The organism is Pontibacter sp. FD36, from assembly GCF_015686655.1.
Lineage (GTDB): Bacteria > Bacteroidota > Bacteroidia > Cytophagales > Hymenobacteraceae > Pontibacter.
The window spans coordinates 57,672-115,342 of record NZ_JADPMP010000014.1 but is presented as its reverse complement, the minus strand read 5'-3'; the positions used below and the strand labels follow the sequence as shown (position 1 = coordinate 115,342).

General features: G+C 48.4%; 54 protein-coding genes (2 of these 54 cut by a window edge). 33 read left to right on the top strand and 21 right to left on the bottom strand.

Annotated elements, in window-relative coordinates:
• From I0P70_RS19285 to I0P70_RS19265, 5 genes are all read left to right on the top strand, one after another.
• A protein-coding gene (locus I0P70_RS19285; protein ID WP_230392301.1) for a SusC/RagA family TonB-linked outer membrane protein crosses the window boundary here: on the top strand, positions 1-2,188 show its 3' portion. Its footprint begins 1,055 nt before the window's first position; 2,188 of the gene's 3,243 nt are visible here — the last part of the coding sequence; its start codon lies off the left edge, out of view; its stop codon occupies positions 2,186-2,188.
• 11 nt (positions 2,189-2,199) lie between these two features.
• Positions 2,200-3,684, top strand: coding sequence for a SusD/RagB family nutrient-binding outer membrane lipoprotein (locus I0P70_RS19280; protein ID WP_196120771.1), 1,485 nt, complete (start codon positions 2,200-2,202; stop codon positions 3,682-3,684).
• 176 nt (positions 3,685-3,860) lie between these two features.
• On the top strand, positions 3,861-6,218 hold the full coding sequence (locus I0P70_RS19275; RefSeq protein ID WP_196120770.1) for a TonB-dependent receptor domain-containing protein: 2,358 nt from the start codon (positions 3,861-3,863) through the stop codon (positions 6,216-6,218).
• A 69-nt stretch (positions 6,219-6,287) separates the two neighbouring features.
• Positions 6,288-7,280, top strand: coding sequence for a DUF4249 domain-containing protein (locus I0P70_RS19270; RefSeq protein ID WP_230392300.1), 993 nt, complete (start codon positions 6,288-6,290; stop codon positions 7,278-7,280).
• Positions 7,281-7,312: 32 nt separating this feature from the next.
• The gene (locus I0P70_RS19265; protein WP_196120768.1) at positions 7,313-8,338 is read left to right on the top strand and encodes a DUF4249 domain-containing protein; all 1,026 of its coding nucleotides are present in this window, start codon (positions 7,313-7,315) and stop codon (positions 8,336-8,338) included.
• Between the two features lie 6 nt (positions 8,339-8,344).
• On the opposite strand, the gene I0P70_RS19260 is transcribed toward I0P70_RS19265, so the two are convergent.
• The 5 genes from I0P70_RS19260 to I0P70_RS19240 form a co-directional block, all read right to left on the bottom strand.
• A complete protein-coding gene (locus I0P70_RS19260; protein WP_196120767.1) occupies positions 8,345-9,061 on the bottom strand; it encodes an SAM-dependent methyltransferase in 717 nt (238 codons plus the stop codon).
• Positions 9,062-9,280: 219 nt separating this feature from the next.
• Entirely contained in the window at positions 9,281-10,051 is a 771-nt protein-coding gene (locus I0P70_RS19255; RefSeq protein WP_196120766.1) for an alpha/beta fold hydrolase, read from the bottom strand.
• A 57-nt stretch (positions 10,052-10,108) separates the two neighbouring features.
• Positions 10,109-11,164, bottom strand: a complete 1,056-nt coding sequence (gene selD / locus I0P70_RS19250; RefSeq protein WP_196120765.1) for a selenide, water dikinase SelD — start codon at positions 11,162-11,164, stop codon at positions 10,109-10,111.
• Positions 11,165-11,168: 4 nt separating this feature from the next.
• Complete coding sequence (mnmH, locus tag I0P70_RS19245; protein WP_196120764.1) at positions 11,169-12,197, bottom strand: tRNA 2-selenouridine(34) synthase MnmH; 1,029 nt, start codon at positions 12,195-12,197, stop codon at positions 11,169-11,171.
• Between the two features lie 2 nt (positions 12,198-12,199).
• Entirely contained in the window at positions 12,200-12,913 is a 714-nt protein-coding gene (locus I0P70_RS19240; RefSeq protein WP_196120763.1) for a pyridoxine 5'-phosphate synthase, read from the bottom strand.
• Between the two features lie 166 nt (positions 12,914-13,079).
• On the opposite strand from I0P70_RS19240, the gene I0P70_RS19235 reads away from it, so the two are divergent.
• From I0P70_RS19235 to I0P70_RS19170, 14 genes are all read left to right on the top strand, one after another.
• Positions 13,080-13,541 carry a GatB/YqeY domain-containing protein gene (locus tag I0P70_RS19235; protein ID WP_007657258.1) on the top strand — a complete coding sequence of 154 codons (462 nt, stop codon included), beginning with the start codon at positions 13,080-13,082 and terminating at the stop codon, positions 13,539-13,541.
• 105 nt (positions 13,542-13,646) lie between these two features.
• The gene (locus I0P70_RS19230) at positions 13,647-14,165 is read left to right on the top strand and encodes a CvpA family protein (protein WP_196120762.1); all 519 of its coding nucleotides are present in this window, start codon (positions 13,647-13,649) and stop codon (positions 14,163-14,165) included.
• A gap of 5 nt (positions 14,166-14,170) precedes the next feature.
• Positions 14,171-14,743, top strand: a complete 573-nt coding sequence (locus I0P70_RS19225) for an aminodeoxychorismate/anthranilate synthase component II (RefSeq protein ID WP_196120761.1) — start codon at positions 14,171-14,173, stop codon at positions 14,741-14,743.
• 43 nt (positions 14,744-14,786) lie between these two features.
• Entirely contained in the window at positions 14,787-15,563 is a 777-nt protein-coding gene (locus tag I0P70_RS19220; protein WP_076423269.1) for an alpha/beta fold hydrolase, read from the top strand.
• A complete protein-coding gene (locus I0P70_RS19215; protein WP_196120760.1) occupies positions 15,560-16,225 on the top strand; it encodes a CBS domain-containing protein in 666 nt (221 codons plus the stop codon). Before I0P70_RS19220 ends, I0P70_RS19215 begins: the two co-directional genes overlap by 4 nt.
• Before the next feature lie 14 nt (positions 16,226-16,239).
• The gene (locus I0P70_RS19210; protein ID WP_370583265.1) at positions 16,240-17,628 is read left to right on the top strand and encodes a hypothetical protein; all 1,389 of its coding nucleotides are present in this window, start codon (positions 16,240-16,242) and stop codon (positions 17,626-17,628) included.
• Positions 17,629-17,642: 14 nt separating this feature from the next.
• Entirely contained in the window at positions 17,643-18,530 is an 888-nt protein-coding gene (locus tag I0P70_RS19205) for an NAD kinase (RefSeq protein ID WP_196120759.1), read from the top strand.
• 124 nt (positions 18,531-18,654) lie between these two features.
• Positions 18,655-19,656, top strand: coding sequence for a DUF6089 family protein (locus tag I0P70_RS19200; protein ID WP_196120758.1), 1,002 nt, complete (start codon positions 18,655-18,657; stop codon positions 19,654-19,656).
• 155 nt (positions 19,657-19,811) lie between these two features.
• Entirely contained in the window at positions 19,812-20,510 is a 699-nt protein-coding gene (locus tag I0P70_RS19195) for a DUF6089 family protein (protein WP_370583264.1), read from the top strand.
• Positions 20,511-20,570: 60 nt separating this feature from the next.
• Positions 20,571-21,314: an isoprenyl transferase gene (locus I0P70_RS19190; protein ID WP_196120756.1), complete on the top strand. Its 744-nt coding sequence runs from the start codon at positions 20,571-20,573 to the stop codon at positions 21,312-21,314.
• Positions 21,315-21,322: 8 nt separating this feature from the next.
• The gene (gene bamA / locus I0P70_RS19185; RefSeq protein ID WP_196120755.1) at positions 21,323-23,800 is read left to right on the top strand and encodes an outer membrane protein assembly factor BamA; all 2,478 of its coding nucleotides are present in this window, start codon (positions 21,323-21,325) and stop codon (positions 23,798-23,800) included.
• Between the two features lie 9 nt (positions 23,801-23,809).
• Positions 23,810-24,472, top strand: a complete 663-nt coding sequence (locus I0P70_RS19180) for an OmpH family outer membrane protein (protein WP_196120754.1) — start codon at positions 23,810-23,812, stop codon at positions 24,470-24,472.
• Between the two features lie 31 nt (positions 24,473-24,503).
• On the top strand, positions 24,504-25,109 hold the full coding sequence (locus tag I0P70_RS19175) for an OmpH family outer membrane protein (protein WP_196120753.1): 606 nt from the start codon (positions 24,504-24,506) through the stop codon (positions 25,107-25,109).
• Between the two features lie 31 nt (positions 25,110-25,140).
• Positions 25,141-26,226: an RluA family pseudouridine synthase gene (locus I0P70_RS19170; protein ID WP_007657233.1), complete on the top strand. Its 1,086-nt coding sequence runs from the start codon at positions 25,141-25,143 to the stop codon at positions 26,224-26,226.
• 92 nt (positions 26,227-26,318) lie between these two features.
• On the opposite strand, the gene I0P70_RS19165 is transcribed toward I0P70_RS19170, so the two are convergent.
• From I0P70_RS19165 to mazG, 9 genes are all read right to left on the bottom strand, one after another.
• Positions 26,319-27,923 carry a tetratricopeptide repeat protein gene (locus I0P70_RS19165; protein WP_196120752.1) on the bottom strand — a complete coding sequence of 535 codons (1,605 nt, stop codon included), beginning with the start codon at positions 27,921-27,923 and terminating at the stop codon, positions 26,319-26,321.
• A gap of 41 nt (positions 27,924-27,964) precedes the next feature.
• Positions 27,965-28,927: a PstS family phosphate ABC transporter substrate-binding protein gene (locus I0P70_RS19160; protein WP_196120751.1), complete on the bottom strand. Its 963-nt coding sequence runs from the start codon at positions 28,925-28,927 to the stop codon at positions 27,965-27,967.
• 1 nt (position 28,928) lies between these two features.
• On the bottom strand, positions 28,929-29,183 hold the full coding sequence (locus I0P70_RS19155; RefSeq protein WP_196120750.1) for a hypothetical protein: 255 nt from the start codon (positions 29,181-29,183) through the stop codon (positions 28,929-28,931).
• A gap of 112 nt (positions 29,184-29,295) precedes the next feature.
• Positions 29,296-30,138, bottom strand: coding sequence for an energy transducer TonB (locus tag I0P70_RS19150; RefSeq protein WP_196120749.1), 843 nt, complete (start codon positions 30,136-30,138; stop codon positions 29,296-29,298).
• 200 nt (positions 30,139-30,338) lie between these two features.
• Complete coding sequence (locus I0P70_RS19145; protein WP_007656152.1) at positions 30,339-31,040, bottom strand: energy transducer TonB; 702 nt, start codon at positions 31,038-31,040, stop codon at positions 30,339-30,341.
• Positions 31,041-31,166: 126 nt separating this feature from the next.
• Positions 31,167-31,694, bottom strand: coding sequence for a biopolymer transporter ExbD (locus I0P70_RS19140; RefSeq protein ID WP_196120748.1), 528 nt, complete (start codon positions 31,692-31,694; stop codon positions 31,167-31,169).
• Positions 31,695-31,710: 16 nt separating this feature from the next.
• Complete coding sequence (locus tag I0P70_RS19135; protein ID WP_196120747.1) at positions 31,711-32,316, bottom strand: biopolymer transporter ExbD; 606 nt, start codon at positions 32,314-32,316, stop codon at positions 31,711-31,713.
• An 18-nt stretch (positions 32,317-32,334) separates the two neighbouring features.
• Complete coding sequence (locus tag I0P70_RS19130; RefSeq protein WP_076423275.1) at positions 32,335-33,210, bottom strand: MotA/TolQ/ExbB proton channel family protein; 876 nt, start codon at positions 33,208-33,210, stop codon at positions 32,335-32,337.
• A 562-nt stretch (positions 33,211-33,772) separates the two neighbouring features.
• Entirely contained in the window at positions 33,773-34,582 is an 810-nt protein-coding gene (mazG, locus tag I0P70_RS19125) for a nucleoside triphosphate pyrophosphohydrolase (protein WP_196120746.1), read from the bottom strand.
• 204 nt (positions 34,583-34,786) lie between these two features.
• On the opposite strand from mazG, the gene glmM reads away from it, so the two are divergent.
• From glmM to I0P70_RS19110, 3 genes are all read left to right on the top strand, one after another.
• Entirely contained in the window at positions 34,787-36,178 is a 1,392-nt protein-coding gene (gene glmM / locus I0P70_RS19120) for a phosphoglucosamine mutase (protein ID WP_196120745.1), read from the top strand.
• Positions 36,179-36,313: 135 nt separating this feature from the next.
• Positions 36,314-37,456, top strand: a complete 1,143-nt coding sequence (locus tag I0P70_RS19115; protein ID WP_196120744.1) for a cysteine desulfurase family protein — start codon at positions 36,314-36,316, stop codon at positions 37,454-37,456.
• Between the two features lie 96 nt (positions 37,457-37,552).
• Entirely contained in the window at positions 37,553-38,134 is a 582-nt protein-coding gene (locus I0P70_RS19110) for a TIGR00730 family Rossman fold protein (protein ID WP_196120743.1), read from the top strand.
• 242 nt (positions 38,135-38,376) lie between these two features.
• Here I0P70_RS19110 and hemH read toward each other — a convergent pair whose 3' ends face one another.
• Positions 38,377-39,405, bottom strand: coding sequence for a ferrochelatase (gene hemH / locus I0P70_RS19105; RefSeq protein ID WP_196120742.1), 1,029 nt, complete (start codon positions 39,403-39,405; stop codon positions 38,377-38,379).
• Between the two features lie 219 nt (positions 39,406-39,624).
• Between hemH and era the strand changes: the two genes are divergently transcribed.
• The 4 genes from era to I0P70_RS19085 all read left to right on the top strand — a co-directional run bounded on the left by era (position 39,625) and on the right by I0P70_RS19085 (position 42,472).
• Entirely contained in the window at positions 39,625-40,512 is an 888-nt protein-coding gene (gene era / locus I0P70_RS19100; protein ID WP_196120741.1) for a GTPase Era, read from the top strand.
• Positions 40,513-40,575: 63 nt separating this feature from the next.
• Positions 40,576-41,889 carry a ribosome biogenesis GTPase Der gene (gene der, locus I0P70_RS19095; protein WP_196120740.1) on the top strand — a complete coding sequence of 438 codons (1,314 nt, stop codon included), beginning with the start codon at positions 40,576-40,578 and terminating at the stop codon, positions 41,887-41,889.
• Between the two features lie 72 nt (positions 41,890-41,961).
• Positions 41,962-42,147, top strand: coding sequence for a hypothetical protein (locus I0P70_RS19090; protein WP_076423280.1), 186 nt, complete (start codon positions 41,962-41,964; stop codon positions 42,145-42,147).
• Positions 42,148-42,292: 145 nt separating this feature from the next.
• Positions 42,293-42,472, top strand: coding sequence for a hypothetical protein (locus I0P70_RS19085; RefSeq protein ID WP_196120739.1), 180 nt, complete (start codon positions 42,293-42,295; stop codon positions 42,470-42,472).
• Between the two features lie 77 nt (positions 42,473-42,549).
• Here I0P70_RS19085 and I0P70_RS19080 read toward each other — a convergent pair whose 3' ends face one another.
• A complete protein-coding gene (locus I0P70_RS19080) occupies positions 42,550-43,119 on the bottom strand; it encodes a hypothetical protein (RefSeq protein ID WP_196120738.1) in 570 nt (189 codons plus the stop codon).
• A gap of 223 nt (positions 43,120-43,342) precedes the next feature.
• On the opposite strand from I0P70_RS19080, the gene I0P70_RS19075 reads away from it, so the two are divergent.
• A complete protein-coding gene (locus I0P70_RS19075; RefSeq protein WP_196120737.1) occupies positions 43,343-44,425 on the top strand; it encodes a hypothetical protein in 1,083 nt (360 codons plus the stop codon).
• A 91-nt stretch (positions 44,426-44,516) separates the two neighbouring features.
• Here the strand turns inward: I0P70_RS19075 and murQ are convergent, their stop codons facing one another.
• The 4 genes from murQ to I0P70_RS19055 all read right to left on the bottom strand — a co-directional run bounded on the left by murQ (position 44,517) and on the right by I0P70_RS19055 (position 47,822).
• On the bottom strand, positions 44,517-45,335 hold the full coding sequence (murQ, locus tag I0P70_RS19070; RefSeq protein WP_370583262.1) for an N-acetylmuramic acid 6-phosphate etherase: 819 nt from the start codon (positions 45,333-45,335) through the stop codon (positions 44,517-44,519).
• Positions 45,336-45,382: 47 nt separating this feature from the next.
• A complete protein-coding gene (locus I0P70_RS19065; RefSeq protein WP_076423283.1) occupies positions 45,383-46,243 on the bottom strand; it encodes a hypothetical protein in 861 nt (286 codons plus the stop codon).
• 60 nt (positions 46,244-46,303) lie between these two features.
• A complete protein-coding gene (locus I0P70_RS19060; RefSeq protein WP_007660383.1) occupies positions 46,304-46,561 on the bottom strand; it encodes a cytochrome b5 domain-containing protein in 258 nt (85 codons plus the stop codon).
• Between the two features lie 109 nt (positions 46,562-46,670).
• Positions 46,671-47,822, bottom strand: coding sequence for a formimidoylglutamase (locus I0P70_RS19055; protein ID WP_196120736.1), 1,152 nt, complete (start codon positions 47,820-47,822; stop codon positions 46,671-46,673).
• 241 nt (positions 47,823-48,063) lie between these two features.
• Between I0P70_RS19055 and I0P70_RS19050 the strand changes: the two genes are divergently transcribed.
• The 6 genes from I0P70_RS19050 (at position 48,064) to I0P70_RS19025 (ending at position 56,836) form a co-directional block, all read left to right on the top strand.
• Positions 48,064-49,821, top strand: a complete 1,758-nt coding sequence (locus tag I0P70_RS19050) for a long-chain fatty acid--CoA ligase (RefSeq protein ID WP_196120735.1) — start codon at positions 48,064-48,066, stop codon at positions 49,819-49,821.
• A 230-nt stretch (positions 49,822-50,051) separates the two neighbouring features.
• Positions 50,052-50,486 carry a MarR family winged helix-turn-helix transcriptional regulator gene (locus I0P70_RS19045; RefSeq protein WP_007660386.1) on the top strand — a complete coding sequence of 145 codons (435 nt, stop codon included), beginning with the start codon at positions 50,052-50,054 and terminating at the stop codon, positions 50,484-50,486.
• A gap of 26 nt (positions 50,487-50,512) precedes the next feature.
• Positions 50,513-52,915 (top strand): 3-hydroxyacyl-CoA dehydrogenase/enoyl-CoA hydratase family protein, encoded by a 2,403-nt coding sequence (locus I0P70_RS19040; protein ID WP_196120734.1) that lies wholly within the window; start codon positions 50,513-50,515, stop codon positions 52,913-52,915.
• Positions 52,916-52,945: 30 nt separating this feature from the next.
• Positions 52,946-54,124, top strand: coding sequence for an acetyl-CoA C-acyltransferase (locus I0P70_RS19035; RefSeq protein WP_196120733.1), 1,179 nt, complete (start codon positions 52,946-52,948; stop codon positions 54,122-54,124).
• A gap of 40 nt (positions 54,125-54,164) precedes the next feature.
• Positions 54,165-55,961: an acyl-CoA dehydrogenase family protein gene (locus I0P70_RS19030; RefSeq protein ID WP_196120732.1), complete on the top strand. Its 1,797-nt coding sequence runs from the start codon at positions 54,165-54,167 to the stop codon at positions 55,959-55,961.
• 143 nt (positions 55,962-56,104) lie between these two features.
• Positions 56,105-56,836 (top strand): glycosyltransferase family 2 protein, encoded by a 732-nt coding sequence (locus I0P70_RS19025; protein WP_196120731.1) that lies wholly within the window; start codon positions 56,105-56,107, stop codon positions 56,834-56,836.
• Here I0P70_RS19025 and I0P70_RS19020 read toward each other — a convergent pair whose 3' ends face one another.
• Positions 56,837-57,671 carry the 3' portion of a hypothetical protein gene (locus tag I0P70_RS19020; protein WP_196120730.1) on the bottom strand. The gene runs 626 nt beyond the window's last position, so 835 of the gene's 1,461 nt are visible here — the last part of the coding sequence; its start codon lies beyond the right edge, outside the window; it ends in the stop codon at positions 56,837-56,839. It lies immediately after the preceding gene.

Here is a 57,671-nt window from a genome sequence, read left to right as displayed (position 1 = left end):
CGCAAACGACCCGACTACTTTCTTTGAAACTACTTATGGCACATCGCACAGCATCGCAATTGATGGCACCAGCGACAAAGGTTTCTTTAAAGTAAATTATGGCCGCAACAGCAATGATGGTATGCTGCCGAACTCAAACGTGACGAAAAACTTCATCAGTTTCTCAACATCATACGACCTTGTTGACAGGCTAACAGCCACTACCTCTATTAACTTTACTGAGACTGATGGTATTGGCCGTTATGGTACTGGTTACAGTGGCCTGAACCCGAACCAGGGCTTCAGACAGTGGTGGGGAACTGACGTAGACCTGAAAGAGCAGGAGCGTGCTTACCTGGACACACGTGAAAACGTAACCTGGAACCCAAGAGCCTGGAACGATCCTCGTCCAATGTTCTTCGACAACCCATACTGGACTCGTTACGAAAACTTTAACTCAGACAACAGACGCCGTGCTTTGGGTTATGTTCGTTTGGATTACAAACTGACAGACTGGTTGAGCATCATGGGCCGTGCTTCATTGGATACTTATGACGAAATCCGTGAAGAGCGCTATGCAGTAGGTTCTGTAGGTGTATCAAGCTATACCAGACACAATGGTCGTTTCAGCGAAGCTAACTACGACCTGATGGCGAACGTTGACAGAGACTTCACTGAAGACTTAAACTTTAAAGCCACGATCGGTACAAACATCCGCGATACGAAGAGATCATTTATCCGCTCTACCACAAACGGTGGTCTGGTGGTGCCACGTCTGTACTCGCTTTCCAACTCACGCAACCCTCTTGGCCCTCCGGTTGAGCAAGACACCCGTCTGCGTGTGAACGGTTACTTTGCTAGTGCCACATTGGGTTACAGAGACCTGGCCTTCATTGACGTAGCTTCACGTGTTGACCAGTCTTCTTCACTTCCTCCTGCCAACAGAGACTATTTCTATCCATCAATCTCTGGTAGCTTTGTGTTCTCTGAACTTATGGAGCCTAACTTCTGGTTTACTTACGGTAAGATCAGAGCCAACTATGCTGAGGTAGGTAACATGGCAGAGCCACTGAGTGTGTTTGATGTGTATAACTTGATAGCACCATTTGGCTCTACTTCGCTGGCATCTGTTAACAGTACCAGAAACAACCCTGACCTGAAGCCAGAGCGTACGAAAAGCTGGGAAGTTGGTGCAGAATTCACCTTCATGGATGCCCGTGCTGGTTTTGACGTTACGTATTACAACGCAAGCTCTGTAGACCAGATCCTTAACGTGCCGCTCTCAAGAGCTACTGGTTATAACGCCCAGTGGATTAACGCCGGTGAGGTGGTAAACAAAGGCTTCGAGGTTTCTGCTTTCGGCTCTCCGATCAAAACAGATGACTTCTCCTGGACTATCAACGCAAACTGGACCAGAAACAGAAGTATGGTAGAGGACCTTGGTCCAATCCAGAACTACCAGATTGCAACCTTCCAGGGTGGTGTATCGCTTAACGCAGCTGAAGGTGAGCCATTCGGTATCATCAGAGGTGCTGGTTTTGTGTACAATGACCAAGGACAGCGTGTAGTAGGTGCCAACGGTTTGTATCTGTCTAACAGAAACGCCAACACCAACATCGGTGACATCAACCCTGACTGGGTAGGTGGTGTGACTAACACATTCCGCTACAAGGGTGTGTCTCTGGGCTTCCTGATTGATGTGAAGCAAGGTGGCAGCGTATTCTCACTTGACCAGGCTTATGGTCAGTACACTGGTATTCCGGATAACACTTCGTTCACTAACGACCTGGGCAACCCGGTTCGTAACCCAATTGTTCGTAACGCCGATGGTAGCTACGCTGAAAACAGCGGTGGTATGATTCTGCCAGGTGTGAAAGAAGACGGTACGCCTAACGACACACGTGTAGAAGTATTCTATGCCATGGGTTACAACAACCCGCCAGAAATGCACGTGTACGATGCCAGCTATGTGAAACTGAGAGAGGCTACTTTGGGCTTCGCTCTGCCAGAGTCGCTTGTGTCCAGATTCAAGGTGTTCCAGGGTATAGACCTGTCAATCTATGGTCGTAACCTGTACATCTTCCACAAGAACACGCCATACTCTGATCCGGAAGAAGGTCTGAGTGCTGGTACTCAGTCACTTGGATATCAGAGTGGTGCCTATCCTACTATGCGTAATGTAGGCTTTAACGTAAGAGCAAGATTTTAATAATGAATAATATGAAAAAGATATTTGCATTCCTTATGCTCGCCTTGGTGTTCGTCGGCTGTACGGATGAATGGGAAGAGGATTTGAGAGACCCGAAAAACCCTACTGCGGTACCTGCACCGATGCTTTTTTCTAATGCGCAGCGTAACCTGGTAGACCAAATGGTAACTCCTAACGTAAACTCCGGCATCTTCAGGCTGATATCACAGCACTGGGCTAACACTACATATCCAGAGGAAAGCCGGTATGACTTAGTAAGCCGTAACATTCCTCAGAACTTCTGGTTCACATTGTACCGTGATGTGCTGATGGACTTCAGAGAGGCTTCTATCGTGATCAATGAAGATCAGGCGCTGAATGCTGCTGTGAAGGCTAACCAACTGGCTATAATCGAGGTAATGGAAGTGTATACCTGGTCTGTGCTGGTAAATACGTTCGGTGACATTCCTTATTCTGAGGCGTTGAACCGTGACATTATCTACCCAAGCTATGACGATGATGCCGCTATCTACGAAGACCTGTTTGCCAGACTGGATGCTGCCATTGCAACTCTGAATCAGAATTCAGGTGCTGCCAGCTTTGGTGGTGCTGACCTGATCTACGGTGGTAACGTAGCCCGTTGGATCATGTATGCCAACTCGCTTAAGCTGAAGTTAGGTATGACGGTGGCCGATGTGAATCCGAGCCGTGCCCAGCAAGCTGCCAGCGAAGCTGCTCCAAATGTATTCAAGTCTACTGCTGATCAGGCTGTTTTCAGATACACAGCTACTACACCAAACGTAAACCCTGTGTGGACAAACCTGGTGCAGAGCGGCCGTAATGACTTTGTGCCTTCTGCTACATTGATCAACAGAATGAATGAGCTGAATGACCCACGTCGTGCCGCTTACTTCACACAGCTTAATGGCGCCTACGTAGGAGGTATCTATGGTAACAACAATACCTATGCTAACTTCTCGAAAGTAAATCCAACTATTACAGCTCCTGACCGTTCTGCTATCGTGCTGGGTTATGACGAAGTAGAGTTTTACTTAGCTGAAGCTGCTGCCCGTGGATTTATTTCAGCTGTTCCTGCAGACCATTTCAGAAGAGCTATCACAGCCTCTATGGAGATTTGGGGAATAACTGACGCAGCTGCCTTAACGAGTTATTTCGCTCAGCCTGATGTAGCTGCCGGCTTAGCCGCACTTGCTGCTCCTGGTAGTGGTGGAACACTTACAGATGCTCAGCGCAGAGCGCTTGGCGTACAGAAATGGATTGCCCTTTATGAGCGTCCGTTCCACGCCTGGACAGAGTTCCGCAGATTGGACTATCCACAGCTGCAGGCGCCAGATCCACAGTACAGACCAGCTTACAACGTAGTGCCGGTGCGTTATCCTTATCCGCCGACCGAGCGTACGCTGAACCCTGATGCTGTAAATGCTGCTGCAACTGCGATCGGTGGTGATGAAGCCACAACCCGTATCTTCTGGGATGTGAGACCAGCTGGACAATAAAAAGTATTATAATCTTGAAGAAGTTTAATTAACTAGGTAGTAGTCTTCTTCATTTGAAAAAGGCCTTCGGTTTCCGGGGGCCTTTTCTGTTTTTATTTTAATTCATGTTTGCACACAATTTTATGATGGAATTTGTAAATTGCTTTTGACCCTTCTACTCACCAAAACAAACTTCCATGCACAGGTTTGCAATCTCGCTAACACTGCTTCTGATAATTTGCCTGTTTTGTTCCGGCTCCGCCATAGGCCAGGAAAGGCAATATGAACTTTCCGGTACAGTAACCAGCCAATCAGGAGAGACACTGCCAGGAGCTCATATTTTGATTAGCCCTGGAAACAGAACGGTTAGTGCAGATGATAAAGGGCGGTTCAGCATTAGCCTGCCAGCAGGTGAATATACATTGCAGTACCAATACCTGGGTATGGAGCAGGGGGTACAGCAGGTGGACTTAAGACGCAATACGAGCCTGCGCTTGCAGATGAAGGTGAAGGCAACCGGGCTGCGGCAGGTGGAGATCATTGCCAGACCTTCGACGGATGTAAACTCGACCAACATGGGCAGTACATACATGGATGTGAAGCTGCTCACTAAAATGCCCGCACTACTGGGCGAAGTGGACGTGATTCGCTCCGTTTCCAGTTTACCCGGTGTGGTGAATGCGGGTGAAGGTACAGGAGGCTTTTATGTGCGCGGCGGCAGTGCCGACCAGAACCTGGTGCTGCTCGACGATGTGCCGGTGTTCAACTCTGCTCACCTGTTCGGCTTCTTTTCGGTCTATAACCCCGATGTACTCAAGAGCTATACCTTGCACCGAAGCGGCATCTCTGCCAAATACGGCGGACGCATCTCGTCCATACTTGATGTCAAGCTGGAAGATGGAAACACGGAGCGCATGCGCTTTAAAGCAGGTATATCCCCTGTGTCTGCCAAGTTCAGCATGGAAGGACCTGTTACTCAAAAGCTCTCTATCGTGATAGCCGGCCGGGCTGCTTACCCGACCTATCTGCTCAAGATGTTCAACAGCGACAACATCAAAAACAGCTCTGCCGACTTTTACGATGTGAATGTAAAGGCAAAGTACAGAGTAAACGAGAATAACAGCCTGACCCTCTCCACTTACTACAGCGCCGATAACTTTAAATTCCCTTATGATACTACTTACAACTGGACCAACGCATTGGGAAGCCTGAAGTGGGACCATCAGTTTAACTCCAACCTGAGCAGCACTGTCACGCTTGCCAAAAGTGTGTACGACAACAATGTGGAAGGTATAGCCATAGGTGAAGAGTTTAATCTGAACTCAGGTATAGACTTTGAGCAGGCGAAGGTCGATTTCTGGTATACCGGAGTTGCTAACAATACAATGGAGTTTGGAGGCGGTGTATCCAACTATACCATAGAGCCAGGAAAGCTGGAGCCCTATGGTACTTCCAGCCTAAACCCCAGAATCCTTCAGCGAGACAATGGCGTGGAGTACCATGCCTACGTGAACGATGAAATACGGCTCAGCCCTAAGCTGTCGGTTTCGCTGGGTGTTAGGTATTCAAACTTCTCTAAAATAGGACCTACTGATGTATACCTGTACGAAAACGGAAGACCCCGAAGCGAAACTTCCATCACGGATACACTGGTGTATGAAGACGGGAAAAAGGTACAGACCTACCAGGGCTTTGAGCCACGGGCCGCCATCAAGTACTCTCTGAACGACCACAGCTCCTTAAAAGCCAGTTATAGCCGGAGCAGGCAATACATACAGCTGGTTTCCAATACAGCGGCTATCACACCAGTAGATGTGTGGAAGCTCTCGAACAGGTACCTCAGGCCGCAGATAGCCGACCAGTGGTCGGTAGGGTATTTCAGGGTGGAGCAGGACAATTCCTATGAGTTCAGCTGGGAGGTATACTACAAATTGCTTCATAACCAGTTGGATTACAAAGATGGAGCCGTGCTTGTGCTAAACCCTGTGCTGGAGGCAGACCTGCTGCATGGAGATGGGATAGCCTATGGCTCTGAGTGGATGATCAAGAAAAATAAGGGCCGCCTGAATGGTTGGCTGAGCCTGACTTATTCCAGAGTGCTCAGGAAAATTGCCGGCGATACACCCCAGGAGACGATTAATGACGGCGACTGGTATCCGGCCGACTACGACAGACCCCTCAACCTGAACCTGTTTGCTAATTACCAGCTATGGCCGCAGTGGACGTTCTCATCTAACTTCACCTATACCTCCGGGAGACCCATGGCTTCGTCCGATTCTTGGTACAGATACTACGGTCATATATTCGCCAACTACACGGGACGCAACCAGGCCAGGATGCCAGATTACCATCGCCTGGATGTAGCGCTCAATTATGATTTCAATCAGGGGAAGAAAGTAGAGTATACCGGCAGCATTTCTGTCTACAATCTTTATAGTCGGCGAAACGCTTACTCTGCCTTTTTCAGGCACTACTACGGCAGCCCTGTGCAGGGATATAAACTGGCTGTTATCGGGGTTCCTATACCTTCCATCAACCTGAATGTTAAGTTTTAGGAGCGTATGCTGAAGCGAATACTCCCATTATTTCTCTTATTGACTTTTGGATGTATTGACCCACTCAACATGGGAAAGATGAAGCAGCAGAAGCACCTGGCGGTAGAGGGCAGCTTTACTAACATACCGGAGCTGAACTACGTGCGACTGAGCTATGCGCAGCCTTATGACTACCCATATAATGAATTCATAACCGATGCTGAGGTATATGTGACAAGCAGTGAGGGTGAGCGTTACAATTTTGTTTACGGCGGCGACGGCGGCGACTTTTACTCTAATACAGCCGGCAGCTACTTTCCCGAGTTTCCGCTGGATGCGATCGCGCAGATAGGCCATACCTATACGCTGCATGTGGTAGCAAATGGCAGAACCTACCAATCTACTCCTTCAACTGTAAAAGCTCCCGTTCCCATAGACTCCATACATTTTGAGGTGGATGAACAGGTGTTTTCCTTCAAGGGTTACCAGGAGCGGAAGAAGTGGCCTGGTTATAAGGTATTAGTAGATTATCATGATCCGGGTAAAGACGCGAATTTCCTTCGGTGGACATTTTTCAGCCGCTTCGAAGTCAATACCCAGCCTGAAGAATACAGAACCCCCTCAGGTGCACATGTACCTAAGGAATGTTGCGCCCGCTGCTTCCTGGAAGAAAAACTCGACAGATTCAAGGTAGTGAACGACCGGCTGGTGAACGGGCGTCGGGTAATTAACCAAGAAGTGCTCTTTTTACCTTTTGAAAGGTACTTGGGCATTAAGCATAAACTGAAAGTATATCAGTACTCTGTTACACAGGATGCCTACAATTTTTTCCATATCATGGAGCAGCAAAAGGAGGCGAAAGGTACTATTTTCGATCCGCCTCCGGCGGAGGTAAAGGGGAATATGTTTAATGTAGAAAACGCGGAGGAACAGGTGATCGGCTTTTTCGATGTTTCTGGAGTTAGTATGAAGGAGGTAACCATATTGCGGTCAGATATAGATTATCCTGTTATACCTTTTAGATGGTGGGACGACTGTTTAACCCTTCCCGGGGCAACCAGGGAACAACCTGAGGGCTGGTAAGTATGAATTCAAATAAAGTCTTCGAGAGTAGAATGAAGTATTGGTATCTGATTGTACTTGCACTGCTAACAGCATGCATTGATCCCATTGATTTCAAGCATGATGATCAGCAGGAGCACCTGGTGGTAGAAAGCAGCTTTACGAACATGGCGGGCATCAATTATGTGCGGCTTACTTATGCGCTACCTTACAATTACCCATACAATAAATTTGAGGAGAAAGCTTCGGTAGTAATTACAAGCCAGGAGGGCGAGCAGTTTTACTTCAGCTATGACCAGGCCGGTTATTACTATCCGATAGATGTTGAGAACACCTTCGGTATACCAGGCCATACCTATACCTTGCAAATAAATGTAGGAGATAAGTCCTACCGGTCAGAGGCGATCACACTGAAGGAGCCTGTACCAATAAGCCAGGTGCATTTTGCCATAAACGAGCGGAGTTTTGCCCTGCAGGGAGACAGGGAAAGAAAAAGGCACATGGGCTACCAGGTACTGATGGACTTTCAGGACCCGGCCTTAGTGCGAAATTACTACCGCTGGTCCTTTGCCCGGCAATATGAGATCCTCACCCAACCCTGGGACTTCCTGAACGACATGGGCGACCCAGCGCCAAAAGACTGCTGCGCCCGCTGCTGGATTCAGGAGAAAGAGGAGACCTTTACCGTGTCAGACGACCGTCTGACCAATGGACAGCAGGTGATCAACAAAGAAGTATTGTTCATTCCTTTTGAGAAATACCTGCAAACCAGGTATAAGATGAAGGTATACCAGCATGCCATCACTGCCGATGCCTATGAGTTTTACCGGATTATGGGGCAGCAGAAAGAAAGTACCGGCACTGTGTTCGACCCGCCCCCAGCAGAGATCAAGGGAAATATGCGCAGTACAAGTGATCCGGGAGAGCAGGTATTGGGCTTTTTTGATGTGTCGGGCGTAGTAATGCAGGAAGTAGACATCAGAGCCGATGATATACCCTATCCGGTTGGTATTTTTATACATCCTGACGATTGCCGCGAGCTGCCCGGTGCTACTAATGTGCAGCCGGCAGGTTGGTAAAATCTCTTACTTATAAATCAAAAACACCGCCGGCTGCTTATGTATGTCCGGCAGCTTGCCTTTCCACTCGGCAATGGTCTTGGTTTGGATAAACTCGTGCTCGGGTGAGGTGATATTGGCTGCAATGCAGAGGCGGGTACCACCACTCAGGGTTTGCACCAGGTCCTCGAGTAGCTTGTTGTTACGGTAAGGCGTCTCCATAAAGATCTGCGTCTGGTCGCGCTGCAGCATTTCCTTCTCCAGGTTACGCAGTGCCTGCAGTCGCGGCCCTTTCTCAATGGGCAGGTAGCCATGGAAGGCAAAGCGTTGTCCGTTGAAGCCGCTGGCCATCAGGCTGAGCAGAATCGCCGATGGTCCGGCAAATGGTACCACCCGTATACCTTTCTGATGCGCATACTTCGCCACCTCGGCCCCAGGGTCTGCTATACCTGGGCAGCCTGCTTCTGAAATAATGCCCGCATCCATACCTTGCTCCAGCAGCGGCTTCAAAGAAGCCTGTACCTGCGCTGGAGTTGCATCCTTATCAACCTGTACAAAGTTGAGCTGCTCGATTACCAGCTCCGGGCAAATGCTCTTGACAAAGCGACGGGCGGTACGGAGGTTCTCGACAACGAAATAAGTCAGGCGGCTCACAGTTTCTTTTACCTGCGGCGATATCACCTGATCAGCTGTGTCATCAGCCAGAATGGTCGGGATCAGGTATAGTGTACCAGTCTTCTTCATAAGACAAAGGTATGGTTTAATTGTGAATTGGCTGAGCTGTTACATTGATAGGTGGCTATACCTGTCGATGGCTATACCCTATAACAAAGCCGCAGTTTTAGGCCGCGGCTTTGTTCTTAAGATTAACTGCATGCGCGATATTCTGCTCGTTTCAGCTGGATGTCGTCATACAGGTGAGGGGCTTCAGAAAGAAATACTTCATCCTGAAAATCCTAATGCTTAGTCCGTATCCAGAAATCTTGTTACTAAATCGTATACTTCATCCGGTGCTTCAGCATGCACCCAGTGGCCGGCATTCGGGATAGTCTCCACTTCCACAAGCGTAAATAGATGCTCAATGCTGCCATAAATATCCTCTGGCAGAATGTAGCGTGAGCGCCCACCTTTGATGAAAAGCGTGTTTTTCTTGAAAGGTGTATCCGAGGTGATAGGAGCTGCTATCTTCTCGTAATTTTTCTCGATGGCGTCGAGGTTCATGCGCCAGCCAAAGGTGTTATCCTCTTTGCGGTAGAGGTTCTTCATCAGGAACAGCCGTACCTCCTCCTGCGATATCGTTTTGGCCAGCTGCTTGTCCACATCACCACGGCTGGTTACAGTGCTTATGTCTACCGACTGCAGCGCATCGATGATCTCGTCGTGGTGCGGCGGGTAAGCCTTCGGAGCGATATCCACTACGATCAGCTTGGTAAGGCGGGTTGGGTATTTCAGCGCATAGTTCATCGCCACTTTGCCGCCCATCGAGTGTCCCATGATGGCCGGAGTAGATATTTGGAGGTCGTCTACGAGGCGCAGCACGTCTTCAGCCATGGCGTCATAGTCATGCTGTTCACTATGTGGGGAACGACCGTGGTTGCGCAAGTCTACCATAAACACGTTGTAGTGCTCAGCCAGTCGCTTGGCAAGGGTTGCCCAGTTATCCAATGTGCCAAACAGTCCGTGCAGAATCAGTAGCGGCTGCCCGTGGCCCATTTCCTTGTAGTGTAGTTTCATTTTTCTCAATTATCAGTCAATGTCAGTTTTTAGCTTACGGCAGAAGGAGGGAATAGATTATGATACCACCCGAATCAGCTTCTCTTCGCTGCCGCGCTCTTTCAGCATACCGAGCGGCTGAAGTTGCAAGCCATACTTCTCAAACACCTGCAGTACTTCTTCGCGCCCGCCCGGGGCTACAGCAACTAATAGTCCTCCGCTGGTTTGTGGGTCGCAGAGCAGGTGCTTTTGGTCTGGAGTGAGTTCGGCTATTTTGTGACCGTAGCTGTCGAAGTTGCGGTGCGTACCACCAGGTATAGCCTTATGCGCCAGGTATTCTAACGCCTCCGCTATAACGGGTACCTTGTCGAAGTACACCTCAGCTGTCAGGTTGCTGCCTTCACACATTTCGGATAGATGGCCCAGCAGACCAAACCCGGTTACATCGGTCATGGCTTCTACCTGCGTCAACTGTCCTAGGTCTGAGCCAATCTTATTGAGCTGCATCATCTGCTGTGGTGCCAGGTGCGCGTGCTCTGGTTTCAGGATGGCTTTCTTTTGAGCAGTGGTCAGTATACCTACGCCGAGCGGCTTGGTCAGGTATAGCTCACAACCGGCAGTGGCGGTATCGTTTCGCTTCAGGTTCGGGATGTCGAGCATACCGGTTACGGCCAGGCCAAAGATCGGCTCGGGGCTGTCGATGCTATGGCCACCAGCCAATGGTATACCTGCTTCGTGACAGATGCTGCGGCTACCTTCTATCACACGCTTGGCTACCTCAGGGGCTAGTTTGTCAATCGGCCAGCCCATTACGGCAATAGCCATGGTAGGTATACCGCCCATGGCATATACATCCGAAATGGCGTTGGCGGAGGCGATACGGCCAAAGTCATAGGCGTCATCCACGATCGGCATGAAAAAGTCAGTGGTGCTGATGACGGCGCGACCATTGCCAATGTCATACACGGCGGCATCGTCGCGTGAGCTGTTCCCAACCAGTAGCTTGTCGTTTTCGGGATAGTGGATATTGGTGTGCAGGATCTTATCGAGCACTTTAGGGGATATTTTGCAGCCACAGCCAGCACCGTGGCTGTACTGGGTAAGCTTTATGTCTTGTATGCTAGTTTCTTCCATGGTATTAGATCAGCTGATGCTGTGTTGCAAATTTAATCAGGCGTTGGGCGTTCTCTTCCGGGTTCAAAGTTTCCAGGGGCAGCCGCAACACCTCCTGCTTTTTGGCTAGTTCGTAGGTATAGGCCTTGTCATAATAGGTGAGGGCGATGTCGACCATTTTCTCCATGTCGCCAGTCGAGATGGCTTCAATTGCCTCTTTCGTGGCCATCCCTCCTAGGCGTTTTTTTATTCTGAGAATGGCCGACTCCAACAGGGCTGGATCAGTGCGGCAGTACTCTTCGGCCAGCTTTTGTATACGCAGCGTCTTGGGTACTTCGAGCACAATGGTAGGCGACTGCTGCATATGATCAAAGAGTGGCTTGGGCATCTGTACTTTACCGATGCTGATGCTCTCGTCTTCCAGCCACAGTGGTTGCTGATCATCCAGCTCGAGCATGGTCATACCCAGCAGGTTCTCAAAGTGCTCGGTACTAGGCTGAGGCGCCATGCCGATACTCCCAAAAGAAGAGCCTTTGTGACTTGCCAGCCCTTCAAGGTCAATGACCTGTTGACCCTGCTGTTGCAGGTAGGGGAGCAGGTCGGTTTTACCGCTGCCGGTATTCCCGCTGATAATAAGCAATGGACGCTCACGCTCAAACTGCTCGTGCATGTAGTGGCGGTAAGCCTTGTAGCCGCCCTGCAACAGGTATACCTGGAATCCGGCAAAGTCGAGGAGCCAGGCCATGGCGCCACTGCGCATACCGCCGCGCCAGCAGTGCACGAGTAGCTCTTTGCTTGGCGCCAGTTTCTCTGCTTCCCGCACAAGCTTTGACATCTTGGGGCCAAACAGGTCGAGTCCGATCAGCACAGCCGGGTCATGCCCCTGTTGTTTGTAAGCAGTACCTACTTTAGCCCGCTCTTCATCCGAAAAAATAGGGAAGCTCAATGCCTGTGGTATACGTCCGATCGCATACTCTTTGGGAGCGCGGGCATCCAGCACGGGCAACTGCTTCGCTTTCTGCAGAAAGTCTTCTATGGTGATGCTGTTGATCACGGCTACTTGAGTTGACGCAGGTATAGCTGGATGGTGTTCTCCAGCCCGAAGTATAGCGCGTCACAGATGAGCGCATGCCCGATGCTTACTTCCAACAGGCCAGGCAGAGTGTCCTTCAGGTACTTCAGATTGTCCAAGTCAAGGTCGTGGCCGGCGTTGAGGCCGATGCCGAAATCCTGCGCTCTCCGGGCTGCTACCAGGTATGGCCGTATTGCTTCTTCAGGACTAGTCGGGTAGCCTTTGGCATAGGCTTCCGTGTATAACTCAACCCGATCAGTGCCTACCAAAGAGGCGCCTTCGATCATGCGTACATCCGGGTCCACGAAAATAGAAGTGCGTATACCTAGCTCCTTCAACTCACCGATCACATCCGTCAAGAAATCTTTGTGCGTGAGTGTGTCCCAGCCGGCGTTGGAAGTGATGGCGTCAGGTGCATCCGGCACGAGTGTCACCTGGGCAGGGCGCACGTCTTTTACTAGTTTCAGAAAATCAGGAGTCGGGTTGCCTTCAATGTTAAACTCGGTGGTCACTACCTCTTTCAGGTCATACACGTCGCGGTAGCGGATGTGGCGCTCGTCGGGGCGTGGGTGCACGGTGATGCCTTCGGCTCCGAATCGCTCGCAGTCTTTAGCGGCCTGCACAACGTTTGGTCTGTCGCCGCCGCGGGCGTTCCGCAGTGTGGCTATTTTGTTTATATTTACACTGAGTTTGGTCATGGTATGTGAGTTGTAGCCCGCAGGCTGGTGATACGTATGCTTACGGAAAGACTAAATTAGTGGAAATTTGCTTAAGATGATAACCTATGGCTTTGGCCGTAGTAGTGTATAAAGTATAGGCAGGAGGTGTATCACTTACTGTAAACAATCAATCAACAATATAACTATGAGTTTAAAACAACGCATTGAAGCCGATATCAAGCAGGCGATGTTGGCTAAAGACAAAGCCCGCTTACAGGCACTCCGCAGCATCAAATCCCAGATCCTGCTGGCTGAAACCGAAAAGGGCGGTACCGATGGTCTAAGTGAGGATACTGAGCTGAAACTGCTCACCAAAGCCGCCAAGCAACGCCGCGAGTCAGCGGAGGTATACGCCCAGCAGCAGCGCCCCGACCTAGAGCAGGTCGAGTTAGCTGAGCTCGCCGTAATAGAAGAGTATATGCCAAAGCAGCTGGATGAGGGTGACCTGCGCATTCGCCTGCTGGACATTATACAGCGAGTAGGCGCAACCGGTCCGTCTGACCTCGGCAAAGTGATGGGTGTCGCTTCCCGCGAACTGGCCGGACAGGCCGATGGTCGCGCTATTTCTAAAGCCGTGGGTGATTTGCTTAACAACACAGATTTTTAGCAGCTGGATTTTTTGCGGCCCCCACACTAGGGCGACTGCAGCAATTACATTATATTTGAAGGCAGGGGCGACAGGTGTTCGCTTCTGCCTTTAATTTTTTATCCCGTGAGTACCTTCGATATTTTTCTGGCTATACCTATTCTGTTCGGCGCCTTTATGGGCTTCCGCAAAGGCCTTTTGCTCGAACTGATTTCGCTTTTTGCGCTTGTTCTGGGCATCCTGCTTGGCCTCAAACTGCTTGATTCCGGCCTGCCCATCATGAAAGAGTACATTGGCGACGCCGGTGGTCTGCTGCCTTTCGTTACTTTCCTGGTCATCTTTGTGGCTATTATTCTGGGGGTGCGGGTGTTGGGTATCCTGCTCAAAAAAGTGATCGACTTTACTCCCTTTGGTTTGTTTGACAACATACTGGGCGGCTTGCTAGGCGCTTTAAAATGGACTTTGGCATTGAGTCTGTTGCTATACGTATCGGAGATGGCAGGTATAGCCATCACGCCTGAAACAGCAGCCAGCTCTATGGTATACCCCTTCGTGATCAAAACGACTCCCTATGCCCTCAGTGTGATGAGTTACGTGCTGCCATTTATAAAATCATTGCTCCTTTCGCTGAAAGAGCATTTTTAGGTGGCATGCTGCTCCTGCTCGACAACTTTGACTCCTTTACCTACAACCTGGTTGACTACTTCGGTCAGTTAGGGGTGGAGGTACATGTGCTGCGCAATGATGTGAAGTTGGAGGAGGTACAGGGGCTCCCGATTGAGGGCATTGTGTTGTCACCCGGGCCAGGAGAGCCGCAGCGGGCAGGTGTGATGATGGACGTGATCCGGCATTACCATGACAAAGTGCCCATGCTGGGAATCTGCCTGGGGCATCAGGCGCTGGGTGAGTTTTTGGGAGCGCAGCTAGACAAAGGTATAAAACCGATGCACGGCAAAATCTCGGAGATCAGCTGCGAAGATGATCCGATGTTCGCTGGTCTGCCCTCTAAAATGCCCGTTGTACGCTACCATTCGCTTGTTTTGAAACATTGGCCTGACAGTATTGTGCCGCTTGCGTATACAGCCGAAAGGGAGCTGATGGCCTTCAGGCACAGCACACTGCCGCTGCATGCGCTGCAGTTTCATCCGGAGGCCGCCCTCACGACTTATGGCCTCGATATGCTGCGAAATTGGCTTAGGATTGCTAATATTGCAGGTCGGTAGCAGCCGGATTTTTTACAACACATTACTTTTACGAATTTCAGGAATGGATCTACAGATCAAACACGAAGGCGAATTTCAGTACATTGACGAAGGAGAAGGAGAAGTGCTACTATTGCTGCACGGCTTGTTCGGAGCCCTTAGCAACTGGAACGGCGTAGTGGACCATTTTTCTAAAAATTACCGTGTGGTTATTCCGCTGATGCCTATCTATGAAATGGCGCTTCATAAAGCGGGTGTGCCCGGGCTGGTTTCTTTCATCGAGGATTTTGTTAAATTTAAGAACCTGAGCGACCTCACACTGCTGGGCAACTCACTGGGCGGGCACGTGGCATTGGTCTATACCTTGAAGAACCCTAACAAAGTGAAGCGCTTGGTGCTGACCGGCAGCTCTGGTTTGTTTGAGGATTCCATGGGCGGATCGTTCCCGAAGCGTGGCAACTACGAGTATGTAAAAGAGCGTGTGGAGTATACCTTCTACAGCCCGGAGACAGCTACGAAAGAGCTTGTCGACGAAGTGTTCGATATTACTAACAGCAATGCCAAGTGCCTGCGCATTATCGCTATCGCCAAGTCGGCTCAGCGGCATAATATGGCGAAGGATATCACAAACATAAAGGTGCCTACGTTGTTGATATGGGGATTGAATGATACGATCACCCCGCCGCTTGTTGCGCACGAGTTCAACAGGCTGATGCCGGGCTCGCAGCTTTACTTCATAGACAAGTGCGGACATGCTCCCATGATGGAACATCCGGAGCGGTTTAACAGTATCTTAGATAAATTTTTGGCCAAAACAGAAGCAAGGGAAACAGCCACATGATCGCAGAAGAACTCATCAACCAAATGATACCGCCGCTTAAGCTTTACGACACCGTCGACAAGGCCTTGCGATGGATGGATGAGTTCCGCGTAAACGAACTACCCGTATCCCGCAACCGCAAGTACATGGGGCTTGCCACCGAAACCAATCTGATCGAACTCCCTGACCGCAGCCAGACACTGGAACAGGTTAAACTCGAGTACCAGGATGTGTTTGTGATGCACCACCAGCATTTCTATGATGTGATGGAGGCCGCCATCAAAAACAAGATTCAGGTTGTGCCCGTGCTCGACGAAGAGCAGGACTACATGGGCATTATCACCATCAATGACACCCTGGCCGCTTTCGGTCAGATGTCGGCCTTGCAAGGGCAGGGCAGCATACTGGTGCTTACCATGCAGGAGCGAGACTATTCTCTGGGGCAGATCAGCCGCCTGATAGAGGAGGAGAATGTCAAGATACTGAGCGCCTATGTATCGCCAGACGAGGTAGACCCTTACAATATCAAGCTGACGCTTAAACTCAATACAACCGATCTTACGCGCATTATCGCCACACTCGAGCGATTTGAATACCGGGTGACAGCGCAATTCCAGGACGGGTCCAAATATGACGTTGGTCGTGACCGTCTGGATATGCTGTTCAAGTACTTGGACATATAGCCCTGTCCCAGTCCGTGATCCTTCGCACTTTCCTGCTGCTGTGTTTTAGTTTGCTTTGCCATACCTTGGCAGCGCAGTCCTGCCTGACCGAATCTGTTGTGATCGACAGCATTGGCTTTAAGGGCAACGAGGTCAGCAAAAGCCGCATGCTCCTCTTCGAACTCAACATCTCTCCCGGCGATACGGTGGCTACAGCTGAGTTGGAAGCCAAGTTGGAGGAGAATCGCAGAAGGCTGTTCAACCTGCGTCTATTTCATGAGGTAGGCTATACCTATACCTGCCTCGGAGGACGGGTGACGGTGACCTATACCATGCAGGAGCGCTGGTACTTGTACCCGATTCCTATCTTCGACCTGGCTGACCGCAACTTCAACGCCTGGCTTGAGCGCCGCGACTGGGGGCGTGTCGACTATGGAATCAACCTGATCAGGCGCAATTTCAGAGGACGGAATGAAGAGGTGCGTGTCAGACTGCAGCAGGGCTTCAACAAGCGGCTGGAGTTTATCTACCGGGTGCCTTACGTCAGCCGTACGCATAAGCTAGGTATGGACTTCGGGGTTGCCGACTACCGGAGCCGTGCCATTGATTACCGCACACTGAATAACCGGCAGCGGTTTTTTGTGCAGGAGAGCGGCGTGCCAATTCAGCGCACCCTGCTCACGACTGGCCTTACACACCGGCAGAGTGTACAGCGGCAGGAAGGGATACGACTAACGTATGTGAAAGAACAGGTGGCTGATACTGTATTAGCGCTCAATCCGGTGTACTACAGTGATGGTGGTCATGATCGGCAGTATCTGCGAGTGGAGTTGTCGAAAGTGGTGAACCAGCGCAATTCCTTTATTTACCCGCTCACCGGCAGTTATTTTGAAGCTATAGCCGCGCAGACATTTTTTGTGAATGGAAACGGAACACCTATCACAACTCTGCGTGCAAAGTATGTGGATTATCGCCATTTGTCAGGTAAATATTATTATTTTGTGGGTGGTGAAGCGCAAGCCCGGTTGTCACGCCGCTATGCTTATGCTGATAATGTGGCGCTTGGCTTTCGGTCGCTGGTGCGGGGATATGAGCTGCAGGTGGTTGGCGGGCAGCACTTCGGCTTGTTTAAGCAGGGACTGACCCGGGAGCTCTTTCAGCACAAGGGGGTGCACCTGAAGTTTATTCGGAGCCCTAAGTTCAACAAGGTGCCATTGGCCCTGTATGCCAACGTCTTTACTGACGCCGGTTACGTAGCCGACAATGTATTTGATAAAGGCAACCCGCTGGCTAACCGGCTGCTGGCAGGAGCGGGAGCAGGACTGCACCTAGTCACCTTTTATGACTTTGTGTTTCGGGCGGAGTATACCCTGAATCGCGAAGGAAATGGCGGTTTATACTTTAGTGGCCGCTTCCCCTTTTAACGAAAAGAAGATATATGAAGATAGCTATACTGGGAAAACCCTTTGACGAAGAGTACGGTCCGTTTATTCAGAATCTCTTTGACGAACTGCAGCGCCGTAAAGCCGACATTCTGGTGGTAGAGCATTTCAGTCTGTTTCTGCAGAATCGCATCAACCTGCCCGGGAGTATACCTACTTTCACCCGTGGAGATAGCCTGGAAGGAGTAGACTTTGTCCTGAGCCTGGGCGGCGACGGTACTTTGCTGGACACTGTCACCTATGTGGGGGCGCTCCAGATCCCGATTCTGGGTATCAACACGGGCCGCCTCGGCTTCCTGGCTACCATTGCTCACGACAGCATCAACTTGGCGCTGGATGCCCTTTTCAAAGGACACTATACCTTCGATGACCGGGCATTGATCCGAGTGGATTCTGATCTGGAAATCTTTGATGGGATTAACTTCGGGCTTAATGAATTCAGTTTGCTAAAGCGTGATTCCTCGTCCATGATAGCTGTACATGCGTATATAGATGGTGAGTATCTGAACACTTACTGGGCTGATGGGCTGGTAGTGGCCACCCCAACCGGATCGACGGGCTATTCGCTTAGCTGTGGCGGTCCTTTGGTATTGCCACAGACCAACAATTTCGTTATATCACCCGTATGCCCTCACAACCTGAATGTGCGGCCCATGATTGTGTCAGACCGGAGCGTGATCTCTTTTGAAGTAGAAGGGCGCAGCAGCACATACCTGGCCTCGCTCGACTCAAGGTCCGTTCCAGTAGACATGTCAGTTCAGATAGCAGTGCGACGAGAGAATTTTGTGGCACGACTTGTCAAACTGCATCACGTAAACTTCCTGACCACCTTGCGTGGCAAGTTAAACTGGGGTCTTGATAAAAGAACAAATATTTTTAGGTAAATTATATTCAATATTTAATATACATATTTTTATACCAGAAAATTATTTCTATTTTTGTCACAATGGTTTAATTTGGAAGAATTATAAGCCTGCGGAAATACGCTTAAAAAGAAATTGGTTCGCTATGAAGAGATTTACTACGCTGTTTTTATTACTTACTGTTGTGCTTACCACTGTGGCCATAGAGGCTGAAGCACAGCGTTTTACCAAGCGAAAGGAGTACTCCACAGTGGGTATCCAGCTGGGTGCTTCTAACTACTTCGGCGACCTGGTGCCTCAGCCAAACTTTACGAGTATGCGCATAAAGTCTACTCGTCCAAGTGTAGGTATCAATTATACGCACCGTCACTTCCCGCGTATTTCTTCGCGTGTGGCTTTCAACTGGAACCGCATTGCGGGTGACGATGCCCTGGCAGCCGGACCTGATGAAGGTGAGAACATAGACCGATACAGACGTAACCTGTCTTTCCGCAATGACATCAAAGAGTTGAGTGCTGTAGCGATCATTGACCTTTTTGAAAACCGTAACTACTACCGTCGTCGTCCGGACTTCGTGCCTTATGGTTTCATTGGTGTGGCAGTAATGCACCACAACCCGAAAGCGTATTATGAAAATGGCTCTCATCCAGGTTTGTCAGCTGATCAGGATATTCCTTCTGGCTGGTATGCCCTACAGCCACTAGGTACAGAAGGTCAGTTCGTAGATCACCCGGGTACTGTTAGTGACCCTTACAGCCGCGTACAGATTGCCATTCCTTTTGGACTTGGTGTACGATACAAGCTAGACCGCAACTGGGACTTTAGCTTCGAGGTAGGTTGGAGAGCCACCTTTACAGACTACCTGGATGACGTAAGTACAGCTCACGTAGACAAAAACGTACTGCTAAGCGAGGGTAACCGCGTAGACAACCGCAATGCCTCTGTAATCTTCTCTGACAGAAGCGCTGAGTCAGGCTTCACAAATGACCTGATTACAGAGCCTAATGGTTTCAGCCGTCTTCGTCCATACGGTACAAGCAGTAACCGTACACGCGGTAACAGCTCTGACAATGATTGGTACATCCAAACAAGCTTAGGCCTGAACTATATCCTGAACCCACGTGTAAGAAGACCTAAATTCAGATAATATAACGGAGTATAGTGCGTTGTTTTTCTAAACTCCGTAAAAAATACATGATTTTGAATACATTCAGACAGACGCTCCTTATTTGTGTACTACTGCAAATTGGGAGCGTCTTTTTATGCAATACTGCTAAGGCTCAGCTGCAGCAGATCAAGCCTGTGACCACCAGTGAGATTGGTGCCGGTATAGGCGGAGCTAATTATGTTGGTGAGATATCACCCAATTACCGCTTTTTAAATAACCAACCTGCCATGACGATCTTCTATCGTCATGATATCTCAGCGCCTATTACGCTCAAGGCTGCCTTCATGGGTAGCCATCGCATATTTAACGACAAGGCATTCAAGGATGAGTCGCAAAACCTTCCCCATCACGATTGGCGTGACACGGAGTTGAAGCTAAGTATGCTGGAGTTTTCGCTAGGTATAGAGTACAATTTTCTCGATTACTACGAAGATGTTCGTAAGCCGCACCGCGTATCGCCTTATTTCTTCTTAGGAGCCGCATTGCTCAACTTTAACCACCAGCTTACCCGCCAGGGCAATGTGATGGAGCCATTCGATAACAAATTTGCGGTTACCATTCCTTTTGGAGTAGGGGTGAAATATGCGCTAAGCAAGCACTGGAATTTGGGTCTGGAGTTCGGCCCTCGATTTATGTTTACAGATAACCTGGACTATCTGCAAGAGAGTGGATCTGGATTGTTAGCTACAGATCTGGGGGCGAGCGGCTCAAAGGCGTATGCTAATCCCTTCGATAAAGATATGTACTTCTATAACGGTATAAGCCTTTCTTACACACTATATCGACTCAACTGCCCCCCTGTTTACAAACGCAAAGCCGGAATACTAGATTAACCCGCTAAAATTTCATTAAATTATCTTGCTTTTTGTAACTTGCAAGGAAATTGTGGTTTAATGAATTTAAGGGAACAAGTAGATTTAGACAATTTGCCAAGACACATTGCCGTTATCATGGACGGGAATGGACGATGGGCAAAGAAACGTGGCGGCCTGCGAATTTTCGGTCATCAGAGTGCTATCACGGCTGTTCGTGAAACGGTAGAGGCTGCAGCAGAGATGGGAGTCGAATATCTAACCCTGTATGCCTTTTCTACTGAGAACTGGTCGAGGCCGGCAACAGAGGTTTCCGCATTGATGCAACTACTGGTGTCTACTATCAGAAAAGAGACCGCTACTCTGAACAAGAACAATATCCGGCTGCAGACAATAGGAAATACGGAAAGCCTGCCGAAAGCCTGTCAGAAAGAATTGCTTGAAGCAATTGAGATAACAAAGGATAACAGCCGCATGACCCTGGTGCTGGCCCTGAGCTACAGCGGTCGCTGGGACATTGCACAAGCCATGCAACGAATTGCCGTAGAAGTGGGTCATGGTACTATAGCACCAACTGATATAAGTGAGGCCACTGTTGCGCAGTATCTCTCTACGGCAGGTATACCTGATCCTGAATTATTGATTCGTACGAGTGGGGAGCAGCGTATCAGCAATTTCTTGCTTTGGCAACTGGCCTATACAGAGCTCTACATTACAGAGCTACTCTGGCCTGATTTCCGCAAAGAGCACCTCTACGAAGCTATATGTGCTTTCCAGAGAAGAGAACGCCGCTTTGGCAAGACAAGTGAACAACTAACAAAGTGAACATATTAATGACAAGATGCATCTGGGTGCTTGTGTTTCTGCTAATGACAGGCACAGCTTCTTCACAAGTTCTGAATAATCAAGCACAGAGCAATACGATTGACTACGGTCAGCCCCAACAGTACCGCATTGGGGGCATTGAGTTTACGGGAATCAAATTCCTGGATCCTACCGCGCTTACTGGTATTACGGGTCTTAAGATTGGCGATGAGATCACGGTACCAGGCGAAGACATAAGCCGTGCTATTCAAAAGTTGTGGGACCAGGGCCTCTTAGGTGATGTAGACGTATACGTAACCCGCATCGAAGGCAACCAGATCTTCCTGAACTTTGACCTGAAAGAACGCCCGCGTCTGTCCCGCTTTGAGTTCAATGGTATCAACAAATCGCAGCAGGATGCCCTTCGGGAGAAGATCAACCTGATCAGAGGGAAGGTGGTAACAGATGCTGTGCTCAACCAAACACGCAACATTATCCGCAAGTATTACGCTGAAAAGAGTTTCCTCAACGCCAAGATCAACATTGTGCAGCGACCTGACTCTCTGCTGCCAAACAGTGTCGTGCTGAACATCAACATTGACAGGGGTGATAAAGTAAAAATCTCTGAGATCATTTTTGAAGGCAACGAAGCATTTGCCGACAAAAAACTACGCCGCCAGCTGAAGAAGACAAAAGAAAAACGCTTCTATAAAATATTTACCTCGTCCAAATTCCAGCGCTCAGAATACGAGAATGATAAGCAGCTCCTGCTAGACTTCTACAATTCAGAAGGCTATCGCGATGCCATCATCGTATCAGACACGGTGTATAATACAAGTGAAGACCGTTTGGGTATCCGGATCACCCTTGATGAAGGTAACCGCTACTACTACCGCAATATTACCTGGAACGGAAACTACCTGTACGAGGATGATTACCTGACCCGTGTACTCGGTATAAACAAGGGAGATGTGTACAACAAGCAGGAGCTTGATAAGCGCCTGAACTATAACCCTGCAGGTATAGATGTTTCTGCGCTTTACCAAAATGACGGCTATCTGTTCTTCAACATTGATCCGGTGGAGGTGACTGTGGAAGGTGACTCTATCGACATTGAGATGCGTGTGTCAGAAGGTCCGCAGGCGACGATCAGCAAAGTGACAGTGACGGGCAATACAAAAACGAGTGACCATGTGGTGCTTCGTGAGATCCGTACCTTACCTGGTCAGAAGTACAGCCGCGAAGATTTGATCCGCTCCCGAAACGAATTGGCAAACCTAGGTTACTTTGATCCGGAAACGATCGGCCTGAACCCAATGCCGAACCCGGAAGAAGGAACTGTAGATATTAACTATACCGTATCGGAGCGTCCGAATGACCAAATCAGCCTTTCAGGAGGTTGGGGTGGCCCGATTGGCGCGGTAGGTACAGTCGGTCTTACCCTGAACAACTTCTCTACACGTAAGTTGCTGAAGCTGTCGGAGTGGAGACCGCTTCCAAGTGGCGACGGTCAGCGTCTGAACCTGAACGTGCAAGCCAACGGCCGCTTCTACCAGTCCTACTCCTTCTCATTCACGGAGCCGTGGTTAGGTGGTCGTAAGCGAAACTCACTTACGGCGAGTGTATTCAAGACCATCCGCCGCGACCCAAGAGCCGATGTGGATAGTCGCCTGAATGTAGATGGTGCTGCACTTAGCTTAGGCCGTACTTTGAATTGGCCAGACAACTTCTTCCAATTGAGTCACTCTCTGAGCTATAACCGCTATACCCTGAAAAACTTCAACCTGTTTGGTGGCTTTAACAATGGTGTATCGAACAGTATATCGTTGAATAACACACTGGCGCGAGTAAGCATAGATAACCCAACATTCCCTCGCAGAGGTTCTAACATTGCTCTTAGTGTGAACCTAACGCCACCTTATTCGCTGTTTTCTGAGAAGCGCAATAACTTTGAGTATGTTGAATTCAATAAATGGATGCTTGACGCATCGTTCTTCATGAATTTGGCAGGAAATTTGGTATTGAACACACGAGCCCACTTTGGCTTCCTGAACAACTACAACTCGAAGACAAGTATTGGTCCGTTTGAGCGTTTTAGATTAGGAGGTAACGGCTTAGGTGGTGCCAATATCTTTGTAGGAACTGATTACATTGGTCTGCGTGGTTATGATGACGAGTCTGTAATCAATAACCCGGATCAGGCGTTGATCAACACAGGAGGTGTTGCTTATAATAAGTTTGTGATGGAGGCGAGATATCTTATCTCTCCTAACCCAGCTGCTACGATCTATGGCCTGACATTCCTGGAAGCAGGTAACAGCTTTGGGTCTTATGACCGCTACAATCCATTTAAGCTTTATCGCTCAGGTGGTGTGGGTGTGCGTATCTTCATGGCAGCCTTCGGTCTGTTAGGGTTCGACTACGGCTGGAGATTTGATGATGTGCCAGGACGTCCGGAGATGAAGCGTGGTCAGTTCCACTTCATGATCGGGCAGCAGATACGATAATGAATTAGTATGAAAAAGTTTTTGTTCATCTTTTTAGCCGGGTTTTTCCTATCGACTGTTTCACAGGCGCAGAAGTTTGGCTATATTGATTCTAACTTCATTCTGAGCAAGATGCCGGCATACGCCAAAGCACAGGTGGAGCTAGACAAGCAAAGTACGGCCTGGCAGAAGGAGATCGAAGGGATGTACCAGGCAGTTGAGAAGATGAAGGAAGACTTTAAAGCCGAGGAAGTGCTTCTGACAGAAGAAATGAAGAAGAAGCGCCAGGCTGAGATTTCCCGCAAAGAGAATGAAGTGCGGGAGTATCAGCGCAAGGTATTCGGTTTTGAAGGTATGATGTTTAAGCGACGTCAGGATTTGATTAGACCTATTCAGGACGAAGTTTTCACGGCAGTTGAGAAAGTCGCAAAGGCAAGAGGCCTGCAGACGGTATTTGATAAGTCGGGAGATCTGATCATGATCTATACCAATCCGGTACATGATTACACAGAGTATGTGCTGGAAGAACTGGGACTTGCTACCGACAAGCAGAATGTGCCGGGTAAGCAGCCGACAGATGCACTGGTAGATGACCCCAATAGCTTACCTGAAACAGGTATAGAAAACGAGGAGAATCAGACGCAGCAGAATAAGCAAAAGACACCTCCAACAAAAAAGAAGTCAAACAACTAAACAACAAGAATAACAAATTAACCATCCAATCATGAACAAAATCAAATTTTTAGTAGTAGCGTTTTTCTTTATCAGCTTCGCATCTTTTGCGCAGACAAACGAGCAGGCAACTAAGATAGGTTATGCTAACGTGGAAGAGATTCTGAGCAAGATGCCGGAAAGAACAGCCATGCAGAAAGAGTTGGAAACTTACGGCCAGAAACTACAGGAGCAGTTTGCAACTAAAGAGACTGAGTATAACAACAAACTGCAGGCTTATCAGAAAGGCGCCTCCACTATGGACAAAGTAGTGCGCGAAGACAAAGAGCGTGAGCTGGTGAACCTGGAGCAGTCAATCCAGAAGTTCCAGTACGATGCTCAGATGTCTATTCGTGAGAAAGAGCAGTCACTGATTCAGCCTGTACTTGTAAAGATCGAGAACGCGATCAAAGACGTAGCGAAGGAGAACGGTTACCTCTATATCCTGAGTGAGCAGGCAATTTTGGAAGGTCCTGACAGCGGCAACATCAACAACCTGGTGTTCAAGAAGCTGGGTGTGGATCCTAACAAGCAGCCAGCAGCACAGCAGGCCCAGCCACAGCAGCAGCCAGCTGCCGCTAAGCCAACTACTACAACACCAGCCAAGAAGAAAAAATAAGTAATACTCCTTTGTGAGTTCAGGAAAGCCGATGTTCTATACTTCGGCTTTCTTTTTGTTTATACCTAAAGCCAGTACCGTGATTGACTTTGAAGAAGAAGAGCAAGACAGTATAGAGGATTCGGACGAATTATATGAGCACCACCGCATTGTGGTGGATAAAGGACAGGCGCTGCTGCGCATCGATAAGTTTCTGATGGATCGGCTGCCTAATGTGACCCGTAATAAGTTGCAGGGCGCTATACGCTCCGAATCAGTACAGGTGAACCAAAAGCCTGTAAAGGTAAGCTATAAGGTGAAACCGCTGGATGTGATCACCATTACGTTGGCTACACCTCCTCGTGATACCGAGATCATTCCGGAGGATATTCCGATCAACATCATGTATGAAGATGAGGAACTGCTCATCATCAACAAGGAGCCAGGTATGGTGGTACATCCAGGCTTTAATAACTGGTCAGGGACGCTGGTGAATGCGCTTACCTATCACCTACAGCAATTGCCGACTACCCGCAACGGAGAGGGCCGCCCTGGTCTTGTGCATCGCATTGATAAAGACACATCAGGCTTGCTTGTGATAGCGAAAACAGAGTACAGCATGGCTTTTCTAGCAAAGCAGTTTTTTAAGCACACAATTGAACGCACCTACTACGCATTAGTGTGGGGTGTGCCCAAGCAGGATGAAGGCACCATAGTAGGTCATGTAGGGCGTAGTGCAAAGGATAGAAGAGTGATGACCGTATACCCTAACGGAGAGTTTGGAAAGCATGCTGTGACCCATTATAAGGTGCTGCAAAAGTATAAGTATGTGTCGCTGGTGCAGTGCAACCTGGAGACAGGTCGGACACACCAGATAAGAGCGCATATGAAGTACTTGGGCCACCCTTTGTTCTCAGATGCTACCTACGGAGGGGATAAGATATTGCAGGGCATGCCAACCGGCTCTTATAAGACATTCGTTGAGAACGCTTTTAAGTTGATGCCCCGGCAAGCGCTGCATGCCAAGTCACTAGGCTTTATTCATCCAACTACAAAGGAGTTTATACAATTCAATTCTGAGCTGCCGGATGATTTTCAGGCCGCACTCGAAAAGTGGTCACTATACGAAAATCAGTAAGGTATAAGGATCACCTTTTTCATTAGGTATAGACATACAAAAAGCCCGCTCCAACAGGAGCGGGCTTTTTGTATATTAATTAAGAGTTAAGATTAACGTCTCTTTTTTTGAGAGGGAGTCTTGTTGATCTCAGCCAAGGCTGTTTCAGCCTGTGTATTGGTTGGGTCCAGTGTTTTTACCTCTGTCCAGTGTTTGATAGCGTTTTCACGCTCACCCTTCAGGTAGAAATAATAGCCCAGGTAAGTATTAGCTTCGATTAACTCCTTCTTATACTTCTCTTTCTCACCGTTGGTAAGTTTGATGAACTCTTCGTAGTGAGGCTTCGCTAAACCTTGCTCTGTTTCAGGGTCTAGGTTAGACTGCGCACGGGCTCTCCACAGGTGTGCATAAGCATAAGTAGGGTTAGCGTCTGTGATCTTCTTATAAGTCTCGTCAGCCTTGTCATACTGCTCTGCCATCATGTAAGCATTACCCAGGTGGAAGTAGTCAGTATTAGAAGCTCCTAATTTCTCCTGCTTTCTGTTGTAAACCTCTACAGCTTTGTCAAACTGCTTCTCGCGCGCATACATATTAGCCAGGTCGTAATAAAGCTCTGGTTTAGTAGGTTCTAAAGCAATAGCTTTCTCCAGGTTCTCAACAGCTTTTGCAGGCTGGTTGTTTCTGGCTAGGATTCTGCCATAGTACTCGTAGTCGCTTGCAATCAGGCTATTCTGATCTACCGTGCTCAGGTAGTTTTCCATCGCCTTCAAAGCTTCTTCAGGCTTGCCAAGCTCAAGGTATGAGTAGGCCAACAGACGGTTCATCGTCTTGTTGTTAGGCTCTGTTTTCAGTACTTCCTGTACTTCACGCAGCGTACCTTCATAATCTTTTGTCAGAAATAGGAAAGAGGCATACTTAGCACGAGTTGCAGGCGTGTTCTCAGACATGTCTACAAACTGCTTGAAAGTAGACAGTGCTCTGTCATACTGACCGGCAAAGTAATAAAGCTCGCCCAGATCGCTGTATGCAGGTGCATAGTTTGGATCTAGTTCAATAGCCTTCTTATACGCTTCTTCCGCTTCATTGTAGTTTCGCGAGCTAGTATAAAGCTGGCCTCTTCTTAAGTGAGCTTTTGGTGACTTGTCGTTGATACGAATAGCATTGTCATAGCTAGTCATAGCCTGACCACCATTGCCCAGCTTCAGATAAGCATCACCCATCAGGAGATATGCCTCAGCATTATTCTTATCACGCTCAACTGCCTGCTTCAGGTACTCAATTGCTTTATTATAATCCTGCTCAGTTGCTTCCGGAGCCATCAGATAAGCTTCACCGATACTGGCAAGTACGTGTGAATCCTTTTTGCCACGCTTCATAGCATCAGCAAAATGCTTCTCAGCGCCAACACGATTGCCTTTGGCCATTTCTACTTTGCCAAGTCCTACCATGTTGATAGCAGACTTAGAGTTTTTAGCCAAACCTTGGTTAAAGTAGTAGGCTGCTGAGTCTACGTTCTCAGAACGAAGGTATACATCGCCCAGTCCGAAATAAGCATTGTCAGCGTTCTTATTGTTCAACTGAGATTTATAAATAGACTTAGCCTCCTGATAGCGCCCCAGGTCAACCGCTTTACGGCCCTGATCGCCAGACTGCGCAAATGCCGCTGCTGTAGGGAACATGGCAGCTACCAGCAAAGCATATTTCCAGTTATTTGTCATTGTTAGTTTAATTTAGGTTGTGTTATTATTGTTTGTAATGGTTAATCCTGTCTGAATTTACTCGCTCTATTATTAAAGCCCACTATACGTACTGGCATAGTGGCAGGCACCAGGCCTGACTTTAATATAATACGTTGTCCGCGGTCACTTGCTACATAGGATGCAAAACCTGTGCCAAGACCCGCACGGCCCTCAGTACTAATGATATACCAGAACCTTCTGAGCGGATATTCTCCCTGTGCAATGTAAGCCTGGTACGGCTGAAAATAACTATCTGTTGTTACCGGGTTATCTTCGGCACTTACTCCTACTACCTTTACCTGGCTTAGAAAATTAAGCGAAGTTGTATCATCGCGGTCGCTTATCCAGTTCACACCAATTACCCCAATTGCATTCTCGTTCTTTGCAACATAGTCTATCAGTGCAGGGTGGGAGTTACTAGCGGAGGCTGTAGTAGGCAACGGTTGGCCTGCCATCAGGGTATCACGCATGTACCTTGCTGTACTGGAATTATTGTTGTCAAACACAATGGCAATGTCTCGCAAACTGCTTTTTGGGTTTAACTGCTTCCAACTGGTAATATTTCCTGTAAAGATGTCCCGCAGTTCACTCATGGTCAGGAGGGTATCCTGATTTTTGTTGTTAACAATAAGTGCAACGGCATCAATGGCGATTCTAGTATACCTGGGGGTAATCTTTCGCTGATCAAATACTTCTTTCTCTTGATCAGTCATTTTGCGCGATACAATTGCGATTCGCGTACTGTCATTGATCAGGTCATCAAATACCTTACCCTCTGCCTTGTACTGCGCATTTATATTGGCGTATTTGTAGATACCTTCAAATGTGCTTACCTGGCTTTCTATAATAGGTTGGAAGGTCTCATCTACACTTATGCCGATGGTACCAGTCGTTGAGGTGTCGCGTTTCGTTTCAGGGTTACCGCCGCAAGCTGCAAGCGCAACTAGTCCGAGCCCCAAAACCACTTTGGCTGCTTTAATCATCTTATCTGTCTCTCCTTGATTTGGAATTAACCTGATATGCTCTCACAAGTCGTATGAGGCCATACAGTATAAGGGTGCCACCAAAGATGGTACGTGCCGTTTGTGACATGTCCAGGTTATACTGCTCCTCATCCATGAAGATGATAAATAGTCCCAGCGCTACATATACCAATGTCATGAGCATGCCAAAATAGCGTGCAAATTTGTTGAAAAATGTAACAGACGGTTTTTCGTCTTCTCGCCTTGGTCGTAGCATGTTCAGGTTTGCCTATATATGTAGGCCTAAATTTAAGGTTTATACTTTAAAAACTAAAGCAGAAGCCATGCTATGTATAGATTAGCTTCTGCTTTATACTTTATATTATCATTTATCGTTGCAAGTTGAATCGTATTGGTAAAGTATAACGTACCGCGACAGGTTTTCCATTTTGTTTGCCTGGTGTCCAATCAGGTAAGCTTTCAATAACTCGCAGTGCCTCTTCATCGGTTCCGAAACCCAATTCTTTCAATACTGTAGCGTCGGTCACTTTACCGTTTCGGTTTACTACAAAGCTTACAATAACTATGCCTTCTATTTGCTCTGTGATTGCCTGGCGAGGGTAACGTATTTTTTTGCCTATGTAGCGCATTAGGGCTGCTTCTCCTCCCTCAAATGCAGGCATCTCCTCGGCAAAGTCAAATACGTTATTTCCTTCTCCACCAGCAGTACCTGTTGTGCCAGCGTTACCGTCTGTTTCTATACCTTCCAGGTCTATGCTACTCAATAGTTCTCCATCAGTACTTTGTGTTCCGATAATGGCTCCTTCCATCTGTTGTTGTGTAGGAGGAATTTCATCCGGACCAGGGTGCGAGTCTGGTACAACAGTAGGGGTAGGGTTTCTCACGGTCTTGATTTGTTTTTCCTGTACAGGCGCTACTGCTTGCTGTACTGGTTCTGGTTTCTCTTTTGGCGGTGGAGGTAATAACGGTTGATCTATTATAATTACCCTTTTATCCTTTTCAGAATCTTGCTTCGCTGTCTGTGTTATTTCTTGTTTACCGATTATAAGTGGCCAGCCAAGTCCAGTAGTAAAGATGCTTGTTGCTAATAATGCCGCTGTTAAAATGTGCTTGCTATAATCCTTTCTGAGTACATAAGCTCCATAAGCTTTATTTCGTGCCGCAAACACTACATTATTAAAGGTCATGTCGAATAAATAGTTCTCTTTCATGGCGCATAAGTTTTAGAAGTGAAGCAGTATTACCTGCATTTTCTTATTAGATGCACCATTAGCTATTTTTCCACAAGCCGTCTTTTTATTTTTTCATAGAATACATTCTTTAAGTTACTGCCTGGTTCTTTGATTGTAAACTAGTGCACAATAAAAAAGGCCCTCCTGGGAGGGCCTTTTTTATTGTTATGGAATCAGATTTACTTGATAGCAAATCGTACTGGCAATGTGTAGCGAACAGGTACTGATCGTCCGTTCTGCTTACCTGGAGACCATTTCGGCATTGTTTTCACAACACGTACAGCTTCTTCGTCAGTACCAGAACCCAGGCTCTTCACAACCTCAATTTCTGAGATTTCGCCTGTGCGGCTTACTACGAACGAAAGTACTACCAAGCCTTCTACTCCGGCACGCTGTGCAGCAGCTGGGTAGCGGATGTTCTTGCCAAGATATCTCATCATTTCGCCTTCACCACCTGGGAATTCAGGCATCTGCTCCACGTAAGTATATGGCTTTTCTTCTACTACTTCAGCAACAACATCGCTGGTACCATCGATGTCTCCCAAATCAAGTGGAGCACCTTTAACACCTTCAACGTTTTTAGTACCGATATCGATGTCTTCCAGTTCCTTCTGATCTGGCACCTGCTCTTCTTCCACTACTTCGGCGTCACGCTTCACTACTGGAGGCGTAAACTTCACCTGAGCACGCACTGGTGGCGGCGGTGGTGGAAGATCTGGTGGCGGCGGCGGCGGCGGCGGCGTCGCTTCATCGATTGGTGGTGGTGGTGCTAACTCTACCTCTGTAACAATACGCTCTACTGGTACCACGACTTCCTCTTCTTCGAATAACTTAGCAATCAGTGGAATACTGATCAGAAGCGCAAAGATTGAGATAGCCATAATGGCTGCGGTAGTAACATGCTTATTGTACAGTCGACGTAGTAGGTAGGCGCCATACGCTCTGTTTCGTCCGGCAAAGACGATGTCATCAAGCGATGCTTTTTCTAACTTACTAGTTTCCATGTGTTACTGTCCAGTTATGTCCTGAATCAACTGCTTGTCATTGTCGTTCATTTCAACAATAGCAAAGCGGTTGGTGTCAGTGATTTTCAATTCATCTAAAATGTCTACAACGTTCTTGTAGCGTGACCCCTCCATTGGTTTAACGAGTACCGTCATTTTCTCGTTTCCGCGCACTTGAGGCGAAATCAATACTTTTCTGATACCGTTAGCAGAGTAGTCAGTTGTTTGAACTTCCGGATTTTCGGCAGGATCACCTAGACCAAAGTAGTAGTAAACTCTGTCATTTTCACCCAGAACAATCGTCATGGCATTACTTGCTTTCAGAGCAATCTGCTCGTCTTCAGTATCTGGCTTCACAGGCATGTTAATTTCCATGGTCTGTGGCTTGCTGAAGGTAGTAGTAAGCATGAAGAATGTCAACAGAAGGAATGCAAGGTCTACCATGGGTGTCATGTCCAGATGGACAGACATTTTTTTGGCCCTTTTCTTACCACCTTTACCGGAGTCGGCTTTTTCTTGTATTTCTGCCATTTTTTAGCTCCTTTTATTAGAGGTTAGTAGGTCTATTTTCCATGTCCGTGATCAGGTTGAACCTGTTGATCTTACGGTCCTGCAGTGTATCCATTACTCTTTTTACAGTAGGATAACTTACATCCACATCCCCTTTAATTGCGATAACAACTTTAGGGTTTGTCAGGCGCGTCTGGTGTACCCAGTCACCCAATTCGTTTCTGGCAGAGTCAACTGGTATACCTGGCTGATTCACATTTTTGCGATCAGCAGGCTCCATAGCCAGATACGACTTAAGTTGGTTCACCGGTACACCGAAGTTGGTCAGCAGAGAGAAGGTCTTACGCTCTTCTTCTGTAAAGCTTACGCCGTACTTGGTGCCCATCTTGTCAAGCAACGCTTCTTTAGTTCCCTGCCCATCAACACCAAAGAACACTCTGTCCTCTTTGTCTACCGTGATGGTGATGATGTTGGTGTCAGGAAGTTTAATCTCCGATACAGAGGATGGTGTATCTACAACCACTGCCTCTTCAGGAGCAAACTTTGTTGTCAACATAAAGAAAGTAACCAGCAAGAAGGCCAAGTCCACCATCGGCGTCATATCCAACGACGGTTTGGTTCTTTTTACTTTTACTTTAGGCATTTTATTGGGTTATAGCGATTAGATAGTTGAATGAGGTCTTACAGTGTTAGCTGCAGTTTCGTGCTGCGAAGCGAACGTAGAGATGATGCTGAAACCAGCTTCGTCAATGCTGTAAGTTAATTCGTCAATCTTGCTAGTAAAGAAGTTATAAGCAATGATCGCGATAGCAGATCCAGTTACACCAAGAGCCGTGTTGATAAGGGCCTCAGAGATACCGTTTGCAAGAGCTACTGCGTCTGGAGAACCTGCTGTTGCAAGAGCCGAGAACGCCTTCACCATACCTAGTACCGTACCGATCAAACCTGTAAGTGTAGAAACCGAAGCGATAGTAGAGATAATCACCAAGTTTTTCTCCAGCATTGGAAGTTCCAGTGAAGTAGACTCTTCAATTTCTTTCTGAATAGCGGCTACTTTTTCAGCTTTAAGCAGTTCTGGCTCGTTCTGCATTTCTTTGTACTTAAGCAGACCAGCTTTTACTACGTTACCAACAGAACCTTTTTGTGCGTCGCAGGCAGCGATAGCACCGTTGATGTCACGCTGGTTCAGTTTCTGAGAGATTGTACGTACGAAACCGGCAACGTTCTTAGTTCCTTTTGCTTTGCTGATTGTAAGTGAACGCTCGATAGCAAAGATGAAAACCAGTAGGTTAAGCGTCAAAAGGATAGGTACTACCCAACCACCTTTATAAACAATACCCAGGTAGTTGTCCGGAAGTGGATGGTTCGCATTGTCACCGCCTTCAAAGTTGGCAGGATTACCGAATACGAACATATAGATAAGTACACATGCAATAAATGCAACCGGAATTACGATAGTGGCAAATAGAGAGGAAGTTGTACCGCTCTTTTGTTCTACATTAGCATCTTTGCTCACTACTGCAGTCTTTTTTTCCATTTTGTTTAAAAGTTTAAAGTTTAGCTGTTTGTGTTGTAATTAAATCGATTGTGTAATATAAGAATGTAATTGTTTTGGATTTAGTTCTTTATTGGTTTTGCAATTTCTGCTTTTTCCGCAATTTTCAAACGATTTCAAGCTTTAAATTTTGAAAAATCCCGACTTAATACTGTAAAGTCTGTCTAAAATAAATTTTTCACTGCTTTAGCTTAAGGCGAATATTGCGGCTTTACAAATATATTTTATTTTAAATTCTTATCCAAAGTTTAAACTTCATACAGCCTGTCCCTTTCACCCTGCTGTATCCCTTATTGGCTGTTAAACAGAGGTTTATTCGCCATAATGTGTGGTGATAAACCTGAATTGTAACGTGACTTTAGTGCAAGCAATAAGTGAGATTACTGTAATAGTAATAAAACAGGTGTGCGTTATTCAGAGAAGAGCAAAGCGTTTAAACTATTTGGTTGTAATAAAATTAAGTAAAACTAAGTTTGCTTGGGTTGTGCCTGAGAACAAATAGAAGCATAAATATAATGCATGTTTGACTAAACTGTATGCATGCCTATCTTTTTTTTGCCTGATTCCAGTAAATGTCCATTTCATTTAAGGACAAATCCTGTAGTCGTTTGCCATCTTTAGAGGCTTCCTCTTCCATATACTGAAACCGATCTATGAATTTCAGATTGGTTTTTTCCAGTGCTTCTTCTGGGTTAATGTCAATAAAACGGGCAAAGTTAATGAGTGAAAAAAGCAGATCTCCAAATTCACTGGTTGCTTTTAGGTGGTCAATGGACTGAAGGTCTGCTGTATTAAATTCAGATTCAAATTCATTCAATTCCTCCTGTACCTTTTTCCATACCTCTGACTTGTCATCCCAATCGAAACCTGCTCCACGGGCCTTCTCCTGTATGCGCATAGCTTTTACAAGCGCTGGTAATGAGGCTGGTACGCCACCCAATACCGATTTGTTGCCTTCTTTCAGTTTCAGGCGCTCCCAGTTCTGCTTTACTTCTTCTTCCGTACTGGCTGTCGCATCCCCGTAGATGTGTGGATGTCTGAAGATAAGCTTCTCACAGAGTGAGTTCAGCACATCCGCTATGTCGAAGGCTTTTTGTTCAGAGGCTATTTTGGCATAAAACACCATATGGAGCATGATGTCCCCAATCTCTTTTTTTATTTCCTGCATATCCTGCCGGATAATGGCGTCGGATAGTTCATAGGTTTCCTCAATAGTCAGGTGGCGCAGGCTTTCTATGGTCTGCTTCCTGTCCCAGGGGCATTTTTCACGCAGATCATCCATCACATCCAGCAGCCGGTCAAAAGCCTGAAGCTGTCGACCACGTGGAGTATCTTCAAAACGTTGATTATTCATAAAGGCAAATATAATAAATAACTGCCAGAGGTAGTTATATAGGCGTTCTGCTATGTAGTAAATAGGACGATGATGACTATTTGCCGGTAAGCATTCTGCCTGAGTTACAGTTCTGTGATGTTCGGGCTAACGGATACCGCAGCAGATAATGTTCAAACCTAAAACTAAATTATTACTTTTGCAGCTGAAAAAAATATTCTCGTAGTGGCTTTAATAAAATCAATTTCAGGAATCAGAGGTACGATTGGAGGGCAGGCCGGTGAAGCGCTAACCCCAGTGGATGTGGTGAAGTTTGCCGCCGCTTTCGGTACCTGGGTGTTGCAGACTACTGGCAACAATACCATCATTGTAGGACGCGATGCGCGCCTTTCAGGTGACATGGTGAACAAACTGGTTTGCGCGACCCTGCAGGGCTTAGGTATAAATGTGGTCGATCTGGGGCTGTCAACGACGCCTACTGTGGAGATGGCCGTGCCTGAATATAAAGCTGGTGGTGGCATCATTCTGACTGCGAGCCACAACCCAAAACAGTGGAATGCGCTCAAGCTTCTTAACCAGAAGGGTGAGTTCATCTCTGATGCAGAAGGTAAGTTGGTGCTGGAACTGGCAGACAAGGAGGCCTTTGAATTTGCGCAGGTAAACGACTTGGGTAAATACCAGCGTGATGACGAAGCCTTGCAAAAGCACATCGACTCCATTCTGGCACTGCCGCTTGTAGATGTAAATGCTATCAAAGAAAAAGACTTCAGCGTTGCTATCGACTGTGTGAACTCTTCCGGAGGTATAGCGATACCGATGCTGCTGGAAGCTTTGGGAGTAAATAAGGTGGAGAAGCTGTTTTGCGAGCCGGACGGCAATTTCCCGCACAACCCGGAGCCGTTGCCAGAGAACCTGCGCGAGATTTCCCGCGTGATCGAAAAAGGCAAGTTTGACTTAGGTATAGTAGTGGACCCGGATGTGGATCGCCTGGCCCTGATCAATGAAGATGGCAGTATGTTCGGTGAAGAGTATACATTAGTAGCCGTAGCTGATTATGTGCTGAAGAATCAGGTGGGCAACACGGTTTCTAACCTCTCCTCAACAAGAGCATTGCGTGACGTGACGGAGAAGGCTGGCGGCAATTACTTTGCCGCTGCTGTGGGTGAGGTAAATGTGGTGAACATGATGAAAGCCGAAAATGCGATCATCGGAGGTGAGGGCAATGGTGGCATTATCTATCCTGAACTGCACTATGGTCGTGATGCCTTGGTAGGTATAGCTTTGTTCCTGACGCACCTGGCTAAATCAGGTATGAGCATGACTCGCCTGCGTGCCAGCTACCCGAACTACTACATTTCTAAAAATAAAATAGAGTTGACTCCTGAAGTGGATGTAGACCAAGTGCTAATCCAAATGCAGGAGCGCTATGCCAAGCAGCCGATTAACACCATCGACGGTGTGAAGATTGAGTTTGATAAGGAGTGGGTGCACCTGCGCAAGTCTAATACAGAGCCTATCATACGCATCTATGCTGAATCGGAGAGCAACGCCACAGCCGAGCACCTGGCCAACAAGATCATTGCTGACATCAAAGAAATCATTTCGACAAAAGCGTAATGTGTTGTTGCTGTAGCATATTAATTAACTAGCAATCAGAGGTTGCGCCAAAGGAGAAATCAAGCTTTTTCTCCATTGGCGCAACTTTTTTTTATACTTTAGTAGTTCGTTTAAGAGAATCCAATACAAAATATCATGCGTGTTTATTTAGATAATGCAGCTACCACCCCTCTGGACAAAGAGGTTTTTGATGCCATGGCACCTTTTATGCTCGAGCACTTTGGCAACCCTTCTTCCATCCATTCACATGGACGAGAGGTGAGGTCTGCTATCGAAAAAGCCCGTCGCACGGTAGCTACGCTGTTAAACACGTCGCCTGCAGAGGTATTCTTCACCTCCGGCGGTACAGAGGCTGATAACGCTGCCATCGTCTGTTCCTGTCGTTCGCTAGGTATAAAGCATGCCATCACAACGAAGCTGGAGCATCATGCCGTGCTGCATACCATGGAGATGCTGGAAAAAAACGAAGAGGTTCAGTTGAGTTACCTGCGCCACGACGAACGCGGCAACCTAGACCTGGAGCACCTGGAGGAGCTGTTGGCTAATCAGCCACGCACGATCGTTTCGATCATGCATGCCAATAACGAGATTGGTACTTTGAACGATATTGAAAAGATCGGAGTGATCTGCAGAAAGTATGACGCTATTTTTCATTCCGATACTGTGCAGACCATGGGCCACTACAAGCACGATGTGCAGCAGATTGGTGCCAACTTTCTGATAGGTTCAGCGCACAAATTTCATGGACCAAAGGGTGTGGGCTTCCTGTACTGTGATGCCAGCACTAAGATTCAGCCATTGATTCAGGGTGGTGCCCAGGAGCGAAACATGCGCGGAGGTACCGAGAACGTGTATGGTATCATTGGTCTGGCCAAGGCGCTGGAAATTGCCTACCATGATATGGACGAGCACCAGAAGCATATACAGGGGTTGAAGGACCGTATGATCTACAAACTGCGGGAGCAGATGGAGGATGTGAGCTTTAACGGCATGTCGGAGTTTGCGGATAAGAGCTTGTATACCGTACTAAACGTGAGTCTGCCTGCCTCTGACATCAACGAAATGCTATTGTTCAGCCTGGACATTGCCAAGATTTCTGCCTCTGGTGGCAGTGCCTGCAGTAGCGGTGCCAATGCCGGTTCGCATGTGCTTCGTGCTTTGGGAGTAGATCCGGCTAGAGGTTCAGTTCGCTTCTCGTTCAGCAAGTACAACACAGAAGCTGAGATCGATTATGTTGCTGAAACGCTTGCCAAAATGTATAAAAAGGAGCTGGCCTAGGTATAGCCGGCATCCTTCAAAATAGTAAAAGGCTTCAGCAGTAATGCTGGAGCCTTTCTTTGTGAAACGAAATTTATAGAAGAACAAGGTATAGCAATGAGAAGTATAGGCGTTTTTTGTGGAGCCAATGCAGGTATAAATCCAATGTACAGTGAGTCTGCAGCGCGATTAGGGGAATTAATGGCGGAGCAAGGTATAAAGCTGGTATATGGTGGTGGCAATGTAGGGCTTATGGGCGTGATTGCCGATGCGGTGCTGGCAGCAGGAGGCACAGGTATAGGCGTGATCCCGCAAAGCTTGGTTGACAGGGAAGTAGCCCATAGAGGATTGCAGGAACTGGTTGTGGTGGAGACAATGCATGAGCGGAAAGCCATTATGGCGGCTCGTTCCGATGCCTTTATCGCTATGCCCGGCGGCTTCGGTACATTCGACGAGATCTGCGAGATCATCACATGGAACCAGCTCGGCATCATCAAAAAGCCAGTAGCCTTCTATAATATTAACGGCTATTGGGACAAGTTTTTTGAGATGATCGACCATACCGTAAGTGAAGGCTTTGTGAAAGGTGACCAGCGCGAAAACCTGATTATAGAAAGTGATGCTGAGGTGCTACTAGAGAGAATCAGAGCATATGCCGACGCCACATCTGATTACTGGGTCGATTTTAAGAGAATTTAATTATTAGATGCTGATTGTTACTTGTTGGCTACTAAAATTTTGCTGTTCGATGATTGGTCCTTTTCGTAGGGGCAGGTCGAAACCTTTCTGAATCGTGTATAGGTATGGCGAAGCTGATAGTATAGATTAAAATCGAGGATGCCTCCATAAGTCTCAGACATCAATAAGATAAAACAGAAGCGGCGCTGCAAATTTGTAGCGCCGCTTCTGTTTTATACCTGTTGTAAAGACATCTTCAAATTCTAATGTTGGAGGATCATTTCCTTCACGGCTTGCACCCACGTATCGTTTGAGTTCAGGCTCTCTACCAGCTGCCATTTTTCGCCACCGGCATGTTCAAACATCTCTTTGAATTCTTCGCCTACTTCAATGGTCGTCTCGAGGCAATCGGCCACAAAGGCAGGGCTATACGCCAAAACCTTCTTAATGCCCCGCTCCGGCAGTGTTTTCAGCACTTCGTCGGTGTAGGGTTGTAGCCACGGATCTTTCAGGAGTCTGGACTGGAAGGTAACGGTATACTGATCTTCGCTGAGGCCAAGTTTCTCGGCTAACAGCCTTGAAGTGGCAAAGCAGGCGGCGCGGTAGCAGTATTTGTTGCGCTTGTTATAGCTGTTGCAGCAGGCGCCCAATTGGCAGTAGCCTTTGTCACTGCCTTTCAAAACTTGTCGCTCTGGCAAACCGTGATAGCTGAAGATCACATGGTCGTAATCATCCTGTGCCATATGTTGCTTGCCCAATTCTGCAAATGCATTGATAAAGCCAGGGTCATCGCAAAACGAAGAGATAAAGTTAATGCTAGGTATAACCCACCACTCTCGCACGATTTCCATTACTTTATCCTGCACCGAGCCGGTAGAAGCAGCGGCATACTGCGGGAACAGTGGGAGCACGATAATACGGTCTACACTTTTTTCACGAAGCTCTTCCAGTGCGCTGGCGATGCTGGGGCTTTGGTAGCGCATACCAAAGGCCACATGATAGTCAGAGCCCAGTGCTTCCTGCAGCTTTTTCTGCAAGTCCAGTCCGTGGAATAGCAGGGGGGAGCCTCGTTCCGTCCATAGCTGTTTGTATACCTTGGCTGATTTTGGGGCTCTGAAAGGTGCGATCACGCCATTCACCAAGGCAAACCGGCCTACGGGGTTTATGTCAATCACGCGTGGGTCCAGGAGGAACTCACGCAGGTATTTTCTTACATCAGGTGTGTTGGGGGTATCCGGTGTGCCGAGGTTCACCAGTAAAACACCGATCTTGCCTGTTTTTTTCTTGCTCATCTAAATCAATAGTGCTTTTTGCTATACAAAGATACGAAGTATAACGAGTTAGTTATGATCGATAGTTTCTATACCCTGATAGAGGGAGGTATGGAGTAAAGCTGAAAGCAGAGAGAAATGTTTAAAACTTCATTCTCGCATTCAATCAAAATTCTAAATCCACACATTTTCACGGGGTTTCGTAAAAAAGAAGTAATTTTGCATCCTCAAATTTTAATTATGTCACAAGCTCCGCACAAAGCTGGTTTTGTAAGTATAGTAGGTAAGCCAAATGTGGGTAAATCCACACTTATGAATGCCCTGGTAGGGGAGAAGCTGTCTATTATCACGTCCAAAGCCCAGACCACACGTCACCGCATCATGGGTATCCTGAATGGCGATGATTTTCAGATCGTGTACTCTGACACCCCTGGCATCATCAAGCCGCAGTATGCCCTGCATGAGTCAATGATGAGTTTTGTGCGCACATCCCTGGAAGATGCCGACATCATTCTGTTTGTGACGGACATTTACGAGAAGCACGACGAGGATGATGTGATCAAGCGATTGCAGCATGCCGAGGTGCCCATCCTGTTGCTGATCAATAAGATTGATCAGGCTACAGAAGAGGAAGTGCAGGAGAAGGTAGCTTACTGGCAGGAGAAGATGAACCCGACCGAGATCCACCCGATTTCGGCTTTGCATAACTTTGGCGTAGAGCAGCTATTCAATCGTTTGATGGCTTTGTTGCCCGAGCATCCGGCTTTTTATCCGAAAGATGAACTGACTGACAAGCCCGAGCGTTTCTTTGTGTCGGAGATCATCCGGGAGAAGATTTTCCTCAACTATAAAAAGGAAATTCCCTACAGCTGCGAAGTAGTAGTGGAGGAGTTTAAAGAAGAAGAGGACATCATCCGTATCCGTGCCGAAATCAGCGTGGAGCGCAAAAGCCAGAAAGGTATTGTGATCGGCCACAAAGGCGAAGCGCTGAAAAAAGTAGGCATGCAAGCCCGTCTGGATATGGAACAGTTTTTCCAGAAAAAGATATTTCTTGATTTATACGTGCGCGTGAACGAGAACTGGCGAACCGACCAGAAGCTGTTACGCCGTTTTGGCTACAGCGAGTAGCGCACCATTAAAGCTTCGGGGCAAGGTGCTCCGGGGGCACTTTAACTATTTTATTTTATTTAGATGTCAACCAACATCATTGCAATCGTAGGCCGCCCGAACGTGGGCAAGTCTACACTTTTTAATCGCCTTGTGGGGCGCCGCCAAGCCATTATGGACAACGAGAGCGGCGTAACCCGCGACCGTAGCTACGGGCATGGCGACTGGACCGGCAAATACTTCACCGTGATTGACACGGGTGGTTATGTGCACGGCTCCGACGATATTTTTGAAGGTGAAATCAACAAGCAGGTAGAACTGGCTATCAAAGAAGCCGACGTAATCCTGTTCATGGTAGATGTGGAGGCTGGTCTGACCGGATTGGACGAAGAGTTTGCCAACGTACTGCGTCGCACCGACAAGCCTATTTATGTAGTGGCTAATAAAGCCGATACCAATGCGCGTGCCCACCAGATGGGTGAGTTTTATGCACTGGGTTTAGGTATAGACATTTTCCCAATCTCATCGCAGAGTGGCTCCGGTACAGGTGATCTGCTGGATGAGGTGGTGAAACACTTCAAAACCGAAGGCACAGAAGATCCGGATGCAGGTATACCTAGACTTGCCGTGCTGGGTCGCCCGAACGTAGGTAAGTCTTCTTTCGTGAACATGCTGCTGGGTGTAGAGCGTAACATCGTGACCGATATTGCCGGTACGACCCGCGATGCCATCGACTCCCGCTACAATGCCTTTGGCAAAGAGTTTATCATTGTCGACACAGCTGGTCTGCGCCGCAAGAGCAAAGTGAGCGAAGACATTGAGTTTTACTCCGTGATGCGCTCCGTGCGTGCTTTGGAAGATGCTGATGTGTGTATTGTGATGCTGGATGCTACCAGAGGAATAGAGTCACAGGATGTGAACATCATCTCACTGGCTGAGAAAAACCGCAAAGGCATCGTGATTCTGGTGAACAAGTGGGATTTGGTAGAGAAAGAGACGAATACGACCAAGGAGTTCGAAGAGAAGATTCTTGAAGCGATCGCACCGATCAAGTACGTGCCGATCATCTTTACCTCTGTTGTGACAAAGCAGCGTGTGCACAAGGCCGTGGAAACAGCAATGGAGGTATACGAGCAGAAAACGCGTAAAATCTCTACTTCGAAGCTGAACGACAAAATCCTCCCGGACATTGAGCGTTACCCGCCACCATCCGTGAAAGGAAAGTTCATCAAGATCAAGTATGTGACGCAGCTGCCGACGCATAACCCAACGTTTGCGTTCTTCTGCAACCTGCCGCAGTATGTGAAGGAGCCTTACACACGCTACCTGGAGAACAGCATCCGTAAGCATTTTGGCTTCGAGGGTGTGCCGATCAAAGTGTTGTTTAAGAAAAAATAAGAGCTTCTATATCAATATATTCAGATATACTGTTATATTTGATGCTTCATCTTTAACCAATCACAAAACATTATGAAAAAAGTATTCGGTTTACTATTCGTTGCAGGTCTTTTCACATTTGCATCATGCAATAACGCAGAAGAAACTGCAACTGATGTTGAGACTACTGAAACTGAAACTGTAGAGACAGTTGACGTTGAGACTGACATGGAGATGGACACTACATCTGTAATGGAAGACACAACTACTGTTCAGTAATCACACTAGTACCAGTACTACCTGACCATGTGGTCAGGCAAAAGAAAAAAGCACTCCGTGGAGTGCTTTTTTTTATATATGCCAAAACCTATACATACTGTCCCCGTATTGCAAGAAGCTTATTTCTCACCTTAACCAACTTAATATGAAGAAGCCAATTTTAATGATGCTTGTTGCAGGTTTGCTAACTTTCTCTTTCACATCATGCGAAACGCGTGAAGAAAACACACAGGAAAGAATGGAAGACACCGCAGAAGACGTAGGCGACGACGTGGAAGATGCCGCTGAAGAAGTAGAAGACGAAACAGAAGAAGCTGTTCAATAAAATATCCACAACATAAAAAAACGGCTGGCCCTTCTAAGAGTCTGCCGTTTTTTTTATGTCTGCAATCAGGTATATGATCACGGACCAAGCCTTTTCTGAATCATACTGTTGACCAGCGCAAAGAGCCGCTTGGGCGTATAGGTGCGCCAGTGTAGCTCGTCCAGAGTGCCACCTGAGTTGATGTACGAGTCTATGTTGTAGCTACGCATCTCGTTAAGCACAAAGTCACGGAAGCTGATAGCCGCAATCCAGCCTTCCTCCACATCCTCAAACCACTCTTCGTAATAATCGTCTTCGGAACCGTGGAAGTTGAACACATTCTCACCTATCAGAATAAAATGCTTGATATCCTCCTGCACGAGCGGGTCGATGATGTTACGCTTGAGCTTCATGATGTCATTGTTGAGGGCATCGTTCCACTCCCCGATAAACTCGATCACGGCAAAGCTCAGGTCGTAGTCGGCATAAAGTATTTTCAGGAAAAGTGTTTCAGAGTCGATGTCGTCCCACTGCGGGTGGATGTAGTAACCGTAAATGGTATGCGTGTAGTGTGTCAGGCTGTTCTCGGCTCCATACAGTGGAGAGCGAGGGTCGTCGGTAGCTGAATAGAGCTCCAGCCAGTTATAAAAGGGTTCGATCGTGTGCATATATCAATTCATTTTGCCGCCTGTGCCATTGGCAGGCATTTGTCTGTCTACTCTAAGATTTTGGACAAAGTTGGCTATATTTAAGGTAGAAATCGCCTGATTAGTCAACTCCTGCATACTGATGCAGGTATAAGCAGGTACAAAATGGCCGCAAGATATGCTAAGGCTGCCCCGAGTACGTTATAACATAGCACGTTCCAACTGAAAACATCACTCATTTTCTATGCAGTTCACATTCAGCTTCAATTTTTTAAGACAGACCCTCTCTTTGCTTCTTCTGCTTGTAATGCTGAGTTACGGCAATCAGGCGTTTGCGAAAGCAGATTATATCAAAGAGTACCATCCTCGAATCAACAAAGCTGAAAGGCTGGTGATGGCAAAGGACTACGAAGGGGCGCTGGAAACTTACCAGCAGGCCTTCTCGGCCGTACCCAAGGGCTTTGCCCGCGACTATTACAATGCCGCGGTATGTGCCACGCTTACAGGCAATGAAAAGCAAGGTATAGACTACCTCGAGAAACTGGTGGAAAAAGGAGTGACCCTGGAGTACCTGGAGCAGCAGGAGGTGTTTGAACCACTGCGAGCCCATAAAGGCTGGAAGAAGTTCGCAAAAAAATATCCGAAGCGCCGCAAAGCCTTCCGTGAGAATATGAACATAGACCTGCGTGCCGATCTGGATGAGCTCTGGGCCCGTGACCAGTTCTTCCGGCAGGCTAAGGGAGGTCTGCGCGTGCATGCCGACACGATCAGAAAAATAGAAGCTGATAATGTGAAAAAGCTGCTGGCCTGGATCAGCAAACACGGCTATCCGGGGGAGGAACTGATTGGGGTGCCCGACACCTTGGAGGCGCTGCCGCGCTTCAGTATTGTGATTCAACGCCAGACCTCTGCCCGCAACGGCTTTGACTTCACGCCTGTGCTTACTCAGGCAGTGCAGGAGGGCAAACTCGACCCGCACGCGGCGGCTTACCTGATGGACCAACAGCAGGGCAAGAACCTGTATCGGTCTAAAGTGCTTGCACGTGTGATCTGCAACAAACCGGAAGACTGCCAGGATGATGATGAGTTTGGAGATCTGTCGAGCCGCTATCTGATTCAACGCATGAGCGAGGAAGAAGAGGCGCGGGCGAACGAGCTCCGGCAGGCGCTTGGTCTGGAGCCTGTAGCCGACTACCGCGAGAAAATGCGCTACGCCATGAAAGATGATCGCTTTAAACTAGGCTATGACTGGGCGGTGACCAATTACAAAGTACCAAGCAAAGAAGCAGCAAAAGTGCTTGTAGAAAGTATGGCCATCTTGGACTAGCAGCTCTTAATCAAAAAGCGATAAAACAGCTCGGCCTGCCAGTAAACTTTAATACTGGCAGGCCGAGCTGTTTTATCAGAAATAAGCCTTCTTAAGAAATGCCATTGCCATTACGGTAGGCCTCGATGGCAGCACGAACGCTACCATACTTCTTGAGTAAGGCAGCAGCCTCAGGTTTTGCCAACTGTAGCTCTTCCATCAGCATGCGTGTGCCGCGCTCCACCAGCTTGGTGTTCGATAGCTGCATGTCCACCATCTTGTTGCCCCTCACGTGGCCGAGCTGGATCATGGTGGCAGTGGTGAGCATGTTGAGCACCAGCTTTTGAGCAGTACCGGCTTTCATGCGGGTGCTGCCCGTTACAAATTCCGGACCTGTAACCACTTCTACCGGATAGTCAGCAGCAGCGGCTATAGCACTGTTGGCATTGCATACAATACAGCCAGTGGCTATCCCCTGGCGTCGGCAATCTTCCAATCCGCCTATTACATAGGGTGTGCTGCCCGAAGCGGCTATACCTACCACGATGTCTTTGGTAGTGATATTATGCTCCTGCAAGTCTTTCCAAGCCTGTTTGGTGTCATCTTCGGCAAATTCCACTGCCTTCCGGATGGCGCCGTCACCACCTGCTATAATGCCGACTACCAGGCCATGGGGCACCCCATAAGTAGGAGGACACTCCGATGCGTCTACTATGCCGAGTCGCCCGCTGGTGCCTGCCCCAATGTAAAAGAGTCTGCCTCCGTCACGGAGACGCTCTACAGTAGCATTGACCAGCGTCTCGATCTGAGGTATAACACGCTCAACAGCCAGTGGCACACTTTTGTCTTCCTGGTTGATGCAGGTGAGCACCTCGTGCACGGGCATTTGCTCTAGTCTATCGTAAAGTGAGTCGGATTCGGTAGTGGACACTGTGTTAATCGGTCAAATTTGAATTCAGTAAAAAAGCGTGTTTGTAATTAGGCATTCTGCATTTTGAGCAGCTCCTGGTGGTATTTGATCAGGCCTTCGCTTGGGCTGGAGATGATTACTCCGATATGGCAGCCATACTTCTTGGCGACCAGCTTGAGCGTGTCCGAGAAATGAAACGCGATAGAACCAACAAAGTTTACAGGAAGCTCACCAAAACCCTCGTACTTGCTGACATGGCGCTCAAAGAACTCCTCGAAGTTCTCGTAAATCATCTCTTTGATCACCGGACTCTTGCGTTTTTCATACATGAATTTAGCAAAAGTGGCCAGGTACTGACTTGGTATGTCTGAGCCGTATACAGCGTCAAGTATGCCGTCCTTGGTCAGATTGTATCTGTTCTTAAGTGAAGTGGCCAATTCTTCAGGCAACTCACGGTACATGTAGGCTTTGATCAACAGTTTGCCCAAGTAGGCACCACTGCCTTCGTCACCCATCAGGAAACCGAGTGAAGTCACGTTGTCTATAATGTTCTTGCCATCATAAAGACAGGAGTTGGAGCCGGTGCCCAGAATACAGGCTATACCTGGCTTGTGACCACACAGGGCACGGGCCGCGGCCAGCAGGTCATGGTCCACATAGTTCGGAACGTTCGGGAAGGCGCGGCTAAGGGCGTCTTCTACGCGTTTGTTGCGCTCCGGAGAGCTACAGCCAGCACCGTAATAGTAAATAGCGCTAATGTTTTTTTCTTTCAGCTGAGGCAGCAGCTCGGTCTCAAAAATGCTGTAAATCTTGTCAGTGTCGAGGTACTGCGGGTTGATGCCAGTTGTGTTGACCTGTTCATATTCGTTGTCGGCATCGATTACACGCCAGTCTGTTTTGGTAGAGCCGCTGTCAGCTATCAGAATCATAGTATTGGTAATTTATAGTTGATCAGGAGCCTACCGTTACAGTAGCATACTCCCTGTGTTTTATTTTCGGTATACTGAATTTTTGACTTGTCCGATCACCTCAAATTTGTCAAATACATATTCGGTATGTGGTGCATCCTTCAGTTCCTCGGTCAGGTCCTGGCCTGCCCAGTGCTCGTAGTGGTTGCCGCTCCGCCACAGGCGTGATTTTTTCACGTCGTAAATCAGGCCTTTGTAAGCCACCCATACTTCGTCACGGTCCTGGCCGTTGCGCAGGGCAAGCTGTTGCAGGGTGAACTCCGGGAGATTTTCTTCCATTTGATTGCAGGCCTCACAGAGCCCGGATTGCAAATATAATAATACTGCCCTAGTGATTGGGGCAAACGGAACAGAATCGGGTTTGTTTCTTTGTTCGCTTCCTGAAGTGTTAGCCAATGCGGGACTGTGTCAGGATCCAGCGGTTAGGTACTTCGCCTTTGATGGCCTGCAGATAGTCTTCATAACTGCAGGGTACAATGCGGGGACTCTTTTCGTCTGAAAGGGGTTCTACTTCCATCCACCACTTTTCACTTGCTTTGCTTTTATAGAATGTCATACGCTCCGGATTGTCACTGAAGGCGACGGCGTATTTGGTAAACTTGCTAGAGCTGAATTCTGTTTCGTTCTTGCGGTGGTAGAAGCCCTCTATGAAGTACCAGATCATGGTGGCGATGGTCATGGCCGTTAGTTCCTGGCTGTCCTGTGCCGGATCATACTCGTAAATTCCCAGTGATGTCATCTGGTCACTCAGACCTGCATACCAGCACAGCTGGCAGGCTTCCTCGCCTGTAAGCCCGAACGGGTTGGCTGGCGTATAGCCCGGCGCATCCTGATGGCGGATAGCCGAAATATCAAAAGTGAGCAAATCAGCCAGGCGTACAACCGGCTCCATCTCCTGCACACTGCGGTGCACTTCGCCTACACGGTATGCCTCAAAGTGCAGCTTTTCGAACGTGGCCATCACTTCTGGGTCCACCAGGTAAGACTGATAGCCGATCTGGCCCAGGCTGAAGAGGTAGTTTGGTTCGTGCATCAGAATCTGGCGGAGCTGCTTTTTATTGGCAGGCACGTCATTGTCTTCGCTCATGTCCACACTGCTGTCCACGGTCACCATATTCACGGCACGTTCCAGGTACTCATAGCCCATGTATTGTCCGTACTCCAGGTCATGCGTGCCGCCAATGATAATGGGGATGGTGTTATGGGAGATGAGGATTTCAACGATTTCTTTCAGCCGCAGGTAAGTGTCGTCGAGTGTTATACCCGGGCGCAGGTTGCCCAGGTCGACTATGTTGCAGCGACCGGCTCCTTTGTGCATGCTGTACAGTTTTTTGCGTACAGCACGGGCCGGAATCATCTCTGCTACTGTTTCCTCTCCTTGTCCCCGGGTCTCGTTTATCCCGATCAGGGCGATGTCAGCTGAGCGCCAGTCGGGGAATTTGCCAGTAAAGCGGCCGATGTAGGCACCAAGTGTGCGCGGTTTGTCAAGCAGCGCAAAAATGTCCTCATTCAGAGGTTCGAAAAAGATGGAAAGGTTCATAAATCAGAATCAGGAAGGTCAAATATAGCAAAACTGCTGCTTTTGTGAGCGGCTTTTATTAACTATAACTTTTTCGCGTAAAAAGTGCTATCAATATAATGAATAGCAAATATTTGTACAGGAAGGTATAGAAATTTCAGAAAAAAATAATTAAAATGCACATACTAACGAACGTGTGGCCCATGTTGTGCCATCGTTCGTAACGTCCTAAAATAGACTGACACTAACCTTAGCAAACACAATGAACGTAACCCGCACCCTTGATCTGCTGCCTTTTCAGCTGCAGAACTCGCCTCAGCCGGACTGTCTGGCTACAAAAGTTAACGGACAATGGATTAAATACAGCACACAGGATGTGCAAGACACTGCCAACCAGGTGAGCCTTGGTCTGCTGAAATTAGGTATAGGAAAGGGCGACAAAGTGGCTATTATTTCCCTGAACCGACCGGAGTGGGTGTTTGCTGACTTTGGTATACAGCAGATAGGTGCTATCAGTGTGCCAATGTACCCGACGATCACGGTGGAGGACTACCGCTACATCTTCAACGATGCGGAGGTGAAAGCTGTGTTTGTGTCTGACGCGGAGCTCTACAACAAAGTGGTGGCTGCTACAGAGGGGATGGAGAGCATCAAAGAGATCTATACCTTCGACGAAATTCACGGTGCCAAGCACTGGAAAGAAGTGATCAAACTGGGAGAAGGAGAAGACGTAGCACAGCTTGAGCCATTGAAGGCTGGCGTTGGTCCTGACGATATCCTCACCATTATCTATACCTCTGGTACAACTGGCAACCCGAAGGGGGTAATGCTGACAAATAACAACATTATCAGTAACGTGACTGGTACGCTGCCTTATGTGCCGGTCAACCAGCATCACCGCGCGCTGAGCTTCCTGCCGCTTTGCCACATTTTCGAGCGCATGCTCCTTTATTTATACATGCGTATCGGCGTGTCGATCTACTACGCTGAGAGCATCGAGAAAGTGGCCGACAACCTGAAAGAGGTGCAGCCGCATGTATTTACCACGGTGCCGCGTCTGCTCGAGAAGGTATATGACAAGATCGTGGCCAAAGGTATGGAACTGACCGGCGTGAAGCGTAAGCTTTTCTTCTGGGCACTGGAGCTCGGCCTGCAGTATGATACCCGTGAGGACAAAGGCTGGTGGTACAACAAGCAGCTGGAACTGGCCAATAAACTTATCTTTAGCAAATGGCGTGAGGCCCTGGGCGGCAACGTAATTGCCATCGTGTCGGGTGGTGCGGCACTACAGCCACGTCTGGCCCGTGTGTTCTGGTCAGCCAACATCCGCGTGATGGAAGGTTATGGTCTGACGGAGACGTCGCCGGTGATAGCTGTGAACCGCTACGAGCCGGAGAACAATGTGATTGGTACCGTAGGTATGGCCATCGATGGGGTGGAGATCAAAATTGCAGAGGATGGTGAGATACTGACCCGTGGACCACACGTGATGAAAGGCTATTACAAGAAACCTGATCTGACGGCCGAAGTGATCGACGCCGAAAACTGGTTCCATACCGGTGACATAGGAGAACTGGTAGAAGGCAAGTTCCTTAAGATTACGGACCGCAAGAAAGAGATGTTCAAAACGTCGGGTGGTAAGTATGTGGCGCCGCAACCGATCGAGAACAAGCTGAAGGAATCGGTGGTGATAGAGCAGGCCATGGTGGTAGGTGCCGGGCAGAAGTACGCCGCCGCTTTGATCGTGCCTTCGTTCCTGGGGCTGCAGGACTGGTGTGCGCACAAAGGTATACCGTATACCTCTGATGCTGAGATGATCACTAAACCGGAGATCATTGACAAGTATAAGCGTGAGGTGGACAAAGCCAACGAAGGGCTGGCGCAATTTGAGACCATCAAGAAGTTCACGCTGGTTCCTAACATGTGGACAGTGGAAAGCGGTGAGCTGACACCAACCCTGAAGGTGAAGCGCAAAAACATTACAGCCAATTACCAGAAAGAGATTGACAGTATGTATTAATTTGAAGTGAATTGAAGATTTAAAGCCTTTCAGGTAACAAAAAACCCTTTCCGGATCGGAAAGGGTTTTTTGTTTGTAACCATTCTATGAATTATACATAAACTATAGCGGAAGGTACTATAGCACGAAATCCGCTTTAACCTTTGAAGTCGGAGGGGGAATAAATTTTTCGTTAAATTAGTATGCTTGCATAACATTTTTCTTTATATTTGGTATAAACTACATGATGCATGAAGCCGGAAGAGACCGTAGATTATAATGTGAAGGTTTGTTGGCATGCTATCTCGCGTATGTATAATACAGAGGCTGCCAAAAATGATATTACCACCTCCATAGGATTTGTTCTGTTAAACATCAATCAGGAGACAGGTACTCCCGCCACCAAAATAGCCCCCTTACTCGGGCTGGAGGCACGCAGCCTGACCCGCATCCTGAAGAGCATGGAGGAGAAAGGCCTTATCTATAAGGTGTCTGACGACAAGGATAAACGGCTGGTGCGGATTTTCCTGACCGAACTAGGGCTGGAGAAAAAGGAAGTGTCGCGCAGAACGGTGCTTCATTTTAACCATAAAGTGCAGGAAGCTATACCACAGGAAGAGTTGAATACCTTTTTCCGGGTCTCCGAGCGCATCATCAACATGATCGAAAACAAAGAGATTTTCTAACCATAGTAGACCATCAAGCTTTTTCTATGAAGAGATTAATTAAGAAAGTAGCCGTGCTGGGTTCCGGTGTAATGGGCTCCCGCATTGCCTGCCACTTTGCCAATATCGGTGTGCAGGTACTGTTGCTCGACATCGTGCCGCGCGAACTAACTCCTGACGAAGAGAAAAAAGGGCTGACGCTGGAGAAGAAACAGGTCCGCAACCGCATTGTGAACAGTGCGCTGGAGGCCGCCATCAAGTCCAATCCTTCGCCGCTTTACCGCAAGTCCGACGCCCGCCTTATCCAGACTGGCAACTTCGAGGACAACATGAAGGACATTGCCACCGCCGATTGGACCATCGAAGTGGTAGTGGAGAACCTCAAGATCAAGAAGACGGTGTTTGATCAGGTGGAACAGCACCGCAAGCCGGGCACGCTGATCACTTCCAACACGTCAGGTATACCGATCCACATGATGCTAGAGGGACGGTCCGACGACTTCAAGAAACACTTCTGCGGCACGCACTTCTTTAACCCGCCGCGCTACCTCAAGCTATTAGAAATTATACCTACGCCAGAAACCGATCAGGATGTTGTAGACTTCCTGATGCACTACGGCGACTTATACCTTGGTAAGACCACTGTGTTGGCTAAGGACACACCAGCCTTTATCGCAAACCGGGTAGGCATCTACGCCATCATGCAGGGTTTGCAGGTGATGAACAAACTCGGTCTGAACGTGGACGAGGTGGACCGCATTACGGGTCCAATCATCGGTCGTCCGAAGTCCGCCACTTTCCGCACGCTGGATGTGGTGGGATTGGATACCCTCGCTAACGTAGCCAACGGTCTGCATCAGACAGGCGAGAAAGATGAATCGCGCGAGTTGTTCAAGCTACCGGACTACCTGCAGAAGATGGTGGAGAACAAATGGCTGGGCGATAAGACCGGTCAGGGCTTCTACAAAAAGACCAAAGATGCCAAAGGCAAAACTGAGATACTCACACTTAATCTGAACACACTGGAGTACGGTCCGAAACAACGTCCGAAGTTCCAGAGCCTCGAGGTGCTCAAGCCCATTGAGGATTTGAAGAAGCGGGTGAAGACCTTTTCGAAGCAAAACGACAAAGCGGCGCAATTCTTCAACGAGTCGCTCTACGGCTTGTTCCAGTATGTGAGCAACCGTATGCCTGAAATCTCCGACGAACTATACCGCATCGACGATGCCATGCGTGCCGGCTTTGGCTGGGAGCTTGGTCCGTTCGAGTACTGGGACGTGATCGGTGCCCGTGAGGCTGTGCAGCGCATGACCGAGGCAGGTTACCAGCCGGCCGCTTGGGTAGAGGAAATGCTCAACAAAGGCAAAGAATCTTTCTACATCGTGGAGAACGGCAACCGCCGCTACTACGACATCCAGAGCAAAGAATACAAAGCGATACCGGGTGTGGAGAACTTCATCATTCTCGACAACCTGCGCAGCAACAAAGTAGTGTGGAAAAACTCCGGTGCCAGCCTGATCGACTTGGGCGACGGCATCCTGAACGTGGAGTTCCACACCAAGATGAACACTATCGGAGGCGATGTGGTACAGGGCCTGAACAAAGGTATAGAGATTGCCGAAAAGGAATTTCGGGGCATGGTAGTAGGCAGCGACGCCGCTAACTTCTCTGCCGGAGCCAACGTGGGCTTGATCTATATGTATGCTTTGGAACAGGAGTACGACGAGATCAACTTCATGATCAAGCAATTCCAAGACACGATGATGCGCATGCGCTACTCGGCTATACCTGTGGTAGGTGCGCCGCACGGCCTGACATTGGGCGGTGGCTGCGAACTCAACCTGCATTGCGACCATGTGCAGGCGGCTGCTGAGACTTACATGGGTCTGGTAGAGTTTGGCGTAGGTCTGATACCAGGCGGCGGCGGTACGAAAGAAATGACACTCCGCGCAGCTGAGATGTACGAAGACGGCGACATCGAATACAACACGCTAAAGAACATCTACCTGACGATAGGTATGGCGAAAGTGTCAACTTCAGCGAAAGAGGCCTTCGACTTAGGCTTTATGCGCGAAGGCGATGCCATTACCCTCAACAACAACCGACTGATAGCCGATGCGAAAGCGCAGGCAATTCGTCTGGCCGAGGCAGGGTATACGCAGCCAGCAAAGAAAACCAAGATAAAAGTGCAGGGCAAAGGCGCATTAGGTATGTTCCTGACGGGAGCCAGCGCCATGGTAACAGGCGGTTACATTTCAGAGCATGACCAGAAGATATCGCACAAACTAGCTTACGTGATGTGCGGTGGCGACCTATCAGCCCCAACGGATGTGAGTGAGCAGTACCTGCTGGACCTCGAGCGTGAAGCCTTCCTGTCACTTACCGGTGAGCGCAAGACACTAGAGCGCATTCAGAGCATCCTGACCACAGGCAAGCCGCTGAGAAATTAAAGTTTAGTTTAAACTATAAAGAGCATCAAAATGAATAACGCATATATCGTAGCCGGATTTCGTAGCGCAGTAGGCAAGGCCGGGCGCGGGGGCTTCCGGTTCACCAGACCTGATGACCTAGCCGCTGACGTCATCAAACATCTTTTGGCATCAGTACCAGCCCTTGACCCAGAGCGTGTAGACGACCTGATTGTGGGTAACGCCGTGCCGGAAGCGGAGCAGGGCTTGCAGATCGGTCGTATGATCGCTTTGCTGTCGTTGCCCATGTCTGTGTCAGGTATGACCGTGAACCGCTACTGCGGCTCCGGTGTGGAAACCATTGCCATTGCCTGCAACCGCATACAGGCAGGTATGGCAGACTGCATTATTGCAGGTGGAACGGAGTCTATGTCGATGGTACCAACCGTGGGTTGGAAGACGGTTCCGAACTACAACATCGCCAAGAAAAACCCGGACTGGTACCTGAGCATGGGCCTAACGGCGGAGGCAGTAGCGAAAGACTACAATGTTTCACGTGAAGATCAGGACGAGTTTGCCTACAACTCACACCAAAAGGCCATCAACGCCATTAAGAATGGCTATTTCAAAGAGCAGATTGTGCCGATCACAATTGAGGAAACTTACATCGACGAGAACGGCAAAAAGAAAACCCGCTCTTATGTGGTGGATACCGATGAAGGTCCGCGTGCCGATACGTCGCTGGAGGCATTGGCTCGTCTGAAGCCGGTGTTTGCAGCTGGTGGCTCGGTTACTGCCGGTAACTCGTCGCAGACCTCAGATGGTGCTGCCTTCGTGATCGTGATGAGTGAGCGCATGGTGAAAGAGCTGAACCTAGAGCCGATTGCCCGCATGGTGAGCTACGGTACTGGAGGTATAGACCCGCGCATTATGGGTATGGGACCTATCGCAGCCGTTCCAAAAGCACTCAAAATGGCCGGTATGACACTCAATGACATTGACCTGATCGAGATGAACGAGGCCTTTGCGGCCCAATCCATTGCCGTGATGCGTCACCTTGATTTCGACCCGGAAAAGTTGAACGTGAGCGGTGGAGCGATTGCACTAGGGCACCCACTGGGTTGCTCCGGCGCTAAACTCAGCATCCAGCAATTCCACGAGCTGCGCCGCCTCGGCAAGAAATACGGCATGGTCACCGCCTGCGTTGGTGGCGGCCAAGGCGTTGCCGGCATCTACGAATTATTGAAGTAAAAACTAATCTGTACCTAAAAACACTAATCATAATTCTGCCATGGAAAATGTAACAGATAAAAATAAGGCCACTGTTCGCGGTGGTGAATTCCTGATCAAAGAAACTGATGCGCAGGACGTATTTATACCTGCCGAATTTAGCGAGGAACAGCGTATGATGGCGCAGACCTGTCTGGATTTTGTGCGCGAAGAAGTAACACCGCTCCTCGAGCGCCTCGACAACCACGAGGAAGGCCTAATGGAAGGTCTGATGAAAAAGGCTGGAGAGCTGGGTTTGTTCGCGGTATCAATGCCGGAGCAATACGGCGGCCTGAACATGGACTTTAACACTTCACTGCTGGTAACGGAGTCGGTAGGTGGAGGCCACTCTTTCCCGGTGGCTTTTGCGGCGCACACAGGTATAGGCATGCTGCCGATTCTGTACTTCGGTACGGACGAGCAGAAAGAGAAATACCTACCGAAGCTGACTTCTGGCGAATGGGCCGCGGCATACTGTCTTACAGAACCAGGTTCTGGTTCTGATGCCCTGGCAGCTAAAACCAAGGCTGTACTGAACGAAGCAGGTACGCATTACATCCTGAACGGCCAGAAAATGTGGATCACGAACGCCGGTTTTGCCGATGTGTTCATTGTATTCGCGCAGGTAGATGGCGACAAGTTCACAGGCTTTATCGTGGAGAAAGGCTACCCGGGTTTGAGCCTTGGCAACGAGGAGCACAAAATGGGTATCAAGGGTTCTTCTACCCGTCAGGTGTTCCTGTCGGACTGCGAAGTGCCGAAAGAGAACGTGTTGGGTGATATTGGCAAAGGTCACCTGATCGCTTTCAATATCCTGAACATCGGCCGCATCAAGCTTTGTGCTGCTACCTTGGGTGCCTCTAAAAAAGTGGTTGACCTCTCGGTGAAGTATGCCAACGAGCGTCAGCAGTTTAAACTGCCGATCTCTAAGTTCGGCGCCATCCGTCACAAGCTGGCAGAGCAGGCTATTCGCATTTATGCGGTGGAGTCGGCGCTGTACCGTTGTGGTATGGACATCTACCGCAAAGAGCAGGAACTGTTGGCCGAAGGCAAAGGCGAGAACGAAGCCATGCTGGGTGCTGCCCGCGAGTTTGCCGTGGAGTGCGCCATGCTGAAAGTGGAAGGCTCGGAAGTACTTGACTACGTAGTAGACGAAGGTGTCCAGATCTATGGTGGCTACGGCTTCTCCGCCGACTATCCGATGGACCGCGCTTACCGCGATTCACGCATCAACCGCATCTTCGAGGGTACCAACGAGATCAACCGCATGCTTACGGTGGACATGATCCTTAAGAAAGCCATGAACGGTGAGCTGGACCTGATGGGCCCTGCACAAAATGTGCAAAACGAGCTAATGGCTATACCTGACTTTGGTGCTGAAGAGGAAGGCTTGTTCGCAGCGGAGCACAAGGCTATCCGTAACCTGAAGAAAGCGATTTTGATGGTAGCTGGCACGGCTGTGCAAAAGTACATGAACTCACTGGCCAAAGAGCAGGAAATCCTGATGAACATCGCAGACATGGCTATTAAAACATACGTGGCGGAATCTACATTGCTGCGTGTAGAAAAGCTGGTAGGTATGAAAGGAGAGGATGCTGTGGCGAACCAGATCGACATCGTGCGCGTGACCGTGAACGATGCCGTGGATACTGCCTTCCTGGCTGGTAAAGAAGCCATTGCCTCGATGGTGGAAGGTGACGAGCAGCGTCTGCTGTTCATGGGCCTGAAGCGCTTTACCAAAAAAGACCTCTATAATACCAAAGAAGCCCGTCGTCGTATCGCGGCTTCCATGATCGAGGCAAATGAATTCGTGTACTAGATTCTGACAAATCTATAGTTTTGGAAAGGCTGCCTCCGTAGGAGGTGGCCTTTTTGTATTAAGGACTTGTTCCTGAATGACTTAATAGCCTCACATGCGTAAATATACCTGAATACCAGATTGTCATTAACATAGAGGAGCGTATGGGGGTAACATGCTTAATTCCCTGCTATAACGAACGGGAGCGGATTGCGACAGTACTGGAAGTCGTGTCGAAGGTGAAGGGCATACAACAGGTAATCTGTGTGGATGACGGATCGGTTGATGGCACTGCTACGATGGTAAGCCGGCAATGGCCTACTGTGCAAGTCATCCGCCTCAGCCAAAATCAGGGAAAAGCCGCCGCTATACAGTATGGCCTTCAGTTTGTGCAGCATGAGTTGGTTCTGCTGATGGATGCTGATCTGCAGGAATTAAATAAAACTGAACTTGAGAGGGCTATTTCTGCTTTCCAGGACACTGCAAATGTTGACATGCTAATCTTGCGGCGAATCCGGTCGCCATGGTTTGTGCGTTGGTACCGAAGTGATATACTGCTGTCCGGAGAACGGCTTTTGCGGCGAAGTGACTTAGAGCAGGTGTTGGCCCAGCCAGTGGCACGCTATCAGTTGGAAGTAGCCATCAACCGCTATATGATCAAACGTGGCAAGCGGGTACGCTGGATGCCATGGTCTGCCATGAATACCTATAAGGTAGACAAACTAGGGATGCTGGAGGGGTCCCGACGAGAGTTCCGGATGTATGTAGAGATAGTGGACTATGTAGGTTTTGTACACATGCTGGTGCAGCTGAGTTCTTTTACCCGCAAGCTTAAAAAACAGAAAAGCGCGCCAAGAGAGTGGCCACGCTTTTTGTCTGGTATATGGTTAGACTAGTTATTTGATCTGTAGACGACGTAGCTGCAAGCTGTTCGCTTTCTTGGATGGCCGCACCACCACTACCAGATCCTTTTCGCCCAGCCAGGCCGTGAAGTCTTTTACATAGGCCGTGTCTTCGCCTTTGGCTACATTCAGGCCAGCAGCCTTAGGTGCTTCAGCTTTACCGGTGCTGGTGTCAATGCGGCGCAGGTATAGGTCATGCTTTCCGTTCAACTCTTCCAGGGTGAGCAGGTGCAGCGTGTTACCTGCCAGATGATAGCGATACGAGATGCCTGTAAAAGCTTCATCAGCAGGTGCTTTCTGATTTTTCATCAGCACAGAGCTCCAGGCAGTGCCCATAAACTGATCATAGGCAAACAAGTGAATCTCTTTGGCATAGTAAGGAGAGTTCTCACCACCCTCCATATACTTTTTCTCTGCCATTACGATTAGTTTTTCCTCAGATGTTAGGATCAGGTCGGTCAGGTAAATGTCCTCGAGGCGCCTGGCTTTTGCACCGCCGCTTTTATCCAGGCTGTTCACACTAGCGAGATATTCAGGGGTGAATCTGAACTCCTCTGCAAACACCATATCTTCATTTTCGAAATCAAATTTAACCGCTTTCAGGCTATAGTACTCACCGGATTTCTCGTCAGCTGTGAGTACAACACCATACAGATTGCCATTGGGCTGCAGGGCATACTTGCTGTCCATGATGTATACCTTCTTGCCTTCAAAAATGCCTCCTACCAGCACCGACATGCCTTTGGCAACCGGCGACTTTAAGGTATACTGGCGTACGGTCAGGCGTTCCATGTTCTCAGAGATCAGGCTGATGAACTGGTCACCGGCA

Excerpts from the sequence above, each read along its gene's own strand:
- I0P70_RS19200 (WP_196120758.1), top strand. The coding sequence starts at position 18,655 with ATGAAGAGATTTACTACGCTGTTTTTATTACTTACTGTTGTGCTTACC.
- I0P70_RS19130 (WP_076423275.1), bottom strand. The coding sequence starts at position 33,210 with ATGGAAAAAAAGACTGCAGTAGTGAGCAAAGATGCTAATGTAGAACAA.
- I0P70_RS19085 (WP_196120739.1), top strand. The coding sequence starts at position 42,293 with ATGAAGAAGCCAATTTTAATGATGCTTGTTGCAGGTTTGCTAACTTTC.
- I0P70_RS19075 (WP_196120737.1), top strand. The coding sequence starts at position 43,343 with ATGCAGTTCACATTCAGCTTCAATTTTTTAAGACAGACCCTCTCTTTG.
- I0P70_RS19265 (WP_196120768.1), top strand. The coding sequence starts at position 7,313 with ATGAAGTATTGGTATCTGATTGTACTTGCACTGCTAACAGCATGCATT.
- I0P70_RS19050 (WP_196120735.1), top strand. The coding sequence starts at position 48,064 with ATGAACGTAACCCGCACCCTTGATCTGCTGCCTTTTCAGCTGCAGAAC.
- I0P70_RS19165 (WP_196120752.1), bottom strand. The coding sequence starts at position 27,923 with ATGACAAATAACTGGAAATATGCTTTGCTGGTAGCTGCCATGTTCCCT.
- I0P70_RS19235 (WP_007657258.1), top strand. The coding sequence starts at position 13,080 with ATGAGTTTAAAACAACGCATTGAAGCCGATATCAAGCAGGCGATGTTG.
- selD (WP_196120765.1), bottom strand. The coding sequence starts at position 11,164 with ATGGAAGAAACTAGCATACAAGACATAAAGCTTACCCAGTACAGCCAC.
- era (WP_196120741.1), top strand. The coding sequence starts at position 39,625 with ATGTCACAAGCTCCGCACAAAGCTGGTTTTGTAAGTATAGTAGGTAAG.
- I0P70_RS19145 (WP_007656152.1), bottom strand. The coding sequence starts at position 31,040 with ATGGCTATCTCAATCTTTGCGCTTCTGATCAGTATTCCACTGATTGCT.
- der (WP_196120740.1), top strand. The coding sequence starts at position 40,576 with ATGTCAACCAACATCATTGCAATCGTAGGCCGCCCGAACGTGGGCAAG.
- I0P70_RS19135 (WP_196120747.1), bottom strand. The coding sequence starts at position 32,316 with ATGCCTAAAGTAAAAGTAAAAAGAACCAAACCGTCGTTGGATATGACG.
- I0P70_RS19180 (WP_196120754.1), top strand. The coding sequence starts at position 23,810 with ATGAAAAAGTTTTTGTTCATCTTTTTAGCCGGGTTTTTCCTATCGACT.
- hemH (WP_196120742.1), bottom strand. The coding sequence starts at position 39,405 with ATGAGCAAGAAAAAAACAGGCAAGATCGGTGTTTTACTGGTGAACCTC.
- I0P70_RS19060 (WP_007660383.1), bottom strand. The coding sequence starts at position 46,561 with ATGGAAGAAAATCTCCCGGAGTTCACCCTGCAACAGCTTGCCCTGCGC.
- I0P70_RS19065 (WP_076423283.1), bottom strand. The coding sequence starts at position 46,243 with ATGATTCTGATAGCTGACAGCGGCTCTACCAAAACAGACTGGCGTGTA.
- I0P70_RS19045 (WP_007660386.1), top strand. The coding sequence starts at position 50,052 with ATGAAGCCGGAAGAGACCGTAGATTATAATGTGAAGGTTTGTTGGCAT.
- I0P70_RS19155 (WP_196120750.1), bottom strand. The coding sequence starts at position 29,183 with ATGCTACGACCAAGGCGAGAAGACGAAAAACCGTCTGTTACATTTTTC.
- I0P70_RS19215 (WP_196120760.1), top strand. The coding sequence starts at position 15,560 with ATGATCGCAGAAGAACTCATCAACCAAATGATACCGCCGCTTAAGCTT.
- I0P70_RS19080 (WP_196120738.1), bottom strand. The coding sequence starts at position 43,119 with ATGCACACGATCGAACCCTTTTATAACTGGCTGGAGCTCTATTCAGCT.
- I0P70_RS19205 (WP_196120759.1), top strand. The coding sequence starts at position 17,643 with ATGAAGATAGCTATACTGGGAAAACCCTTTGACGAAGAGTACGGTCCG.
- I0P70_RS19220 (WP_076423269.1), top strand. The coding sequence starts at position 14,787 with ATGGATCTACAGATCAAACACGAAGGCGAATTTCAGTACATTGACGAA.
- I0P70_RS19175 (WP_196120753.1), top strand. The coding sequence starts at position 24,504 with ATGAACAAAATCAAATTTTTAGTAGTAGCGTTTTTCTTTATCAGCTTC.
- I0P70_RS19240 (WP_196120763.1), bottom strand. The coding sequence starts at position 12,913 with ATGACCAAACTCAGTGTAAATATAAACAAAATAGCCACACTGCGGAAC.
- I0P70_RS19255 (WP_196120766.1), bottom strand. The coding sequence starts at position 10,051 with ATGAAACTACACTACAAGGAAATGGGCCACGGGCAGCCGCTACTGATT.
- I0P70_RS19225 (WP_196120761.1), top strand. The coding sequence starts at position 14,171 with ATGCTGCTCCTGCTCGACAACTTTGACTCCTTTACCTACAACCTGGTT.
- I0P70_RS19055 (WP_196120736.1), bottom strand. The coding sequence starts at position 47,822 with ATGAACCTTTCCATCTTTTTCGAACCTCTGAATGAGGACATTTTTGCG.
- I0P70_RS19150 (WP_196120749.1), bottom strand. The coding sequence starts at position 30,138 with ATGAAAGAGAACTATTTATTCGACATGACCTTTAATAATGTAGTGTTT.
- I0P70_RS19190 (WP_196120756.1), top strand. The coding sequence starts at position 20,571 with ATGAATTTAAGGGAACAAGTAGATTTAGACAATTTGCCAAGACACATT.
- I0P70_RS19280 (WP_196120771.1), top strand. The coding sequence starts at position 2,200 with ATGAAAAAGATATTTGCATTCCTTATGCTCGCCTTGGTGTTCGTCGGC.
- I0P70_RS19260 (WP_196120767.1), bottom strand. The coding sequence starts at position 9,061 with ATGAAGAAGACTGGTACACTATACCTGATCCCGACCATTCTGGCTGAT.
- I0P70_RS19170 (WP_007657233.1), top strand. The coding sequence starts at position 25,141 with ATGTTCTATACTTCGGCTTTCTTTTTGTTTATACCTAAAGCCAGTACC.
- I0P70_RS19025 (WP_196120731.1), top strand. The coding sequence starts at position 56,105 with ATGGGGGTAACATGCTTAATTCCCTGCTATAACGAACGGGAGCGGATT.
- mazG (WP_196120746.1), bottom strand. The coding sequence starts at position 34,582 with ATGAATAATCAACGTTTTGAAGATACTCCACGTGGTCGACAGCTTCAG.
- I0P70_RS19275 (WP_196120770.1), top strand. The coding sequence starts at position 3,861 with ATGCACAGGTTTGCAATCTCGCTAACACTGCTTCTGATAATTTGCCTG.
- I0P70_RS19110 (WP_196120743.1), top strand. The coding sequence starts at position 37,553 with ATGAGAAGTATAGGCGTTTTTTGTGGAGCCAATGCAGGTATAAATCCA.
- I0P70_RS19160 (WP_196120751.1), bottom strand. The coding sequence starts at position 28,927 with ATGATTAAAGCAGCCAAAGTGGTTTTGGGGCTCGGACTAGTTGCGCTT.
- I0P70_RS19090 (WP_076423280.1), top strand. The coding sequence starts at position 41,962 with ATGAAAAAAGTATTCGGTTTACTATTCGTTGCAGGTCTTTTCACATTT.
- I0P70_RS19140 (WP_196120748.1), bottom strand. The coding sequence starts at position 31,694 with ATGGCAGAAATACAAGAAAAAGCCGACTCCGGTAAAGGTGGTAAGAAA.
- I0P70_RS19040 (WP_196120734.1), top strand. The coding sequence starts at position 50,513 with ATGAAGAGATTAATTAAGAAAGTAGCCGTGCTGGGTTCCGGTGTAATG.
- I0P70_RS19035 (WP_196120733.1), top strand. The coding sequence starts at position 52,946 with ATGAATAACGCATATATCGTAGCCGGATTTCGTAGCGCAGTAGGCAAG.
- bamA (WP_196120755.1), top strand. The coding sequence starts at position 21,323 with ATGACAAGATGCATCTGGGTGCTTGTGTTTCTGCTAATGACAGGCACA.
- I0P70_RS19115 (WP_196120744.1), top strand. The coding sequence starts at position 36,314 with ATGCGTGTTTATTTAGATAATGCAGCTACCACCCCTCTGGACAAAGAG.
- I0P70_RS19270 (WP_230392300.1), top strand. The coding sequence starts at position 6,288 with ATGGGAAAGATGAAGCAGCAGAAGCACCTGGCGGTAGAGGGCAGCTTT.
- I0P70_RS19030 (WP_196120732.1), top strand. The coding sequence starts at position 54,165 with ATGGAAAATGTAACAGATAAAAATAAGGCCACTGTTCGCGGTGGTGAA.